The following is a 55617-nucleotide window of genomic DNA, read 5'->3' as shown; positions in this document are numbered from 1 at the left end:
CATCGCCTATGTCCATCTCGCCGCGCTCGGCACGCCGAAGGAAGGCCGCCTCGCCGCGCGCAGCGGCCAATACGATGTGCTGGAGAGGATCTATTCAAAGCACCTGAAGACGCCGCAGGCCAGGGAAGAGATGGACGAGCTCTCGGCGCTGGTGATGAAGGCCGGACCGGTCTGCCTGCTCTGCTACGAACGCGATCACACCCATTGCCACCGCCAGATGATCGCGGAGATCATCGAGGAGCGCGATGGCGTGGCGGTGAGGAATTTGGCGGGGCGGCAGGTGTAGCGGCCTTCGGTCGGGGAGCACGACTTTAACCGTAGCCGTCATCCTGAGGTGGCCGCTTCTTCAGCGGCCCTCGAAGGACGACGGCGTGCCCCGATGTAGCATCTCCGCCGTGCATCCTTCGAGGCTCGCAAGGGCTCGCACCTCAGGATGACGGATCTGGCGCGAGCTCGTCTTGGCGCGTGGAGAGAGTTCACCCCTCCCCCGCCAGCCGAAACGTCCCCTCCATCATCTGCACACAGCTGCCGCCGACATGAGCGGACGTGATCTTACCATCCTGCTTGCGCACGCGCGTCCAGAGGATGCTTGGCCGGCCCATGTCAAAGCCCTGGCCGACGGTGAGCTTCAACTCGCCATCACGCATGGGATCGAGATCGGCAAACAGCGCGGCCGCGGCGACCGTCGCGCTGCCGGTGGCGGGATCCTCGACGAGGCCGCTGGCGCCGCGCATGAACATCCGCGCCTGCCGATCGCAAGGCGCCTCCGCTGGCGGCACGTCGCGCGTGTAGAACCATACCGAGCGGGCGCCGTCCCGCGGCAAGACCTTGCCGTAGGCGGCCGCATCGGGCCGGGCGCGCTTGAGCGCCTCGCGCGAATGCAGCTCCATCACCAGAAACGCGTTTCCAACGCTGACGATCTGCGGCGCGTGGCTGTCGACCTTGATGTCATCCGCACCGAGCGAGACGCAGCTTGCAGCTTCAGCGGCAGACAATTGCGACAGCCGCGCCAAAGGCTGGGGCGCGGTGAGCTCGGTCCTGACCACCCGGCCCTGCTCTCTCACGATCTCGACCGGCACGAGCCCGGCCTTCTCCTCAAACAGCAGGCGCGGCTTCAGCTCTTTTGCCATCGAGGCCAGCACGAAGGCGGTACCGACATTGGGATGGCCGGCAAAGGCAATCTCCAGCACCGGCGTGAAGATGCGCACCTCGGCGTCATTGGCCTTGTCGCACGGCGGCAGCACGAAGGTCGTCTCGGAATAGTTGAACTCGGTCGCGATCGCCTGCATCTGCTGCGTCGTGAGCCCGCCGGCATCGAGCACCACGGCGAGCTGGTTGCCGCCGAAGGCGCGGTCGGTGAACACGTCGACGGTGATGTAGCGGCGCTGCATCTTCACTTCCTCATGAAAATCGCGGCCTCAACCGGCCGCATCGCCGGCAGTCTACAGGCCGGCGACATCGCTCGTCATGCCCCAAAATTCGGAGCATTCGGAGCAATCGCGCGAGGAGATCAGGAGGGAGAATCAGAAGCGGAACAGCTGATGCGGCGATGCGAGCACCCGCGCGCGCTCGCTGTCGTCGACGATCAGCGCATCGAGAAACTGCCTGTTTCTCGCGTAAGCCTGCCACGCCTCGAACTGCGTGTGCGGCCAGTCGCTGCCCCACAGCAGGCGGTCGAGGCCGTAAGCCTTGCGCAGCAGCGGATAGGCCTCCTTCGCAAAACTCTCGCCGCTCGCGCCGTTGCGATACGGCGCCGAGATCTTGACCCAGACATTTCGCGTCGCGCCGAGCTTCAGCACCGACTGGAAGCCGGGATCGGCGACGCCGAGTTTCGGATCCGGCAACGCATAGTGATCGAGCACGACGGTGACACCATGGTCGAGCAGCTGCGGCGCCAGCAGTGCGAGGTCGGACGCGTTGCGCTGGAGCTCGACTTGCCAGCCCATCGATTTCACGTTTCCGAGCAGCGCCTTCCATTCGCCGGCAGCGAGATCGGGCAAGGGCTGACCGACCAGATTGAGGCGGATGCCGACGACGCGGCGCGATCGAGCGCGCGCAGTTCGTCCGCGGTCACGGAAGGATCGACCACCGCGATACCACGCAGGCGTCCGCCGGAAGTCTTCAGGCTCTCGACCAGATAGGAATTGTCGGTGCCGAGAAAGCTCGGCTGCACCAGCACGCCATTGCTCATGCCATTGCGGTCGAGCTGCTCCAGATAGAGCGCCAGCGGCGCATCGTAATCGGGGGCATAGCGCCGGCCGGGCGCGAGCTTGAGGCCGCGGTGGAAGACATGGGCATGGGTATCGATTGTCGGCAAGCTCGTCTCACTCTTCGCTCGGCTCGCGACGGCCGTGGCCGACACGAGGGATACAAGGCCTGTGCCGAATTGGCGGCGCGTCAGGCCACGCTCGCGGGATATCATGGTGACTGCTCCCCATCCGGCGTCAGGCGCGCGTCGCCGCGGCTTGTTCGAAAACCTTGCCGCGGGTTTCGGGCAGCAGCACCACCGCGATCAGCACCAGCGAATAGGCGAAGGCCGCATCGATGCCGATCGCCGGTCCGAGCCCGATATGGTCGCTGAGATAGCCCACGAGGAAGGGGAACGCGGCGGAGACGATGCGGCCGAAATTGTAGCAGAAGCCGACACCGGTGCCGCGCACGCCGGCCGGATAGAGCTCGCTGAACAGCGCCGCCATGCTGGCGGGAATGCCGGCCGAGAAGAAGCCGAGCGGAAAGCCGAGCACCAGCATCTCGCCGTTGGTCAGCGGCGCGAAGATGTAGATCAGCACGGTGACGATGCAGGCGCTGGCGAAGAAGGTGACATTGGCCCTGCGGCCGATGCGGTCGCTGATGATGCCGCTCGCGATGCAGCCGCAGAAGAAGGCAACGATGATGACTGCGAGATAGCCGCTGGAGCCCAGCACCGACAGATGCCGCACTTCGCGCAAGTATGTCGGCAGGAACGTGGTCAGGGCCGCGTAACCGCCGTGGGCGCCGATGCCAAACAGGCCACCGATCAGCGTCGAGCGCAACACGTCGCGATGGAAGATGCCCGAGAGCGTGGCGAAGAATGGCGTCTTGTCGGCTGCGACCGCGCGCGGCGGCTCCTTCAAGCCGCGGCGGATGAAGATGATGAGGAGCGCGGGCAACAGCCCCAGCGCAAACAGCAGCCGCCAGGCGATGTCGGCGGGTGCATAAGTGAACACGAGGGCCGAGAGCAGCACAGCTGCGCCCCACCCCACGGCCCAGGCGCTCTGCACCGAGCCCAGCGCCTTGCCGCGATGCTCGGGGCGAATGATCTCGGCCATCAGCACCGCGCCGCAAGCCCATTCGGCGCCGAAGCCGAGGCCCTGAATCGCCTTCAGGATCAGGAGCTGGTTGTAAGTCATCGCGAACGCGCAGGCGAAGGTCGCGAGCGCAAAGGTCGCAACGGTAATCTGAAGCGCCTTGACGCGGCCAAAACGGTCGCCGAGCGCGCCGCCGAGCCAGCCGCCGAACGCGCCGAAGAACAGCGTGACCGAGCCGAGCAGGCCTGCATCGGCCTTGCTGATGCCGAAGGCGGCGATCAGCGCGGGAATGGCAAGGCCGAACATCTGGACGTCGAGCGCATCCAGGCGCCCAGCCGCCAAAGCTTGCCCAGAACGTGCGCCGCTCCAGCGGCGAGCTTTCGCTGTACCAGTTTGACATTGTTTCTCCCTTGAATTCGTTATTGCTTGATGTCGTTGAAAGGTCGCTCTCACCTGATCTCGGCGTGGTAGCGGAACCGGTCGGCCGGCCCCCGCGACCTGCGCCATTCGATCGGCCGCCGCTCCAGATCGAGCGCGAGGCGCTCGATCACGATCAATGGTGCGTGCGCTTCGAGGCGCAGCAGCCGCGCCTGCATCTCGTTGGCCATTTCGACCGTCAGAATTTCCTCGGCCGACACCACCACCTCCCCGCAGCGCTCCTCGTAGAGCGGATAAAGCAGGTCGCCGAATTCGGCGGTGTCGATCTCCAGGATCGGCGCGAAGCGCGATTGCTGGAGCCAGATTTCTTCGGCGAGCAGCGGTACATCGTCGATCAGGCGCAGACGCGACAGGCTTATCACGGGCTCGCCGACAGGGATGCGCAGCGCCGACGCAACGGCCGAATTCGCCGGAACGCTCTTGCGCCGGATGATGCGGCTCTTCGGCACGCGCCGCTCGCCGCTCTCGGACTGGAAGCGGAAGAAACGGAATAGCGAGGAGTTGAAGCGCGCCCGCCGCACGAAGGTGCCGCGGCCCTGCTGGCGCTCCAGCACGGCATCCGCAACGAGCTGATCGATCGCTTTGCGCACGGTGCCGATGGCGACGCCGTAATGCGCCGCAAGCTCGGCCTCCGACGGGATCGGCTCGCCCGGCCGCCATTCATTGCGGTTGATCCGCGCGGCGAGGTCGTCGCGCAGGCGCTGGTAGCGTGGCAGGCGGTCGTCGTGCGGAGCTGCATTCATATAGTCATATAGATGACTAGATGAGATAGGAGTCAAGAACTACCATAGTACCGCAATTGCGAGACCGGCGACGCGAGGTCGGGCCGGCGGACGTTGCCAACCCGACCTCGCCTTGCGCGTTAATTCGCTGCCCTCGGCGTGCAGGGCGGCTGCTTGTAGGGCGCTGAGGCAAACGCGCCCTGTGCCGGAGCCCTCACGCAATCCGCAGCCGCCTGAGGCGAGGCGCGCCGCGGGGCGACGTCGCGAGCGGCTGCGGCCTGGGTTTGATAGACGGCGGCGGCGATCAGGGCGGCCGAGACAAGGGTCAATCGGGTCATGGGTTCTCTCCGCGTGGCAAACGGAAGCCGAGAGGTTTCGGCGTCCTGACAATATGAGCGGAAATCGCCGTGAGATATTTCATCACTCGCCTTCAACGAAACGCGAGCACCCTCACCCCAGTTGAAACACCGCCACCTTGTGCTCGTAGCCGCGAACCGCGACCTCGCCGAGCGCGACGGCGTCCTCACCGTCGTCGCCGAGCGCCTCGCGGACGGACGCGGAGATCAGGAGGTGCGAGCCGAACTCCTTGTTGAGTGCCTCCAGCCGCGAGGCGAAATTCACGGTGTCGCCGATCACCGTGTACTCCTTGCGCCGGGGCGAGCCGATATTGCCGGCAACGACCTCGCCGAAATGGATGCCGATGCCGATCCGCAGCGGCCAGCTCGTTTGCGCGTTGATGCGGTCCATCGCGGCCAGCATCTCGCGGCCCGCGGCAACCGCGCGGTGCGCGGCGTCGGAGGCCTCCAGCGGCGCGCCGAACAGGGCGAGGAAGCCATCGCCCAAAAACTTGTTCACGATGCCGCCCTGACGATCGAGGATGTCGACCAGCACGGCGAACGCACCGTCGAGCCGGTCAACCACCTCCTGCGGAGTGCGCAACCGCGCGCTGGCGGTGAAGCCGCGGAAATCGACGAACATCACCGCGACGCGGCGAAGGTCGCCGCCCGCGCTGGGCCCCGCCGCCATCAGCCGTTCCACCACCTGCGGCGAGACGTGCTGGCCGAACAGGTTGGTGACGCGATCACGCGCGGTGGCGGCCGCGATGCTCGCGGCAAATTGCCGCCGCAGCCGCGCGCCGACGGAGCCGGCGAGCACGCCGCAGATCAGGATGATGGTGCTGCGCACAGCGTGAAAGTAGATCAGCGGTTCGCCAGCCTCGCTGGCCGAATTGTAGTACAGCGCGACGGCCAGGAGTTCGGCTGCGGCCACAAATCCCGTGAAGGTGGACAGCCAGAAATCGAGCCGCAGCGTCGAAAGAATGATGAAGATGAAATAGGCCAGTGGCAGCACGAAACCGAGCGCGGGCCCAGCGCCCATGCTGCGAATCTGCAGAATCAGGATGATCGTCGGCAGCGACGTTTCGATGAGAGCGCCGATATAGCGCCTGATCACCGGCAGGTCGCGATCGAGCTTGAGGTTTCGCCTGATCTGGCTGTGGACCCAGACCTCGAAGAGGATGAAGCCCCCCAAGAGCATGTATTCGCGGACCAAGCCCTCCGTCCCGCGCCAGACCCGGTTCACGATGGCAGGGTCGATCAGGTAGGTTGCAGTGAGGAACAGGATCATGACGCAGCCCGTCGTGATCAGCGCCCTCACCCGCAACAGCTCGGTCCGCAGCACTTCTCGCGTCAGCTCGCGCTCGAACTCCTCCGACATCACGGCATGTTGCCGGGTCTTCCTGCTGGCAAACCTGACCATTTCTCCCCTCGATTCCGGGGCATTGTGCCTCAATCCAGCGTACGGCGGAAGCGCGTCACCGCGATGGTCATGGCGACCAGCATCAGGATCGCCAGCGCCAGCGCGTCGAAGTGCAAATTCTGCATGGTCGCGCCCTTCAGCATGATGGCGCGGACAATCCGCAAGTAATGGGTCAGCGGCAGGCATTCGCCGAGATATTGCGCCCAGACCGGCATGCCGGCGAACGGGAACATGAATCCGGAGAGCAGAATGCTCGGCAGGAAGAACATCATGGCCATCTGCATGGCCTGGAGCTGGTTCTGCACCACCGTCGAGATGGTGTAGCCAATCGACAGATTGGTAGCGATGAACAAGGTCGACAGCAGCGCGAGCAGGAACAGATTGCCGAGCAAGGGCACGCCGAACAAGCCGACACCGATGCCGATGATGAGGAAGGCCTGAAGGAAGCCAACCAGCACATAAGGAACGATCTTGCCGAACATCACCTCGACCGGCTTGATCGGCATCGACAGCAGGCTCTCCATGGTGCCCCGCTCGACCTCGCGGGTGACCGAGAGCGCGGTGAAGATCAGCATGGTCATGGTGAGGATGGTGCCGACGAGGCCCGGCACGATATTGAGGCTGGACGACGCGGCCGGATTGTAGCGCGCATGCGCGCGGATCTCGAACGGCATCTCGGGCGGATTGCCGATATAGAGATCGTGCGCAAGCGCGGTCTGCACGACCATGCCGAGCGAGCCGAGCGCGGCGCTGGCCGCAACGGGATCGGTGGCGTCGGCCGCAACCAGCAGCGCCGGCCTGTCGCCGCGCCGCACCGCCCGCTCGAAGCCCCGCGGAATCTCGACGCCGAACAGCACCTTGCCCGATTTCAGCAGGTTGTCGAAATCGTCGACATCGTGCACCTCGTAGATGAAGCGGAAATAGGCGGTGTTCTCCAGCGCCTTCAACACCGAGCGGGCAAGATCCGAATCCTCCTGGAGCAGCACCGCGCTCGGCAGATTGTGCGGCGTGGTGTTGATGGCATAGCCGAACAGCAGAAGCTGCATCACCGGCAGCATCACGATCATCGCGAACGAGACGCGGTCGCGCTTGAGCTGGATGAACTCCTTGACCAGCATCGCATAGGAGCGCTTCCAGAAGCCGAAGCGCTCGCGGATCTCGTGCGCGGGTGCGGGATGATCGGCGGCGCTCATTGGAAATTGTCCTTGGAACGGCTCATCAATTCGATGAACACGTCTTCGAGCGAGGGCGATGATTTGTGCCAGTGCAGGCTGCCCTTCTCGCGCCACGGCGCGATGCTGGCCTCGAGTGCGGCGACGTCGCGCCCGGAAACGTGCAGCGAAGTACCGAACGGCGCGACCATATCCACGCCGGGCTTGCCGGTGAGCGCGGCCGTGAGCCCGTTGAGCTCCTCGCCCGTCACGGTGTAGGTCGTCAGGGCGGACTTCGCGATCACCTCCTCCACCGTGCCGTGCGCCAGGAGATGGCCGTAGGCGATATAGGCGATCTCGTGGCAGCGCTCGGCCTCGTCCATGTAGTGGGTCGAGACCAGGACGGTGAGGCCGTCGGCCGCGAGCGCATGGATCTCGTTCCAGAAGTCGCGCCGCGCCTTGGGATCGACGCCGGCGGTCGGCTCGTCCAGCAGCAGCAGTTTCGGACTGGGCAGCGTGCAGGCCCCGAGCGCGAGCCGCTGCTTCCAGCCGCCGGAGAGCTCGCCCGCAAGCTGCTCCTCGCGCCCCGACAGCCCGAGCCGCTTGATCATGTCGCGCGCGGCGCCGCGTGGATCGGCGAGGCCATAGAGTCGCGCAACGAATTCGAGGTTCTCGCGCACCGAGAGGTCCTGGTACAGGCTGAAGCGCTGGGTCATGTAGCCGACTTGGCGCTTGATCTTTTCGGCATCGCGCCGGATGTCGTAGCCGAGGCAGGTACCCTCGCCGCTGTCGGGCGTGAGCAGGCCGCAGAGGATGCGGATGGTGGTGGTCTTGCCCGAGCCGTTCGGCCCGAGGAAGCCATAGATCGAGCCGCGCTTCACCTGCATCGACAGATCGTGCACGACCTCGCGGCCGCCAAACGACTTGGTCAGGCCCTTGACGTCGATCGCGATGCCGTTGCCGTTGCCGCCGCTCATCGCTTGTCCGCCACCGGCGTTTTTGGATGGAGATAGACGTCGATCGGCTGTCCGACCCGCAGGGCATCGGGCCGCGAGGGCCGCGCCTGGATCAAATAGACCAGCTTGTTGCGCTCATCGAGGCTGTAGATGACAGGCGGGGTGTATTCGGCCGAGGTCGCGATGAAATAGATCTTTGCGGTGAGATCCGCCGCGCAATTGTCGCAAGAGATGCGCACCGTGTCGCCGATCGCAAGCTTCGGCAACTCGGTCTCGGGCACGAAGAAGCGCAGCTTCATGTTGCCGGGCGGCATGATCGAGAGCACCGGCCGCTGCGCCGCCACCATTTCGCCCTCGCGGAAGTAGATCTGCTGGATGGTGCCGGCAACGGGCGCAAAGCCCCTGCGCCGCGCCATTCGCGTCTCCGACGTCACGACCCGCGCTTCGGCGACACGCAAGGACGACACGGCGGAATCGAGATTGGCCTGCGTACCGGAGCCGGTCTTGTTCAGCGAGGCCGCGCGATCATAGGTCTGCTGCGCATTGGCCAGTGTCGCCTTGTTCTGGTTGAGGTCGGCAAGCTGAAGATCGTCGTCGACGGAATAGAGGGCATCGCCGACCTTCACCTCGTCGCCCTCGCGCACATTGAGCTTCGTCACCCGGCCCGCTTCGTCCGGGCTGACGAAGATCATGTCGGCCTCGACCCAACCCTGAAATCCAGGATCGCGCTTGTCCTTGCAACCGGCAAGGACGGTTGCCAGCACGGCGGCCAATGCAAGCACAGAAATTGCTCGTGACGACTTCATGTCGTCCTCCGTTCGCCAAAAATCAAATCGAGATGGACGCGCAGCATGTCCTGGGCGTCGAGCGGCGCGTGCCGCGCAAACAGGCTCTGCCAGATCACCGCGATCATCGCGGGGGCGACCAGGATCTGCGGATAGCGCGCGAGGTTCTTCTCGCGGATCTCGCCGCGGGCAATGCCGAGCTCGATCAGCGCGCGCATGCCGGCGATCCCGCGCGAGACGACCTCGCGATAGTAGAAATCGGCGACGGACGGAAAGCGCGGCCCTTCCGCCACGATCAATCGCACGAGATCGCCGCGCCTCGTGCCGATGACCTCCTTGAGGAAGTTACCGGCAAAGGCCTCGACGAGATCGCGCACCGAGCCCGTCGGCGGCGGCAGCGCATTCAGCTTCGCTACCACCGGCACGATCACAGTGCGCACCAGCTCCTCGAACATCGATTCCTTGTCCTTGAAGTGCAGGTAGATCGTGCCCTTTGCGACACCCGCCCGCTTGGCGATGTCGTCGAGCCGCGTCGCCGCAAAGCCACGCGCGATGAACTCCTCCATCGCCGCTTCCACGATGGCCGACCGACGCTCGGCCGCACGCGTGGCACGATTCGAAGCGGGCGCAGCGTCGGCGGGCGCACGGCCCTTCGCATCGGCGCGAGCTGCGGTTGGCGTGGCTGCTTTGGTTGGCTTCTTTGTCATTCCCTATTTATGACTGACCGGTCAGTCATAGTCAAGACAGCGATCCGACCCTATGCAAGCAACAAATTAGCATTGACTAATGCATTAGCACATGCTAATCGAATATCCATGATCGAAGCCGCCCCAAATCCCGTCACGACCGTGATGCGCGCCCTCGCCGATCCGACCCGCCGTGCCGTGTTCGAGCGCGTGTTCGAGAGCAAGGAGATCAGCGTCGCCGAGCTCACCCGCGGCAGCGGCGTGACGCAGGGCGCGATCTCACAGCATCTGAAGTCGCTGAAGCAGGCCGGCCTCGTCGCCGAGCGCGCCGAGGGCCGCAACGTCTATTACCGCGCCGCGCCGCAAGGACTCGAGCCGCTGGTCACCTGGATGGACCATTACGGCGTGTTCTGGCGCGAGCGCTTCCAGAATCTGCGTGACCTCTTGAAGGAGATCGATCCGTGAGTGCAGCCGAGTTCAGAGCCGAAACAAAAGACATCGTCCAAGACATTGTTTTGGAGGAGGTCTTCCCTCACGCGCCCGAGACGATCTGGAAGACGCTGACCAGCGCCCAGTTGATCGCGCGCTGGCTGATGCAGCCGACCGGCTTCGAAGCCGTCGAAGGCAAGGCCTTCACCTTCCAGACCACGCCGGGCGGCAACTGGGATGGCGTCATCCATTGCCGGGTTCTCGAAGTGATACCCAACCGGCGCCTCGTCTATGCCTGGAAGGGCGGCGACGAACGCAACACCGGCTACGGCGCGCCGCTCGATACCGTCGTGACGTGGTCCCTCACCCCGGTCGAAGCCGGCACGCGGATCCGCCTGGTGCATGCGGGCTTCGTCATGCCCAGGAACGAGTCGGCCTACACGGTCATGAGCGGCGGCTGGAAGAAGGTTGTCCGCCAGCTCGACGAGATCAGTGGCGAGAAGTGAGTGGGAGATATTTCGATGACCAGGCCTTTTACCGGCGGCTGCGCCTGCGGCGCGATCCGCTATTCGATTCTCGGTGAGCCGCTGTTCAGCAATCACTGCCAGTGCCGGGATTGCCAGCGCGAAAGCGGCGGCGGTCACGGCTCGTACATGACCTTCGCGCGTGCCGGCGTCACGGTGACGGGCGAGGCGAAGCACTGGGACATGGTCGGCGACAGCGGCAACGTGAAGACGCGCGGTTTCTGCACGCAGTGCGGCTTGCCGGTCTACATGACCTTCGCCGCAATGCCCGACATCTTCACCATCCGCGCCGCAAGCCTCGACGAGCCCGCCCGCTACAAGCCGCAGGTGGTGACCTACGCAGCACGTGGACATGATTGGGATCGTCTCGATCCCGACCTGCCGAAGTTTGCAGGCATGCCGCCGGGGTGAGGCGGCCGTATTTGGAGTGTCGAAGTCTCGGCATCGTCATGGCCGGACTGTCCCGAATGTCATTCCTGACGCAATGCTCCGGTCCGCGCATCGCGCGGTACCCGTTGCATCGTCAATGGCAGCAGGAGGATTATCCCTTGGCGTCGCAGGCCCAGGCGCGGATCACGCATTCCTTGCCGCCGTATTTGTAGCATTCGCGCGTGGCGGCATTGAGCGAGGCCGAGATCTTCGGCTTGACGGCATAGCCATAGGCACCGCACGGGTTGGCCATATCGACCGACATCGCGGCGCAGGCGCGTTTCATGGTCACGGTCGTGCAGTCGCCCTTGCACTGCTTCTGCGCCGCGGCACGGGCCTCGCGCTCGGCGCCGTAATCAAAAGCCTGGCCATAGGCCCCGCACTTGCCGACCGCAAACGCACCGGCAGCATGCGCATCCGTGATGTAGCGAGCGCCGGCGACACAAACCGACAGCGCAAAGAAAAACATCGCGCAACGGCGCGCGACGACATTCGAAGCCATGGAAAAACCCCTCCCCCCAAGGCAGGTGGAAGGGACTCTAAGCGGTGGTCGTTTCCAGATGGTGAACGAGGGGTTGAAAACGGACGAATGAGAGTGCCGTAGGGTGGGCAAAGGCGCAAAGCGCCGTGCCCACCATCCATCCACAACATCATTCAAAATTGGTGGGCACGCTTCCGCCTTCGCTCTACGAGCTACGGCGGACAAGTCGCTTTGCCCACCCTACGGCATCGTCATCCGCGTCGTGCCGCTTCCAGCGCCTGCGGCGTGTCGATGTCGAGGAAGGCGCTCTCGCCATCCACGGGCACTTCGGCCACCGCTTCCGTGTGCTTGGCGATCAGATGGCGCGCGCCGACGTCGCCGTCGAGCGTCATCAATTCCTTGAAGAAGCGGCGCGACCACAGCACGGGATTGCCGCGGCGCCCGTCACTGACGGGCACGACGATGAGGTTGCCGCGGTCCGGCGCAAAGCCGTCGATGAGACGGTCGATCAGGCCGGCATCGATCAGTGGCATGTCGCCCAAACAGACCACGGCGCCGTCGCAAGCCTCAGGCACGGCCGCGATGCCGGCCTTGACCGAGCTCGCGATGCCGCCGGCGAAATCCGGGTTGCGGACAAACTTCACCTTCAAGCCTTGCAGCGCCTGCTCGACCAGCTCGGTCTGATGGCCGGTGACGACGATCACCTCGGAGGCCTTGGAGGCCAGCGCCTGCTCGGTCGCGATCCGCACCAGCTTCTTGCCGTCGAGCTCGGCGAGCAGCTTGTTCGGCCCGCCCATCCGGGTCGAGCGTCCCGCCGCGAGCACGATGGCCGCGACCTGGCTGTTGCCCTCAATCTCGGGTTCTGCACGCGGCTGCGGCCGCGTCACGATCTCCATCAGAAGGCCGCCGACGCCCATGCCCATCAACTCGGAACGCGTCACCTTGATGCCGGCGAGCAGCCGCATCAGCACCCAGTCAAAACCGTTCTCGACCGGCGAGCGTGCGCAGCCCGGCGCGCCTAACACCGGCACCCCGCCGGCCCGCGCGATCAGCAGCAAATTGCCGGGATCGACCGGCATGCCGAAATGCTCGATCTCGCCGCCGATCCCGGTGACGGCCGCCGGAATCACGTCGCGGCGGTCGGCGATCGCGGACGCCCCGAACACGATGACGAGCTCCGCACCAAGCCCGAGCAATTCCTTGATCGCGGCCGACAGCGCCCGTTCCTCATGCTGCACGCGCCGCTCGGCAATGATGCTGGCGCCGGCCGGCGCGAGCCGCTCGGCGGTAACGCGCAGCGTCTTGTCGATCACCTTCGACGAGAGGCCCGGCAGCAGCGTCGAGACCACGCCGACGCGCTTGATGACGTAGGGCGCGATCTTCAGCACGTCCCTGCCCGCCGCCTTCACCGCGGCATCGCGCAAATTGCCTTCGACGCCGAACGGGATGATCTTGACGGTGCCGACCATCTCGCCCTCGACCACCGGCTTGTAGGCGGTGAGCGTCGCAAAGGTGATGGCCTCGTCGATATTGTTGATGCGGTCGACCGCGGCGCGGTCGATCACCAGCACGCCCGGGCGCGCGGCGAACAGATTGGCGCGGCCGGTGAAGGCGCGCTCGACATGAATGCCCTCGCCGCCGACGGCCAGCGCGATGCTGGCGGCGGCGACATCCTCGGAGACGTCGCCCTCCTCCATGCGCACCACCACGACGTCCTTGATGCCGGCTCGCGTCAGCGCCTCGACCTCGGCCGGGCCGATCGTCGTGCCCTTCTTCAGCACCAGCGGACCCTGGCGCAGGGTGTGGACGGTCACCCCGCCGATCGCATCCTTGGGGCTCGCCGGTCCGAATTTCATGCCGCTTCTTCTTTTTCTTTGGGAGGCAACCGCAGCACCGCCGTGATCTCGGCCATGATCGACACCGCGATCTCGGACGGCGAGACCGCGCCGATCGCCAGCCCAATGGGCGCGTGGATGCGCGCGATGTCGCTGTCCTTGGCGCCCTGCGCGCGCAGCCGGTCGCCGCGCTTGGCATGCGTCTTTCGCGAGCCGAGCGCGCCGATATAGAAGCAGTTGCGCTCGAAGGCGTGCAGCAGCGCGGGATCGTCGATCTTCGGATCGTGCGTCACCGCGACGAAAGCCGTGTAGGCATCGACATTGAGCGGCGGCAGCGCGGTGTCGGGCCATTCGGCGACCAGGGGAATGTCAGGGAAGCGCTCCGCGCTCGCAAACGCCGTGCGGGGATCGACCACGGTGACGTCGTAGCCGAGCGAGCGCGCCAGCGGCGCCAGGGCCTGGCTGATATGGACCGCGCCGACGATGACGAGCTTTGCGGTCGGCGCGTAGACGTTGAGGAACAGCTTTTTGTCGCCGGCTTCGATGCTGGCGCTCTTGCCCATGCGAAGCTGCTTGTCCAGTTCGGCACGCAGCGGGTCCTTGGCGAAATCCGCGGATTTCACCAGACGCTGCTCGCCGCTCTCGGTGTCGGTCACCAAAATCGCCGGCCGGCGCGCGGCGCGCTCGGCATTGAGTTCGTGCAGGATTGCGAGCTTCACGGCTAACCGACCTTCTCGACGAAGACGCGAATGGTGCCGCCGCAGGACAGCCCGACATTCCAAGCCGTCTCATCGGCAACGCCGAACTCCAGCATCCTGGGCTTGCCGCTCTGGATCACGTCCATGGCCTCGGTGACCACGGCGCCCTCGACGCAGCCGCCGGACACCGACCCCAGAAACGTGCCCTCGTCGTTGATGACGAGGCTCGAGCCCGCCGGGCGCGGCGCCGAGCCCCAGGTCTCGACAACGGTGGCCAGCGCGACGCCCCGGCCGGCCTTCTGCCAATCCTCCGCCGCCTTCAGAATATCCTCGTCGCGATCGAGCATGGCTTAACCTCTCAAGCTGCGGAACGGATCAGGCTGCGGTGATGCGGCGGCAGCGGCCGGGAGAGCGTCGTGATCAGCTCCTGGATCGAACTCAAATTATGTACCGGGCGGAATTCGTCAACGTGCGGGAGCATCATTTTGATGCCCTGGGCCTTGGCCTCGAAGCCGCCGAACCGCAGAAGCGGGTTGAGCCAGATCAGTCGCCGGCAGGACCGGTGCAGCCGGTCCATCTCGAAGGCGAGCCTGGAATCGGCCTCCCGCTCCAGCCCGTCGGAGATCAGCAGCACGATGGCGCCCTGGCTCAGCACCCGCCGCGCCCACAATTTGTTGAAGTTGTGCAGCGAGGCCGAAATCCGGGTGCCGCCGGCCCAGTCCTCGACCGAGGCCGAGCAGCTCGCCAGCGCCTCATCAGGGTCGCGCTGGCGCAGTGCCCGGGTGACGTTGGTCAGCCGGGTGCCGAACAGGAACACCGAGACGCGCTTTCGCGCGTCCCCGATGGCATGCAGGAAATGCAGGAACAGGCGGGTGTACTCGCTCATCGAGCCCGAGATATCGAGCAGGGCTACGATCGGCGCCGGCTTCTCGATGCGCCCGAGGCGATGGATGTCGATGATGTCGCCGCCGGTACGCAAGGACGCGCGCAGCGTGCGGCGCAAATCGAGACGAAGCCCGCGGGGATCGGGCCGGTGCCGGCGCGTCAGAAGCTCGGCCTGCGGCAACCGCATCCGCTCGACGGCGCGGAGCGCTTCGGTGATCTCGGCCGCGCTCATCTGGGCAAAATCCTTCTTCTGAAGGATCTCCTTGTCGGAGACCGACAGGCGCAAATCCTGCTCCTGGTGCTGCGGCGTCTCCGTCATCCGCGGCTGCGACATCGCCTCCTGCACGCGGCGGGAGCCGGCCTGCGGCTTCTTCTTGGCCTGCTCCCGCAACGGCACCGAATCCAGCATGTGCTTCCACTCTTCCGAGGCGCGGAAGAACAAGTTGAAGGCCTGCCTGAAGATCAGCGCATGCTCGTGGCGCTTGACGAAGATCGCCTCCAGCGTGGTGAAGACGTCGGCGCGGTTGCCGATGTCGATCACCTGGAGCGCGCTCATGGCATCGATGACGGCGCCCGGCCCGACCGGCATGCTGGCTGCACGCAACGCGCGGGCAAAGCCGACGATGTTGTCGGCGAACTGCTCGGTCTGGTCGGGCGCAAGGTGGTTGATGGCCATGGTCTCGTATCCATCCCCTCGTCATTCCGGGGCGCGCCCGCTTGGGCGCGAGCCCGGAATCCATTTATCCGCAGTACGTGCGGCCCGATGGATTCCGGGTTCGCGCTACGCGCGCCCCGGAATGACGAGCGCAATTTGACGCGAGATCAATTCTCGCTCGTCGCTTCCTTCAGCACCTTTTGCAAGGTATCGCCCTGCATCCGGGTGATATCGTCCTGGTACTTGAGCAGCGCCCCCAGCGTGTCGCCGACCACTTGCGGGGTCAGCGACCGGGCATCGAGCTCCGACAGCGCTGTGGCCCAGTCGATGGTCTCGGCGACGCCAGGCGACTTGTAGAAATCCTGGTTGCGCAACGCCTGGACGAAACGCACGACCTGCTGCGACAGCTTGGCGGAGATGCCGGGCACGCGCGTCTTGACGATCGCGAGCTCGCGCTCGGCTTCGGGATAGTCGACCCAGTGATAGAGGCAGCGCCGCTTCAGCGCGTCATGGATCTCGCGGGTACGGTTGGAGGTGATGATGACGATCGGCGGATGCGGCGCCTTCACGGTGCCGAATTCGGGAATGGTCACCTGGAAGTCGCTGAGGATTTCGAGCAGGTATGCCTCGAACGCCTCGTCGGCGCGGTCGAGCTCGTCGATCAGCAGCACCGGCGGTCCCGCGACGTCGGGCTCCAGCGCCTGAAGCAACGGCCGCTTGATCATGTAGCGGTCGGCGAAGATGTCGGACGAGAGCTGATCGCGGTCGGTGTCGCCGGCGGCTTCCGCCATCCGGATCGCGATCATCTGTGCGGCGCTGTTCCACTCGTAGACGGCAGAGGAGACGTCGAGGCCCTCGTAGCACTGCAGGCGGATCAGCTTCCGCCCCAGCGCCGCCGACAGCACCTTTGCGATCTCGGTCTTGCCGACGCCGGCTTCGCCCTCGAGGAACAGCGGCCGGCCCATGCGCAGCGACAGATAGGTCACCGTCGCCAGCGATCGCTCCGCGAGATAACCGCGCGAAGTCAAGAGTTCGAGCATCGCATCGACCGATGCCGGCAGGGCCGTGAGAGTCATGAAAATGCCAGTCTCGCTACGCCCTCACCGGGGACAAGTTTGGGCCGAGGCGTGAGGTTCACTCACTCCTTGGCGTTGGCGGCATCGAGGGCACGCCGCGTCAGCACCCCGATGAGATGCGCACGGTATTCGGCGCTGCCGTGGATGTCGCTGTTGAGGCCTTCCGCCGGCACCTCGATGCCGTCGAGCGCCTTCGCGGCGAAGCGCTTCTTCAGGGCTTCCTCGAACGCGGTGACGCGGAACACGCCTTCGGAGCCGGCGCCGGTGACGGCGACGCGCACGTCCGAAGGACGCCGCGCCACGAACACGCCGACCAGCGCATAGCGCGAAGCCTGGTTGCGGAACTTGATGTAGGCCGCCTTCTTCGGCAGCGGGAACATCACCTTGGTGATGATCTCGTCGGCTTCGAGCGCCGTCGTGAACAGGCCCTGGAAATACTCTTCCGCCTTGAGGCGGCGCTTGTTGGTGACGATGGTGGCGCCGAGCGCGAGCACCGCGGCCGGATAGTCCGCGGTCGGATCGTTGTTGGCGAGCGAGCCGCCGATCGTGCCCTTGTGGCGCACGGCCGGGTCGCCGATCTGGCTGGCAAGATTGGCCAGCGCCGGGATCGCCTCACCGACGATCGCGGAGCTTGCGACCTCGGCATGCCTGGCGGTGGCGCCGATCACGAGCGCGCGGCCCTTCATCTCGATCGTGTTGAGCCCCTCGATGTGGGAGAGGTCGACCAGATGCGGGGGGCTGGCGAGACGCTGCTTCATGACGGGAATCAGCGTGTGGCCGCCGGCGATCACCTTGGCGTCTTCGTTCTTCACCAGGAGGTTGGCCGCCTGGCGAACGGTCCCAGGGCGATGGTATTTGAATTCGTACATCTGAATGTCCTGATCGCAGAATGCGCGCGCGGTTAGGCGAGATCGGATTTCGCCATCGCCTTGGCGCCGGCGGAGATGGAAGCGACGATGTTCTGGTAGCCGGTGCAACGGCAGAGATTGCCTTCCAGCTCCTCGCGGATGGTGTGGTCGTCGAGCTCGTGGCCCTTGCGATGGACGATGTCGATCGCGGTCATGATCATGCCCGGCGTGCAGAAGCCGCACTGCAGGCCATGGTGCTCGCGGAAGGCCTCCTGCATCGGATGCAGCGGAGCGCCGTCGGCGGCCAGTCCCTCGATCGTCTTGACCTCGTGGCCATCGGCCATCACGGCCAGCGTGGTGCAGGACTTCACGGCCTTGCCGTCGAGATGCACGACACAGGCGCCGCACTGCGAGGTATCGCAGCCGACATGGGTGCCGGTCAGGCGCAGATTCTCGCGCAGGAACTGCACCAGAAGGGTGCGGGGATCGACGTTGGCCGTGACAGGATTGCCGTTCACGATGAGGGAGATTTTTGCCATAAGCACTCTCTATCAGCGCCCCGACGGGTCCCGTCGAAGCGGTTCTTATAATTATTCCAACCCATCATATGGGCCATTATGCCCGGGGGCAACATCGCCCCGGATGCAAGGCGCCATGCCGAAAGGCGATAGCCTTCAGCCCTGTACCGCTAGCCCTGTACCGCTTTGGCGAAGTTCGCGAAAAATTCGTCGGCCAGTTTCTTGGCGGCGCCGTTGATGAGGCGCTGGCCGAGCTGCGCCAACTTGCCGCCGATCTGCGCCTCGACCTCGTAGGAGAGCAGCGTACCGCCGTCCTTCTCCGCGAGCTTGACCACAGCGCCGCCCTTGGCGAAGCCGGCCACCCCGCCCTCGCCTTCGCCGGAGATCTTGTAGCCGTTCGGCGGGTCGAGATCGGAGAGTGTGACCTTGCCCTTGAAGCGCGCCGACACCGGCCCGACCTTCATTTTCGCCGTCGCGCGAAAGCCGCCGTCGTCGGTCTTTTCCAGCTCCTCGCAGCCGGGGATGCAGGCCTTCAGCACCTCGGGATTGTTGAGCTTCTCCCACACGGCCTCGCGCGGCGCCGCAAGCTGGACTTCGCCGTTCATCGTCATGGCCATGGGGTACCTCCCGGATGCTTCACTATATGCTGCTCAAGTAACGCACGGAGGCCGCAAAGGAAAGGGCAGCCCCCGGCCACGTGCAATGCATATTCGCAACTGCAAAAAGCTTTGCGCCGATGGTTTGGGATTGGCAGAGCCGGAGCATGGTGATTAGGTCCCGCGCAACATGAGCACAGCCCTCTCCCCCCTGCTCGCGCCGATGCTGTCGAGCGCAGCCATGCGCGCGGTCTGCGACGACCGGTCAACCCTCCAGAACATGCTCGATTTCGAGGCAGCCCTGGCACGCGCCGAGGCCGCCACGGATGTGATTCCCGCATCCGCGGTGGGCCCGATCGAAGCCGCGTGCAAGGCCGATAGCTTTGACATGGCCGCTCTGGGCGAGGCCGCGACGCGATCCGGCAATCTCGCGATTCCCCTGGTCAAGGCGCTCACGGCCAATGTCGGCAAGGCCGATGCGGAGGCCGCGCGCTACGTCCATTGGGGCGCGACGAGCCAGGATGTCATCGACACCGCGACCATGCTCACGCTTCGCGCCGGCATCGATGCACTCGATGCCGATCTCAGCCGCGCCATCAAGGGCTTTGCCGCCCTGGCACGGAGCCATCGCAACACCGCCATGGTGGCGCGGACCTGGCTCCAGCACGCGCTGCCGATGCCGTTCGGGCTCAAGGCCGCGGAATACGCATCAAGCCTTGCCCGCGCCCGCTGCCGCCTGCGGCGGCTCTCCCGCGAGGGTCTTGCGCTGCAATTCGGCGGCGCGGCCGGCACGCTCGCGGCCCTCGGCGACAAGGGGCTCGTCGTTGCAGAGCGGTTGGCGCAGGAGCTCAACCTGCCGCTGCCGGAAGCGCCCTGGCACACCCATCGCGACCGGATCGCGGAAGCCGCATCATGCTTTGCGATTCTCGCCGGAAGCTGCGGCAAGATCGCGCGCGACGTCTCGCTGATGATGCAGACCGATGTTGGCGAAGCGTTCGAGCCCGCCGGCGAAGGCCGCGGCGGCTCCTCGACCATGCCGCACAAGCGCAACCCGGTCGCGGCCGCGAGCGCGCTGGGCTGCGCAACCATGGCCCCTCAGCTCGCCGCGACGATCTTTGCAGCCCAGGTGCAGGACCACGAGCGCAGCGCCGGCCCTTGGCACGCGGAATGGCCGACGCTGCCGCAATTGATGCTGGTCGCCTCGGGCGCGCTCGCCGCCATCGTCGACATCGCCGACGGCCTCGACGTCGATGCCGCGCGCATGCGCAGCAATCTCGATGCGACGCATGGGCTCATCATGGCGGAAGCCGTTACATTTGCGCTGGCCGACAAGATCGGCAAAAGCGATGCGCATCATTTGATCGAGGCCGCGAGCAAGCGCGCGGTCGCCGAAAAGAAGCATTTGCGCGAGGTTCTCGCGGCCGATTCGCAGGTCACCGCGCATCTTTCGCCGGAAAAAATTGCGGCATTGTTCGAGCCGATGGCCTATCAAGGGGCTTCCCAAGCCCTGATCGACCGGCTGCTCGACAGCCTCGAGCGCGATTAATTGTTTGAGCATGATCTTTTTCGGAAAACCGCTCCACACTTTTCCGGATCATGCTCCAGAACGGAGACGCCCAGCATGCCCATGATCGATGCCGACGGTTGCCTGATCAACGTTTCCGTCGAGGGCCGCGACGGCGGGCCGACGCTGATGCTGTCCAATTCGCTCGGCTGCACGTTGCAGATGTGGGAGCCGCAGATGAAGGCTCTGACGCAGGTGTTCCGCGTCATCCGCTATGACCGCCGCGGCCACGGCAAGTCCAACGTTCCGGCCGGCCCCTATACGATGGAGCGCTTCGGCCGCGACGTGCTGGCGATCCTCGACGACCTCAACATCGAGAAGGTGCATTGGTGCGGCCTGTCGATGGGCGGCATGGTCGGGCAATGGTTAGGGGCCAATGCGCCGGAGCGCTTCGGCAAGCTCATCCTCGCCAACACCTCCTGCTACTACGCCGAGCCGACCAAATGGCTGGAGCGCATCGACGCCGTGAAGAAGGGCGGCATCGCGGCGGTGGCCGATGCCGTGATCGCGGGCTGGCTGACGCAGGATTTCCGCGAGCGCGAGCCGCAGATCACGGCGAAGATGAAGTCGATGCTGCTCGCCTCCCCCGTCGAGGGCTATCTCGCCTGCTGCGAGGCGCTGTCGACGCTCGATCAGCGCGAGATGCTCGCCAAGATCAAGAGCCCGACGCTGGTGATCGCCGGCCGCCACGACATGGCGACGCCGATCTCGGCGGGTGAATTGATCCGCTCCAACATTCCCGGCGCCAGCATGACCATCATCGACGCCGCTCACATTTCCAATGTCGAGCAGCCGCACGCCTTCACCGACGCGGTGGTGGGTTTCCTGACGCAGCGCTAGCCGGAGAAAAAACATGGACGACCAGAAGCGCCGCGATGCCGGCATGAACGTGCGCCGGAAGGTTTTGGGCAATGCCTGGGTCGACAAGTCGATCGCGGGCCGCAATGCCTTCAACACCGACTTCCAGGACATGATCACGCGCTACGCCTGGGGCGAGATCTGGACGCGGCCGCATTTCGACGAGCGCACGCGGCGCGTGCTCGTGATCGGCACCATGGTCGCGCTGGGGCAATGGGACGAATTCCGCCTGCATGTGCGCGCAGCGCTCGCCGAGGGCGGCTTCACCCCCGACGACATCAAGGAAATCCTGCTTCAGCAGGCAATCTATTGCGGCGTGCCGGCGGCGAACCACGCCGTCAAGGAAGCCTCAGCCATTGTGCAGGAGCTCGGCCTGCTCAAGAGCTAGCGGCGCGGCGGTTTCGACGGCCTCCCGAACGTTCTTGGGCGCCGGCGCGGGCCGCTCGATCACCACCACGATGGCAGCGCCGAGCAGCAGCAGGAGCTCGGTGGCATGCAGCCGGAGCGCGGCCATCTCGCCGACCTTCGAGGCCATCAACATGCTCGTAAACGAGATGAGGCTGCCGATCGCAAGCGCAATGCCGAGCGCCTCGTCGCTGCCGCCATTCTTGCGGACGCGGGGAATGCAAAGAAGCGCGAGAGAGATGGCAAAGAACACCACCACCGTCAGCCGGCCCAGCGCCAGCAGCCAGGCGGCACGCACCGTGCTCATCCCCGCCATCTGAAGATGGTCGCTGAGGAACAGCGCCACCGCGACACTCGGCCGCTCGTAGAGGCCGTGCACCGGTGCCACCATGATGTTGAAGGCCACGAGCGTCCAGGCCGGGATGAAATAGGCCGCCAGCAGGGCGCCGTTGACCGAACCGATCCGCCAATTCCTGAACATGCCGCTTCCCGCTTCGCTCGCTGCGCGCCTTCCATGGAAAGGCTTTGCCGGGGAGCTAACTCGCATCAGACCATGGCGGCAATTTAAACCCTTTGTTTACCTTAACCGGCCCGCCGGGCGGCGCGCCCAAGGAAAAAGGCCCCGCCTCCGGGCGGGGCCCTCTTCACGTCTAGGCTCCGAAACTACTTGTCCTGACCGTGCTGGCCGCCCTGTTGCTGGCCGGGCTTCTCGCCCTGGCGCTGCGGATCCTGCTGCTGCTGTCCGGGTTTCTGCCCGCCACCCTGCTGCTGCCCGGGTTTCTGAGTCTGCTGGCCCGGATTCTGATCTTGCTGCTTTGACATTTGGGGGAACTCCCTAGTTGGACCTCAGAGGAGAGACAACGGCCGGGATTCAGTTTGGTTGCTTTGCGGAACCCGGTTCCTCGCACCTGCGGAACCGAAATGACATCCGTAGCGAAATGACCTCTGTACAAGCCTTTGTGTCGAGGCATGGCCAGTTGCAGCCACCAGTTCCCTCCTGTTACAAAACGAGAAGAATGCTTAGGGGCTGCCGGGGCCCGAGAAGAAACTCAATCACACTTTCTCTCGAAGAGCTCCCTTTGAGCCGCGTCAGGTTTGGTAACGGCAGCCCATGGATTATTTCGCCCAGCAGCTCATCAACGGTCTCGTTCTGGGCTCGATCTACGGCCTGATCGCCATCGGCTATACGATGGTCTACGGCATCGTCGGCATGATCAATTTCGCCCATGGCGATGTCTTCATGATCGGCGGCTTCATCGCCCTGATCACCTTCCTGATCCTGATCTCGCTCGGCCTGACCGCGATCCCGGTGATCCTGCTGGTGGTGCTGCTGGTGTCGATGGCGATCACCGCGCTCTATGGCTGGACCATCGAACGCATCGCCTACCGGCCCCTGCGCCATTCCTTCCGCCTCGCCCCGATGCTGTCGGCGATCGGCATGTCCTTCGTGCTGACCAATTACTCGCAGGTCGCGCAGGGCGCCCGCGTCAAGCCGATTCCGCCCTTCATCACCGGCGGCTATACGCTGCACGAAAGCGCGGACGGTTTTGTGATCCAGCTCTCCAACATCCAGATCATGGTGGTTCTCACCACCATCGTGCTGCTTGGGATCTTCACCTGGCTGGTGTCGCGCACCCGGCTCGGCCGCGACATGCGGGCCTGCGAACAGGACCAGACCATGGCGGCGCTGCTCGGCGTCAACGTCGACCGCACCATCTCCATGACCTTCGTGATCGGCGCCGCACTCGCCGCGGTCGCGGGCCTGATGTACCTGCTCTATTACGGCCTGGTGGATTTCTTCATGGGCTTCGTCGCCGGCATCAAGGCGTTCACCGCGGCGGTGCTCGGCGGCATCGGCTCGCTGCCTGGCGCCATGCTGGGCGGTCTCGCGATCGGCCTGATCGAGACGTTCTGGTCGGCCTATTTCTCGGTCGAGTACAAGGACGTCGCGGCGTTCTCGATCCTGATCGTCGTGCTGATCTTCATGCCGACCGGCCTGCTTGGCCGTCCCGAAGTCGAAAAAGTCTGACGGTCGCCGCGTGACAGTTCTCTCGAGCAATACGGCCAAACCAGCAACGGACATCCCCGCTCTGCTGAAGACGGCCTTCGTCAACGCCCTGATCGCGCTGGTGCTGTTCTCGCTGATGGTCGGCGTCCGCACCGAAGCGGGTTCCGACGGCCAGCTCACCTATTGGACCCGCTTCGGCGAGGTCGCCTCCCTCGTTGCCGCCGTGTTCGGCGGCTCGATCGTGCTCGGGCTGTTGCGACAGTGGATCGGGTCCAGCGGCACCGACAAGCTGGTGCCACCGGCTGTACGCAGCGGCATGTCGTTTCTGGGCCGCTACCTGGCGCCCGCACTTCTGATCTTCACGGTGCTTGTGCCGGTGATCTTCTATGACCAGCGCTATATCCTCGATCTCGCGATCCTCGTGCTCACCTATGTGATGCTGGGCTGGGGGCTGAACGTCGTGGTCGGGCTCGCCGGCCTGCTCGATCTCGGCTACGTCGCCTTCTACGCGGTGGGCGCCTATTCCTACGCGCTGCTGGCCACCAATTTCGGCTGGTCGTTCTGGGTCTGCCTGCCGCTTGCCGGCATCCTCGCCGCGTTCTGGGGCGTGCTGCTCGGCTTCCCCGTGCTGCGCCTGCGCGGCGACTATCTCGCCATCGTGACGCTCGCCTTCGGCGAGATCATCCGCCTCGTCATCATCAACTGGCAGAGCCTCACCGGCGGCCCCAATGGCGTCTCCAGTATTCCCCGCCCCTCGTTCTTCGGCATCCCGCTGGACAACAGCGACAACGGGCTCGCCGCCAGGCTCGGCATCGAATATTCGCCGACCCAGCGCATCGTCTTCCTGTTCTACCTGATCCTGGCGCTTGCGCTGCTCACCAACTGGGTGACGATCCGGCTGCGCCGCCTGCCGATCGGCCGCGCCTGGGAGGCCTTGCGCGAGGACGAGGTCGCCTGCCGCGCGCTCGGCATCAACACCACGACCACCAAGCTCACGGCGTTCGCGACCGGCGCCATGTTCGGCGGCTTTGCCGGTGCGTTCTTCGCGACGCGCCAGGGCTTCATCAGTCCGGAATCCTTCACCTTCCAGGAATCGGCGCTGGTGCTCGCCATCGTCGTGCTCGGCGGCATGGGCTCGCAGCTCGGCGTCGCGCTCGCCGCCCTCGCCATGATCGGCGGCTTCGAGCTGTTCCGCAGCCTCGAGACCTACCGCATGCTGGTGTTCGGCATGGCCATGGTGCTGATCATGATCTGGCGGCCGCGCGGCCTGATCGGCCATCGCGCGCCGACCGTGTATCTGACCAAGGCGCAGGCGATCTCCTCCGACCTCGTCAAGGAAGGGCACGGATGAGCGGCGACAAGACTAGCGACAAGATTCTTGGCGTCGATCGGCTGACCATGCGCTTTGGCGGCATCGTCGCCGTGCAGGACCTGTCGTTTGCGGCCGAACGGAAAAAGATCACCGCGCTGATCGGACCGAACGGCGCCGGCAAGACCACCGTGTTCAACTGCATCACCGGCTTCTACAAGCCGAGCGGCGGCGCCATTCGCCTCGCCCATGACGACGGTAAGGTCATTGCGCTGGAGCGGCTGAACGATTTCCGCATCGCCAAGCAGGCCAAGGTGGCGCGCACCTTCCAAAACATCCGCCTGTTTCCCGGCATGACCGCGCTGGAAAACCTGATGGTGGCACAGCACAACGCGTTGATGCGCGCCTCCGGCTTCACTTTTCTGGGCCTCATCGGCGCGCCCGGCTACCGCGACGCCGAAAAGCGCGCGATCGACCTTGCCACCGACTGGCTGAAGCGGGTCAATCTGCTCGACCGCGCCGACGATGCCGCCGGCAATTTCGCCTATGGCGACCAGCGCCGGCTCGAGATTGCGCGCGCGATGTGCACCGAGCCCGCGCTGCTGTGCCTGGACGAGCCCGCCGCGGGTCTCAACGCGCGCGAGAGCGCCGCCTTGAGCGAGCTCCTGCTTTCGATCCGCGACGAGCTCGGCACCTCAATCCTGCTGATCGAGCACGACATGTCGGTCGTGATGGAGATCTCCGACCACATCGTGGTCATGGACCATGGCGTCAAGATCGCGGAAGGCTCTCCGCGCGAGATCCGCGACGATCCCAAGGTGATCGCCGCCTATCTCGGCACCGACGAGGAAGAGGCCGTGGCGGTGATGGAGAGCGGGTCGTGACGTCGTCCGCTCCCCTGCTGTCGATCCGGGGCCTGCGCGCCGCCTACGGGAAGATCGAGGCGTTAAAAGGCGTCGATGTCGAGATCAGCGCCGGCGAGATCGTCGCGCTGATCGGCGCCAACGGCGCCGGCAAGTCGACGCTGATGATGACGATCTTCGGCAAGCCGCGCGCCCGCGCCGGCCAGATCCTGTACGAAGGCCGTGACATCACCGACGTTCCCACCCATGAGATCGCCCATTTGCGCATCGCGCAATCGCCGGAAGGCCGCCGCATCTTCCCGCGCATGAGCGTGGCGGAAAACCTCCAGATGGGGGCGGACGCCACCGGATGCACCGACGCCGAACGCGAGGCCACGCTGCAACGCGTGTTCACGCTGTTCCCGCGCCTGAAGGAGCGCTACGCCCAGCGCGGCGGAACGCTGTCCGGCGGCGAGCAGCAGATGCTGGCAATCGGCCGCGCCCTGATGAGCCGCCCCCGCCTGCTGCTGCTCGACGAGCCCTCGCTCGGACTGGCGCCGCTGATCGCGCGCCAGATTTTCGATGCGATCCGCACCCTGAACCGCCAGGACGGCCTGACGGTCCTGATCGTCGAGCAGAACGCCAACCATGCGCTGAAGCTCGCCCATCGCGGTTACGTCATGGTCAACGGCCTGATCACGCTGGCCGGCACCGGCGCCGAGTTGTTGCAGCGCCCCGAGATTCGCGCCGCCTACCTGGAAGGCGGCCGGCACGGCTGAGGTTGCCCGACGGCGAAGCCCGTGCGGCCGAATGTGGCGAGATATCTCCGCCAATGCCCGTATTTTGCCGGTGACTTCTCCCGAGATTCATTCGAGAATGGCGCCGGTTTGGACCGGGCGTACCCGGCAACTTCCACAGGCGACCACCCGCGAGGTATCTCATGAAATCACTGAAGCTCATCGGTCTGGCATTCGGCGCGTCGATCGCGCTATCGAGCGCGGCGTTCGCGCAGGATGTCACCGTCGCAGTCGCAGGCCCGATGACCGGCGGAGAGTCCGCCTTCGGCCGCCAGATGAAGAACGGCGCCGAGATGGCCGTGGCTGACATCAACGCCGCCGGCGGCGTCAACGGCAAGAAGCTCGCGCTCAACGTCGAGGACGACGCCTGCGACCCGAAGCAGGCGCGCTCGATCGCCGAAAAGATCGCCGGCGCGAAAATCCCGTTCGTGGCCGGGCACTATTGCTCGTCGTCGTCGATCCCCGCCTCCGAAGCCTATGCCGACGGCAACGTGCTCCAGATTACCCCCGCCTCGACCAATCCGAAGTTCACCGATAGCGGACTCTGGAACGTGGCGCGCGTCTGCGGCCGTGACGACCAGCAGGGCCTGGTCGCGGCGCAGTACATCGCCAAGAACTACAAGGGCAAGAACATCGCGATCCTCAACGACAAGACCACCTACGGCAAGGGTCTCGCCGATGAGACCAAGAAGGCGCTCAACAAGGCCGGCATCACCGAGAAGATGTACGAGTCCTACAACAAGGGCGACAAGGACTTCAACGCGATCGTCTCGCGCCTGAAGCGCGACAACATCGACCTCGTCTATGTCGGCGGTTATCATCAGGAGAGCGGCCTGATCCTGCGCCAGATGCGTGACCAGGGCCTCAAGACGATCCTGATGGCCGGCGATGCGCTCGCCGACAAGGAGTACGCCTCCATCACCGGTCCGGCCGGCGAAGGCACGCTGTTCACCTTCGGCCCCGATCCGCGCAACAAGCCGACCGCGAAGAAGATCGTCGACGCCTTCAAGGCCAAGAACATCGACCCCGAGGGCTATACGCTCTACACCTACGCGGCGATGCAGGTCTGGTCGCAGGCGGCAAAGAAGGCCGGCACCACGGACGCCAAGAAGGTCATGGCGGCGATCAAGGCCGGCAAGTGGGACACCGTGATCGGCCCGATCGAGTATGACGCCAAGGGCGACATCAAGCAGCTCGACTATGTCGTCTACAAATGGGACGCCAAGGGCGGCTACGCCGAGATCAAGGGCAACGGCACCTAAGACAGGATGCCTGACCTTTTAACCGGATCAATCCAACGCCCCGGTTCGCCGGGGCGTTTTCTTTCGCCGTGCGGTCACACGGCTGCGGAGAGCTCGCCGCCCGCCGCGGCCTGGGCCTTGTGGAGCGCTTGCAGGAGATCGTTCGGCCGAAATGGCTTTTGCAGACATACCACGTCGGCCAGACCAGGCGCCTCGCCCATGAAATCCAGTGCGGTCATGCCGGAGACCGCGACGATCGGGAACCCGGGAACTCGCTCGCGAATGGCCGCCATGACGTCAACGCCGCTGGTGTCGGCCAGGAAAATATCGACGATCGCGGCATCGAAAGCGCCCTCGCTGAAGGCTTTCAGGCCCGCTGCGCCGCTCTCGGCTTCGACGACGTCAAAGCGGTTGACCCGAAGCACGATCGCGACCATCGCGCGGACCTCCTTCTGGTCGTCGACAACGAGAACACGGCGCATGGGAACAACTCCCGGATACGTATCATTATTTGGTTCAATTCACCGCAAGTGCCCGGCAAGGCAGTATGGGTCTGTCCCGGTAAATCACCTCTTACCAGCTACCTGTTCCAAGTCCCACCCCAAGTTAAATAAGCTGTAACCTTCGGTTGAGTCGCATGCGCTTTCTGTCAGGATGCGCGCCCGGAGCGGGCTACCATGCGGGTAGCGGCTTCCCGGCCGGAAGAGATTGACGTAGGAGGTCATCATGCCGGCTTACGAGAGATCGACGTGCTAGCGCCTAACGACCGAAGCACATTCCTGTCGACCTTGCCGGCTACGCGAAGCGATCGCAGGGCTGCGTTGGCGATCGTCGGCATCTCCGCGATCCTGTTCGCACTGGCGGTACCGTTTGCGGGCTTGCCGCTCGCGCAGGTGCCGGCCTTCGTGGCGAGCTACCAGTCGGCGCTCGCGGTCAGCGACATCATCACCGCCGTTTTGCTGCTGTCGCAGTTCGCCGTGCTGCGCAGCCGCGCGCTGCTGCTGCTGTCGATCGGCTATATGTTCACGGCGGGCGCCGCGGTGACCCACGCCCTCACCTTCCCCGGGCTGTTCGCCCCGGCCGGATTGTTCGGTGCAGGCCCGCAGACCACCGTCTGGCTCTACATGATCTGGCACGCCGGTTTCCCGCTGTTCGTGCTGGCCTATGCCTGGCTCAAGGACGGCAACGGCGGCAACAGGGTTGCGGGCGCGACGGCTCCCGCGATCGCACTTTCCGTCGCCGGCGTGTTCGTCGCGTTGACCGTCTTCGCCTGGCTGGTGACTGCGCAGCACGGCCTGCTACCGGTCCTGCTCAAGGACGGCCACTACACCCCCACCATGATCGGCGTGGTGTCGTTCGTGTGGTCCCTGAGCTTCGCGGCGCTGGTCACGCTGTGGTTTCGCAAGCCGCACACGGTGATCGACGTCTGGCTCATGGTCACGATGTGCGCCTGGCTGTTCGACATCGCGCTGTCGGCGATCGTCAACGTCGCGCGTTTCGACCTCGGTTTCTATGCCGGCCGTCTCTACGGCCTCTTTGCGTCGAGTTTCGTGCTCGCGGTGCTGCTCATCGAGAACGTGCGGCTCCAGGCCAACACGGCAGGCATGGTCGGCGCGCTGCAGCGGCAGTCGAGCTCGGAGCGGAACTATTATGCCGAGCGCGAGCGGCTGTTCAGCGCCGTCGTCGAGTCCTCCAACGACGCCATCATCACGAAGTCGCTCGACGGCACCATCACGTCCTGGAACAAGGCGGCAGAGCACGTCTTCGGCTACTCCGCCAGCGAGGCGATCGGCCGCCAGGTCGATATCATCATGCCCGAGGGGCAGCGCGAGGAAGTCGCCGAAATGCTGGCCCGCACCCGCAACGGCGAGGTCATCGACCAGCACGAGACCGTGCGGCTGCACAAGAGTGGCCAGCCGATCGACGTCCTGCTGAGCCAGGTCCCGCTGCGATCGACCGACGGCAAGATCATCGGCGCCTCCAAGGTCGCTCGCGACATCACCGAGCGGAAGCGGGCGGAATCCGCCCTCAACCGCGAGATCGAGGAGCGCCAGCGCATCTTCGAGACCTCGCAGGACCTGATCCTCGTGACGGACGGTTACGGCAATTTCATCCAGATCAGCCCGAGCGTGAAGGACATCCTCGGGTACAAGCCGGAGGACATGATCGGGCACAGCGCCATCGAGTTCATTCACCCCGATGACCTCGACAACACCCGCAGCGAGATGCGCGCGGCGCGGCGTGGCGCGGTCAAGCGCAGCTTCGAGGCGCGCTACTACCACTACGACGGTCACGAGGTGACGCTGAACTGGATGGGCACCTGGTCGGAGCCTGTGAAGCGCCATTTCTTCATCGGCCGCGACCTCACCGAGAAGCAGGCCGCGGAGGCCCAGCTCAGGCAGGTCCAGAAAATGGACTCCATCGGCCAGCTGACCGGCGGCGTCGCCCACGATTTCAACAACGTGCTGACCGTCATCACCGGCACGATCGGCATCCTCGCGGATGCGGTGGCCGACCGTCCTGAGCTCGCCGCCATCACCAAGCTGATCGACGACGCCGCCGAGCGCGGCGCGCAACTGACCAAGCACCTGCTCGCCTTTGCCCGCAAGCAGCCGCTCCAGCCGCGCGAGATCGACGTCAATGCGCTGGCGCTCGAGGCCGCCAAGCTGCTGCACCCGACCCTCGGCGAGCAGATCACCATCATGCCGCAGCTCACCGAGGATGCCTGGCCGGCGCTGGTCGACCCGGGCCAGCTTTCCACCGCGATCCTCAATCTCGCGCTGAACGCGCGCGACGCCATGCCGGACGGCGGCACGCTGGTGCTGGAGACCCGCAACATCTTCCTCGACGACGGCTATGCCAGCATGAATCCCGACGTCGTCGCCGGCAGCTATGTGATGATCGCGGTCAGCGACACCGGCACCGGCATTCCACCGGACCTGATGGAGCGGGTGTTCGACCCGTTCTTCACCACCAAGGAGGTCGGCAAGGGCACCGGGCTCGGGCTCAGCATGGTGTTCGGCTTCGTCAAGCAGTCCGGCGGCCACATCAAGATCTACAGCGAGGAAGGCCACGGCACGAGCGTGAAGATCTACCTGCCGCGATCGAGCGGCGTGCAGGAGAGCGAGTACGAGTCGCTCCAGAACGTGCCCATCGCCGGCGGCGACGAGAAGATCCTGATCGTCGAGGACGACGCGCTGGTACGGCAATATGTCGTGACCCAGATCAAGAGCCTCGGCTATGCCGCGCTCGAGGCCGCCAACGCGGCCGAAGCCCTCACCATCATCGATGCCGACAAGGGCATCGACCTGCTCTTCACCGACATCATCATGCCCGGCCACATGAACGGCCGCCAGCTCGCGGACGAGGCGGTGCGGCGGCGTCCCGACCTGAAGACGCTGTTCACCTCGGGCTACACCGAGAACGCCATCGTCCATCATGGCCGGCTCGATTCCGGCGTGCTGCTGCTGGCCAAGCCCTACCGCAAATCCGAGCTTGCCAAGATGCTCAGGACCGCGCTGGCGAGTTGAGCGCGCGGCATCGGTGCGCTATCGCTGATGCCTGAAGCGCATGGAGTGCCGGCCTTGAAAAACCTGCTTACCGATATCGCCGGCGTCCGCGTCGGCCATGCCGAGGATGCGAAAGTCGCCTCCGGCACGACAGCCATCATCTTCGATGCCCCGGCGGTCGCGGCGATCGACGTGCGCGGCGGCGGGCCCGGCACGCGCGAGGATGCGCTGCTCGACCTTGCCAGCACGGTCGAGCGCGTCGATGCGATTGCGCTGTCCGGCGGCTCCGCCTTTGGCATCGAGACCGGCGGCGGCGTCCAGGCCTGGCTTGCCGAACAGGGCCGCGGCTTCCGGATTCGCGAGGCGGTGATCCCGATCGTGCCGGGCGCCATCGTGTTCGACCTGCTCAACGGCGGTGACAAGGCCTGGGGTCGCTTCGCGCCCTATCGCGATCTCGGTTACGCGGCAGCTGTGGCCGCGGGCCACGATTTCGCGCTGGGCAGCGTCGGCGCGGGCCTCGGCTGCACCACTGCGACCTTCAAGGGCGGGCTCGGCTCGGCTTCAGCGGTCCTGCCCAACGGCATCAAGGTCGCCGCCATCGTGGTCGTCAACGCGGTCGGCAGCGCAACCGTCGGCGAGGGACCGTGGTTCTGGGCGGCGCCGTTCGAGGAGAACGGCGAGTTCGGCGGGCGCGGCCTGCCAGCCAAATTCACGCCTGACATGCTGGCGATGCGCATCAAAGGCGGCCCCGCCGCGAGCGCGCGCGAGAACACCACGATCGGCCTCGTCGTCACTGATGCCACGCTGACCAAGGCCCAGGCCAAGCGGCTGGCGATGATCGCGCACACCGGATTTGCCCGCGCCATCTATCCGGTGCATGCCCCGACCGACGGCGACGTGCTGTTTGCGGCTGCGACCTGTGAGAAGCCGATCGAGCCGCTGGTCGGCCTCACCGAGCTCGGCACGGTCGCCGCCAACGTGGTCGCGCGCGCGATCGCGCGCGGCGTGTACAGCGCGACAGCGCTGCCGTTTGCGGGAGCATTACCGGCGTGGAAGGACCGCTTCGGCGCGTAAGGGGCACGCGCCCCTCACCACATATCGCGCGTCATCGCCCGGCGAAGACCGGGCGATCCAGTATTCCAGAGACAGTTGTGATTGAACCGAGAAGCCGCGGCGTACTGGATGCCCCGGTCCCGGCTCCGCCAAGGCTACGCCGGGGCCACAAGGGTGCTCGGCCGCCGAAGCTTTAGCGAAGGCGGCAAGCCGGGGCATGACAGCGCGTGGGCGTCAGACGCTCATCGACATCGACGAGCCGGCGGTCGCTGAGGCGCCTTGCCCCTGCCCGCCTTGCCGCTGCATCAACTGCGCGAACAGATCGTAGGCCGAATTGCGAGAGGAGCTGGAGGCGCCCGGGACCGTCGTCGACATCTTGAAGCCGTCGGCATAGGTGACGGTGGTGGTGGTCGAGCCGTCGGCGGCGGTCGTCGTGGTCGAGGTCGACCCGCCGCTCGACTTCGAGGCGGAATCCGATCCATCGCCGGAGCCGCTGGCACCGTGGGCATGGCCGTGATGGCCGCTCTTCAGCGCCTTCGACATCTCATCCAGGCTGACGCTGCCGTCGGAATTCGTATCCATCTTCGAGAACACGTCGTCGGCCTGCGCGAGGTTGGTGCCGCCGGCCCCGAGCGCGTTCTCGAATTCGGACTTGGTGATCTTGCCGTCGCCGTCCCCGTCGATCTGCGAGAACAGGTCCTTCAGCGCAGCATCCCGGCTCGTCGAGGTCGAAGACGTCGAGCTCGAGCTAGCCGCGCTGCCGGTGCTGTCCGTCGACTGGCTTTGCGCGGCGAACAGCGCGTTCATGGTCTCCGGCGAGATTTGCGGAGTTTTACCGGCATTGACCGGCGAGGTCGCGCCGCTGGTCGTGCTGCTGCCGCTGTCGATCGCGAACGGATTGATCGGCGCGTTCTGCGAAGACCCCGTGTTCTGGGTCGACGAGGACGATTTCGACTTCGTCAGCGACTGGATCGCGTCGAGCGCGCTCGATACGGCACCAAGGGCAAACAACATTGCACAACTCCAACCGATGCGGCACGCCGCAGCCAATGTTCTGGCGGTGATGTCAGCAAGCGTCGTGCCAGCGCAAAAAGCTCAATGAAATCCGCCTTCGCGACGCCTGGCGCGGCTCCGGAACACCGGCAATTCATGCCGGTCGCGGCAGAAATTTCCGCCCACAGGAAGCACGCCACCCCTGCATTGCCCGGCTGAGAGGCCCATGTTAGGCGAGCATCATCTTTCACGGCCGCCACGGGACACCGCGCCATGACCCAAGCCTTCACTCCCCGCCCCCTGGCCATCGCGCCCTCGATCCTGGCCTCGGACTTCTCCAAGCTCGGCGAAGAGGTGCGCGCGGTGGACGCGGCCGGCGCCGACTGGATCCATCTCGACGTGATGGACGGACATTTCGTGCCCAACATCTCCTACGGCCCCGACGTCATCAAGGCGATGCGCCCGCACACCAAGAAGATCTTCGACGCGCATCTGATGATCTCGCCCTGCGACCCCTATCTCGAGGCCTTCGCCAAAGCCGGCTGTGACCACATCACCGTGCATGCGGAAGCAGGTCCCCATCTGCACCGCTCGCTCCAGGCGATCCGCGCGCTCGGCAAGAAGGCCGGCGTCTCGCTCAACCCGGGCACGCCGATCAGCGTGCTCGAATACGTCATCGACCTCGTCGACCTCGTGCTGGTGATGTCGGTCAATCCCGGCTTCGGCGGCCAGGCCTTCATCCCGTCTGCGATCGGCAAGATCCGCGACATCCGCGCGATGACGGCGGGACGTCCGATCGACATCGAGGTCGATGGCGGCGTCGGTCCTGATGTCGCGGGTCCCCTGGCCGCGGCGGGCGCCAACGCCTTCGTCGCCGGCACCTCCGTGTTCAAGGGCGGCACGCAGGAAGCGTACAAGACCAACATCGCCGCGATCCGCAACGCCGCCGCAGGCGCACGCGGCGAAGCGATCTGAAGCACAAGCAACATATTTGCTGAAAAGCTGCGGGTCTTACGGGCGTTGCGACGCGCAATGCCCAAATTGCACCTTGATCCGTACTCCTCCGGGCTTCCCTGATTCGTGCAAATCACCGCTAGTGATTCCTGCCTGTTTTCGCGGGAGCACATCATGACGACGACCCTGGTTTGGACTGGCGTGGCGTTGTGGCTTGGTTTCAGTGCGTTTGTTGTGTTTGGCCCATCGGCCGGACCGGCGAGGGTGCCGGCACGTTCGGCCCGCATCGTCCGTCGCGACTGGTATCGGGCCTGAGCCCATGCAGATCGCGCTCGTGAAGCGTCAAGCGAAGCGCAGGTGCCGCATCCCGCGGCGCCCGCATCCTGACCTCGACTATTTCTTCGGTCGGCTCGAACGCACCGAAGGCGAGAGGCGCGACGACACCGGGCCCGAGATGGCGGACCCGGATCACCCGCTCCGGTCACCGCGCCGGCATTGAATTCTGTTCTGGACCACGCCCGATGAAACCGCACTGCCCGAACTGCCTGAAGGAAATGACCAAGGCATCCGCGTCGCGTAACCTCTTCAATTGCGAGCCCTGCCGCGAGATCATCCAGTATTTCGGCGGCGGCGCGGATCACGGCGAGCCCGGCCCGCAATTCTGCTGGCCGATCCGCCGCAAGCGCTCCGTCCACGCCGCCCACGCGGCGTGATCTTTCCTAGCCCCACACGACGCCGGCGTCCGGTTTCGCCGCAGCCATCCGCGGCGGCCGCACCACAGTGACGGTGCAGGCCGCCTCCGAGGCCACCTTGGCCGAGACGCTGCCGAGCAGCGCGCGGCGGAACGAGCTCTGCCGTGCGCCGATGATGACGTGGTCGACCTGATTGACCTCGGCGAATTCCAGCAGCGCCGCGGCGGGGTCGACGGCCTCCAGCACGTGAACCGACAGCCGGCTCTCATCCAGCTTGAGCGGCGTCGCCCAATGCCGGAGCGCGACCAGGCGGTCGATATGCTTGTTGGAGCCCTGCTCGTCGAGCGTCCGGTCGATCGCGATGCGGTTGAGCTTGAGCACGTTGACGCAGGCAAGCCGCGCCGACGGCAGCGTCGCGAGAATGCGCTCGGTCGTCACGCGCAGCGCCTCGTTCAGCTCGCCCGCGCCTTCCACCGTGTCGAGCGCGACCGCGAGGATCGGGCTGGAGGCGATTTGCGCGGCGACGTCCGATTTCGCGCGCGGCGCCATGACACCCAGGTTGAAGCGCCGCCGCCAGGCGACGCTCAAGGGGTCGCGCTTCAGCCGTTCCGAACGCGCGGTGAGCCTGACCTGGTCCGGATGAGCGAGATCGAAGGCGAGCTGGGACGCGGTCGGATAGCGCCGCACCGGCTCGATCTCGAGACAGCGCAGCACCACCTCCTGAAGCCAGGGCGGATAGTCCGCGCGCAATTCGCGCGGCGGATGCGGATCGCGCCACAGCCGGCGACGCATCGCGCGCAGCGTCTCGCCCTCTCCGAAGGGACGCTCGCCGGTGGTGAAGAAATAGAGCAGCACGCCCAGCGAAAACAGATCGCTGCGCGGATCGTCGCGTACCCCCAACAGCCGCTCGGGCGCCATGTAGGGCGCGGTGCCGTAAGGCAGGCGGAATTCTTCCTGCAACAGGTCCGGCAGATGGTTGTGGTGCGACAGGCCGTAATCGATCAGGACCGCCTCGCCGCTATCGCGGAACATGATGCTGCTCGGCTTGATGTCGTGATGAATCACGTTCTGCCGGTGCAGATCGGCCAGCGCGGCGGCGATCTTCGCGACGAGCTGCCGCGCCTCCTCATATGGGAGCGGCAGGTCGGGCAGCCGCTTGTAGAGCGTGGTCCCGGGAATGCGCTCGATCACGGCGTAGGCCTGGTGCGCGAAGTCACCGGTGCCGAAACACGAGGGCACGTGCGGGCCGGCGAGCCGCGGCAAGATCATCATCTCCATCTCGAACGAGACGATTGCGGCGGGGTCCTCGCCCTCCGACACCCGCGGAATCTTCATCAGCAGCGGCACGTCAATGCCGGGATGGGTGACGGTCCACAGCGTCGCCATGCCGCCGGCATGGACGCATTCACCGATGGTGTAGCCGTCGATCTCGGCGCCTGATTTGACCAGGGGTTGCGGCATCGCCGTCAGCGTCCCTGCGACAGCCGGTCGGCGAGCCAGGGCGGCAGGCCGTTTTCGCGAATCTTGTTCGCCGCGCTCGCAATGTCATAGGGCGCGCGGCAATAGGTGATCTGGCACGACACGGTGTCGAACAGCACGAAGGCTGCGGATGGATCGCCATCGCGAGGCTGGCCCACCGAGCCGAGCACGGCCAGCCATTGCCGCCCGCGCAGCAGCGGCACGGAAACGTCGGTCTTGGGCACGAGGCTCGTCATCTTCGCCGTCACCGACATCGAATAGAGCGCCGGGCGATGGATGTGGCCGCAGAAGGTGACATGGGCGGGCGTCGATATCAGGCTCTTGGCGGCATCCGCCGTCGAACGGACATAGTGCCAGCGCTGCGGGCTCGAGGCCTCCGAGTGGACGTAAAGGCGCTCCTTCTCATCCACCAGCATCGGCAGCTCGGCGAGGAACCGCCGCTGCGCGACGTCGAGCCGCCCGCGCGTCCATTCGATCGCGATCTGCGCCTCCGCATTCATGGCTTCGGTCGTGATGTTGACCGCCTCGTCATGATTGCCGCGGACGACGATGGCGCCCTCCCGGACCAGACCCATCACGGTATCCACGACCCATTCCGGATCGGCGCCATAGCCGACGAAATCGCCGAGCAGGACGAACCGCTCCGCGCCCTTCGCGCGGGCAACCTTCAGGCAGGCCTCGAACGCCTGCCGGTTGCCGTGGATATCCGAAAAGACAGCGAGAAGCACGCACCCTCCACCCCAAAGGCCTTATCGGAAGCCGATAAGGCCAAATTGAGGGACGTCAAGAAGATGCGCCAGTGCGGGTGCGTTTTCCAGCGTGCCCCTGTCGCGATGGTGAAGAGCCTATTGCTCGTCCTTCGGCGGCATCCGGGGCGGCGGAATCGGGGTGAACACCGCGCCTTGCGCGCCGGCGGGTGGTGCCAGGAATTCGCCGGTCGAGGAATCGCCGCCGCTGGTCTCCAGAATGGTCTTGGGCGTCACATATTCCCGGACCATGTCGATCAGACTGCCATCGCCGCCGCCGAAATCGGCGGCGCGGCCGCCTTGCGGATGTCCCAGTGCGATCTCGTTCTCCGCCGCATGGGTCTTGTCGGCCAGCCTGTCATTGTAGGGCACACGAAAGGCGCGCGGGATGCCGCTCGGCCGATTGTCCTCGTCGAGCTGCTCGACCCAGAGATAGATCGAGCCCGGATCGCCCTCCAGCGAATGCGGCTCGACGATGCGGGCCTTCAGCAGCTTGAAGGTCGCCGGCAGCCGTTCGGAACTGGCCCAGCCCAGCAGCCCGCGCATCTCGGTGAAGCTGACGACATAGAAGGCGCTGGTCACGACCACTGCGACCGCCTTGAACGACCAGTGCAGCCGCGCATAGACCAGCACGACAAGCAACAACGCGCCGATGACAGCGTAGGCGACCGACAGCGTGAGGATGACCGTCTGCAGGCTAGTCACGGCGCACCCTCACGGCGTTCTTGCTCACGCCCGTCCGCGGGTCGAGATCGGCGCCGTTGCGCCAACTGCTGCGGAACGTCTCCAGCAGCGATTTCGGCCGCTGGTCCACATTGACGACCTTTCCTTCCGCATCGAGCCGGAACCGCACCGCGGTCTTCTCGTCGCCGGTGTGGTCGAGCGTGAATTTGTTGTCGAAGACCACCTGCGCGGTCGGATTGAGCTTCTGCACCTTCACATTGGCCTGGACCGGTTCGCCGGTCGTCGCCACGAAATGTGAGACGTTGACGGTGTATTCGCCGGCGACGATGCCGCGCACCGTGACGATCTCCTCGCGGATCGGCGAGGCGATCTTCTTGCCGTTGACCATGATGAAGTCGTTGGCCCCGCCCCGGTCGTCGCGATCGAGCGTGAGGAAGCCGGCTTCGCGGTGGCGATACCAGGCGATGTTGCCGGCGGGATCCTGCACGAACAGGTCGAGATCGTCTGGATGGCTGTCCGGCCAGTCCAGCGTGATCATGAACTCGGCCTTGGAATCGATCTTGCCGTCCTTGGCATCGGGCGACACCGCGAGGAGCGCGAGGAAGAACAGGAAGGCGATCACCTGGAGCGCCTTGAACAGCATCACGCCCAGCGGATCGAACGGCTCCTCGCGCGGATAGAGACCGAAATCATCCATCATGACGCGGTTCCAGCGCCTTTGCGCTCCAGCACCGGCGTCACATAGGTCTCGGTCAGCACCACCGCGTCCGAGAACACGCGCTGGGTCGCGGCATCCAGCATGTAGTACTGGATGCGGACCAGGATCGAGCCGACGAGGCCCGCCAGCGTCGTGTACATCGCGACCGCCATGCCGTCGCTCATCAGCCCCATCGATGAACGCATCGCGACCTTGTCAGCGGCATCCAGCCCCGCGATCGGCGCCAGCATGATGATGAAGCCGATGATGGTGCCGAGCAGGCCGAGCTTCATCAGCGTGTCCGAGACGAAGGCACCGAAGCCGTTGGAGCCGCGCAGCCGGTCGGCCAGCGTCCGCAGCAGCAGCGTCTGGTCGACCGCCCGGTAGTCCTGCGCGGATGCTTTCGTCACGAGGCTCTCGATGTGGTCCCGCACCAGCCCGCGTGGCAGCGCGGCCGCGCTGCCGTCGAGCACCTTGCTGCCCCCGGGCGCGGCGAGCACCGCCCGGCAGCGCCGCGCCGCCGCGCCTTCACGGGCGATCGCCCGTGTCCGCAGGAAGCAGTGGCCGCAGGTAAGGACATAGAGCAGCGCGATCACGCTGGAAATGTAGGTGCGGTCCGAGGTCAGCATCAGGCGGATCAGGCCGAAGCGCCACAGCAGCACGACGGCGAAGATCGACAGCCCGGTGAAGATCATCCAGAACAGCAGCGCGCTGCGCTCGGATGGGTCGGCAGCAGACCCCGCGATCGGTCCAATCGTCATCGAACTCATGCTGCACTGCTCCTGGCTTGCAGGGATTGGCCTGCAACGATTCCACCCCGATTAGATCAAAGCCGCCGCGCGCGGTCCAAAGAGCCATGCCCAATCCGGCTTGGGAAATTTGCCCGAGCTGCAATCCGGCCCAAACCCCGCAATTGGCAAGGCGCGGCGGCGTTGTTAGGCTGACCTTACCAAACGTTGAGGGTGATCGCATGCGCCTCGTGCTTCAGCTTGTCGCCCGTCTGCTTCTCATCGTCGCGCTCTGCCTTGGCGCTGCGACCGTCTGGGCCACGTTCGACGCCTATCGCAGCGTCGACCGGGCGACCGCGGCCTCGGCGCAGCGGGTCGCACAGGCGCTTCAGGCGCTGTACTGGCACGAGTTCTTGTTGCGCAGCAGCAGAACGCGCGAGCAGCTCTTGCCGGTTCCGGAGTGGCGCACCCTTGAGACGATGAAGCTGATCTCGCCCGGCGTCTGCGTCGAGTTCCAGCCGGCCGTCGCATTCGAAAGGCCGCTCTGCGGCCAGAGCGTGGGGCTAGGCAAGACGCCGCCGCACTGGTTCACCGCGATCGTACCCATCTTCCTCGGCAGCCACGCCGAAGTGATAAGGCCCGTCAGTCCCCGCGCGGCAGCCGCCGGAACGGTCGTCGCGACGCCGGATGCCGCGGCGGCCATCTCGCTTGCCTGGGAGTATCTCCTCAACGTGGTCGATGTCGCGCTTCTGATGGCGGCGGCGATCGCGCTCTTGGCGTCGCTTGCCATCGCGCACGCGCTGGCGCCGGCGCGCACCATCGTCGCCGCGCTCCAGCGCATGGCGCGGGGCCAGTATCGCACGAAACTGCCGCGCTTCCGCTCCATGGAGCTGGCGATGATCGGCAGCGCCGTCGGTGAGCTCGGCGGCCGGCTGGAGGAAGCCACCGAACAGCGCGCGGCGCTGACAAGGCGGCTGATCGAGATCCGTGACGACGAACGCCGCGCGCTCGCCCGCGAGCTGCACGACGAGTTCGGCCAAAATCTCTCCGCCATCCTCGCCTTCGCCAACACGATCGAGACCGCAAGCGCGAAGGAGAGCAAGGACAACGCAATCGCGCAGGACGCGCGCATGATCTCGCAGGCCACCCATCATCTGATGGCCTCGCTGCGCGATGCGCTCAAACGCCTGCGCAATCCCCTGCCCGAGGAGCTCGGGCTCGAGGCCAGCCTGGTCAATTTGGTGGACAGCTGGCGCTCGCAAAGCGCAGCGCAGCCGACCATCCGGCTCGATCTCAGGGGCGACCTCACCGACATCAGCGGCCCGGCCGCCACCACCGCCTATCGCGTGGCGCAGGAATGCCTGACCAACGCACTGCGCCACAGCTCGGCGCGCGAAATCTCCTTGCGCATCGAGCGGCGCGCCGGTGACGACGACGCGTTGCTGATCCGTGTCGAGGACGACGGCGGCGGCGACGCCGCACGCGTGGCGCAGTCGACCGGCTTCGGCCTCACCGGCATCCGCGAGCGGGTCGCGGCGGCCGGCGGATCGCTGTCGATCCTGCCTGCGCGAGGAGGCCTCAGCGTCGCCGCCACCATCCCGCTCGCCGCATGAGGCCGACATGAGCGATGTTGCGGCAACAGGCATCTCCGTGCTGCTGGTCGACGATCATCCGATCGTGCGGCAAGGCTACCGTCGCGTGCTGGAGAGCCAGGGCGATCTCCATGTCGTGGCGGAAGCCGACAATGCCGCGGACGCCTACGGCGCCTTCAAGGCGCACGACCCTGATGTCGTCCTGCTGGATATCTCGATGCCCGGCGCGAGCGGGCTGGAGGCGATCCGCAACATCCGCGCGCGCAGCCCGCGGGCGCGCATCCTCGTCTTCACCATGCACAACGAAGCCGTGCTGGTGAAAGCCGCCTTCAGCGCCGGCGCCAGCGGCTTCGTCACCAAGAGCAGCGAACCCTCCGCGGTCGTCACCGCGATCCGCAGCGTTGCGCGCGGCGAGCGCGCCATGAGCGACGACATCGCACATATACTGGCCGAGGACAGCCTGTCGGCGGGCTCGGCGCTGGACCAACTGGGTGAGCGCGAGATCGAGATCCTGCGCCAATTCGCCGGCGGCGCGACGACCGAGCAGATTGCTGCGCATCTCAATCTCAGCGTCAAGACGGTGCAGAACTATCACTATTTGATCAAGACCAAGACCGGCGCGCGCACCGACGCGCAGCTCGTGCGGCTGGCCGCGAGCTGCGGGCTGACGCGGATCTAGGGCTTGGCCGCTGGACGCCTATCCGGTTCCGGCCGCTCCAACGAAGGTCTCCAGTCGCTCTCGGATTGTGCTAGGCTCGATCGCAGCCACGGCATCCGGCGCGAGACCGCCGGTGGATGTCTGTTGGGCTCCGATCTTGACGCGAGCCTTTTGGCCCGGCTCTTTCGAAGCCGCCCTCGTTCCCGTTGTATGTTTCGCACGACAACAGGAGACGCTTCCATGAAGATCAGGGACAGTCTTCTTGCCGTACTGATCGCCTTCAACGTTTTCGCGATCGGAACCACCGAGAGCGCAGCAGCCGACGCGAAAGACCAGATCACCATTCTTTATGACGCCTTCGGCACAAATGACGCGATGACAAAGGACTGGGGTTTTTCCGCCCTTGTCGAAGTCGCGGGAAAACGCATCCTGTTCGACACCGGTAACGACCCCGAGATCTTCGCGGCAAACGTGAAGGCCAGGGGCGTCAACCTCTCGGACCTCGACTTTGTTGTTCTTTCGCACCGCCACTCCGATCATATGGCGGGTTTGTCCTACGTCCTGAGCGTCAATCCGACCGTCAAGATCTACGCGCCGAAAGAAGGATTTGGCATCTACGGCTCTTCGCTGCCCTCCGGCTTCTTCCGGAAAGACGAGGCCCTGCCGCCGGAGATGCGGTACTACGGAGGCAAGCCCCCAGCGGTGATGAAGTTCGGCTCGGCATGGGCCAACGCAAACTTCGAACTGATCGATCAAACGACCGAGATTACTCCTGGGATTACACTGATTTCGCTGATCTCCGACGCGCCCGGGACACGAGAACTCAAGGAGCTGTCTCTGGCCGTCAACACCGCAGAAGGCGTAGTCCTTCTGGTCGGTTGTTCGCACCCCGGGATCGAGCGCATTGTCGAAGCGGCGACCGGTATCAATCCTAGGATTCATCTCATCGCCGGCGGATTTCATCTGGTCGTGGCGCCTGACGAGGCAATCGCGAAAGTCGTTACCGCTCTGAAGGACAGGTTCAAGGTCGACGCCGTAGCACCGGGGCATTGCACCGGTGAGCCGACTTTTGCCGCGCTCAAGAAGGCGTTCGGCGACAGCTATCTCTATGCCGGCCTCGGCACGTCGATTCCGGTTGGAACGAGTGGGAATGTCCGACGCGGAGAAGGTCCGACGCTTGACGACCTTGCGACATATCGGAAACTGGCCGGGCGTGAAGACCCGTTCGGCATCTTGCGGTCGCGCGGCCTGCGGTCGGGATCCGCGCTCTAGCGCGCGCAGTTCGCGCCTTTATCCAGCGCGTGAGGCGAGCGGAATGGAACCGACACCGTCGCGCTTTGGTTAGCAGCAGAGTGAAGGAGTTGCGCCATGAGTAAGGCCATGCACCGAACGGTCGTCGATCCTCCGCTCCTCACCGTGGGCGAGCTCATCGACGAACTCTGCCGCTTGCCGGATACGGCCGTCGTCCACTTCCGCTGCCCCGCACTCGATCAGGAGCTTACATTCTACCGCATTCGGAAGCGGTCAAAGGACGCCGTCGAAATCGCGGTGAACACATATCCGGAGAGCCCGCCGGTTGTCCCATCCTCCAACGGAAGGCAATCGACCCGCTCGCGCGAGGAGGCCCTTTTGCACAAGGCGAAAGGCTGAATCGACAGTTACACGCTTTGGCGGGACCGTGTCGGTCTAGGCCGCCTTCAACCCGCGCAGCACCAGCGCCAGGGTGGCATCGACACGGGCGGGCAGGTCGGCATCCTTCCACTCGTCGGCGTGGGCCGGGTGGTGAAAGCGGACGGTGGCATCGAAGATGGCGCGGGCGGTGGCCTTGACGTCGCCCACCTCGAACACGCCCTGCTTCACGCCGTCGGTCAGGATCGACGCGATCTGGTCGATCATGGTGTCCTTGTGGCACTTGACGGCGGCGCAAGCCTCGCGCGCCAGCGTCAGATAGGTGTCGAACATCTCGGGATCGTCGAGCACACGCGAGCGCTTGGCGGCGAACAGCGTGCGCAGCCAGCGGTCGAGTCGCGCCGGCGCCGGCCCCTGCTCCTCGGCGATCGCCAGCAACGGCGCATCGATGCGATCCAGCCAGCGTTTGGCGACGGCCTCGCGCAGCGAGGCCTTGCTCGGGAAATGGCGATAGACGCTGCCGTGGCTCACATCGAGCGCACGGGCAACGTCAACCACGGTGGCCTTGGCAAGTCCGTAGCGCCGCAGAACGTCCTCGGTGACTTCGAGGATCCGCTCCGGCGTCAAGATCACGGCTTCATTCATGCCAGCACCATGTTCCCGTTGAGGGCTCAGTTACCCGGCGATGGAGCTGCTTCCGAAGCGCCCGTGCCGGTCGTTTCGGAAAGCTCTCGCCTTAATGAGGCAGTTTTGCAGCCTGCGCCGCGATCTGGCGCGCAACCAGTAAATTGAGCCAATGCCCAATCGTTCCGGTGAAGTTGATGATTTCGGTCGTCATTGTCTTAAGTCTCCATTCGTCCGCGGTCCCCACCTCCTTATGTCCCGCGATCCGCAAGTATTTCGGACCTCGGGCTCCCCGGGTGGGTCGCCGCGGGACGCCCAATCGGAGCGTCCGAAAACGGATATACACGCCTCGCTGACAGATTTCAATATCTGTCAGTCAATGATCCGTGATTGACAGTTAATTTTTGTGGGTGGCGTCTCCTCAGCCTGGGCTAGTTCCGGGGGCGGTGGATAGCTCGCCGATCCCCCTCGCTTGGGTCCAGATCGTTTGTTTCGCCCTGCCCGCTCTGCTAAATCACGGCGTAAAAAGCATTTTGGCCGGTCGCCACCCCCTTGGGCCGCCCGCCCACCTTCCTGGAGCAGTCTGATGATCCCCCGCTATACCCGCCCGGAAATGGCCTCGATCTGGGAGCCGCAGACCCGGTTCAAGATCTGGTTCGAGATCGAGGCGCACGCGGCGGACGCTCTCGCCGAGCTCGGAACGATCCCCAAGGAGGCCGCGAAGACGGTCTGGGCCAAGGCCAAGGACGCCACTTTCGACGTCGCCCGCATCGATGAGATCGAGCGCGAGACCAAGCACGACGTCATCGCCTTCCTGACCCACCTTGCCGAAATCGTCGGCCCCGAAGCGCGCTTCGTGCACCAGGGCATGACCTCCTCCGACGTGCTCGACACCTGCCTCAACGTCCAGCTCACCCGCGCCGCCGACCTCCTGCTCGCCGATCTCGACAAGGTGCTGGCCGCGCTGAAGAAGCGTGCCTTCGAGCACAAGATGACGCCGACTATCGGCCGCAGCCACGGCATCCACGCCGAGCCTGTGACCTTCGGCCTCAAGCTCGCTTATGCCTATGCCGAATTCTCACGCGCCAAGGAGCGCCTGATTGCGGCACGCAAGGAAGTCGCGACCTGCGCCATCTCCGGCGCCGTCGGCACCTTCGCGCAGATCGACCCGCGCGTCGAAGAGCACGTCGCCAAGGCGATGGGCCTCGTCCCCGAGCCGATCTCCACGCAGGTCATCCCGCGCGACCGCCACGCGATGTATTTCTCGACGCTTGGCGTGATCGCCTCCTCGGTCGAGCGTATCGCGGTGGAAATCCGCCACATGCAACGCACCGAGGTGCTGGAAGCCGAAGAGTTCTTCTCGGAAGGCCAGAAGGGCTCGTCCGCGATGCCGCACAAGCGCAACCCGGTGCTGTCGGAAAACCTCACCGGCCTCTCCCGCATGGTGCGCGCCTATGTGACGCCGGCGCTGGAAAACGTCGTGCTCTGGCACGAGCGCGACATCTCGCACTCCTCCGCAGAGCGCATGATGGGCCCGGATGCCACCGTGACGCTCGACTTCGCGCTGGTGCGCCTCGCCGGCCTGATCGACAAGCTGCTGGTGTACCCCGCCAACATGCAGAAGAACCTCGACCGCCTCGGCGGCCTCGTGCATTCGCAGCGCGTGCTGCTGGCGCTGACCCAGAAGGGCGCAAGCCGCGAGGACGCCTACAAGCTGGTGCAGCGCAACGCCATGCCGGTCTGGCGCGGCGAAGGCGACTTCCTCCAGCTCCTGAAGAAGGACGCTGAAGTGAAGAAGTATCTCACCGACGCCGAGATCGAGGAGCAGTTCGACCTCGGCTATCACCTCAAGCATGTCGACACGATCTTCAAGCGCGTGTTCGGCGAGAGCTGAGCGCGCGTCCGCAGAAGCTGCCGGGTGGTTAGCCGCAGGCATCACCCACCATTCCTCGTGACACGGCGGTGAGTTACGCTACGCTAACCCACCCCACGAACAAGAAACGGATCCCCTCATGCCCATCGTCAACCGCGTTGCCGCCCTCTCCGACGAAATGGCCGCCTGGCGCCATGACTTCCATGAGAACCCGGAGCTGCTCTACGAGGTCCATCGCACCGCCGGCATCGTCGCCGATCGCTTGCGCGAATTCGGCTGCGACGAGGTGGTGACGGGCATCGGCCGGACCGGTGTCGTCGGCGTGATCCGCGGCCGAAAGTCGGCCTCCGGCAAGACCATCGGGCTGCGTGCCGACATGGACGCGCTGCCGATCATGGAGACGTCGGGCGTCGCCTACGCCTCCAAGGTTCCCGGCAAGATGCACGCCTGCGGCCATGACGGCCACACCGCCATGCTGCTCGGTGCCGCCAAATATCTCGCCGAGACGCGCAATTTCGACGGCACCGCGATCATGATCTTCCAGCCTGCGGAGGAAGGCGGCGGCGGCGGCAAGGCGATGGTCGAGGACGGCTTGATGACGCGCTGGAACATCCAGGAGGTCTACGGCATGCACAACATGCCGGGCCTGCCCGAGGGCCATTTCGCGACCACGCCCGGCGCGATGCTGGCCTCGTCCGACAACATCCAGATCACCGTCCACGGCAAGGGCGGCCACGCCGGCGCCGGTCCGCACAAATCCGTCGACAGCGTGCTGATCGGCTCGCAGATCGTCAACGCGCTGCAGTCAATCGTCGCGCGCAACGTCGATCCGCTGAAGTCCGCCGTCATCTCGATCACGCAATTCCACTCCGGCACGGCCTTCAACATCATCCCTGAAGTCGCCGAGCTCGGCGGCACCGTCCGCACGCTCGATCCTGAAGTGCGCGATCTCGTCGAGCGCCGCATCGGCGAGGTCGCCGAGAGCGTTGCCCGTGCCTATGGCGGCTCGGCCGAGACCAAGTATACGCGGATGTATCCGGTGACGATGAACCATGCGCGCGAGGCCGGCCTTGCCGCCGACGTCGCCCGCGACATCGTCGGTGCCGAGCGTGTCAACGACAAGTTCATCCCGATGATGGGCGCCGAGGACTTCTCGTTCATGCTGGAAGCGCGTCCCGGCGCGATGATCCTGGTCGGCATGGGCGACGGCAACGAGTGCCACCACCCGGCCTATGTCTTCAACGACAACATCCTCGGCCACGGCGCCTCCTACTGGGCGCGCCTGGTGGAGACGCGGATGCCGGCGGGTTAGCGCCGCTTCGCGGCAGCCGCGGCCCCGGCGACATTCCCGCCAAAGGGCCACGCCACGCGGAGCCCGTCATCGAGCCGCAGAGCGTTGCCCCGTTGGCTCTTCCGTCTCCAGCGGGCGAGATGCGGCCTCGTCTGAGGCGAGCGGCAGGGTGAACTGGAAGAAGGCGCCCCGCGGCTCGTTTGCGCCGGCCCACATCCGCCCGCCATGTGCCTCGATGATCGAGCGGCAGATGGCGAGACCCATCCCCATGCCTGTGGGCTTGGTGGTGTAGAAGGCTTCGAACAGGCGATCCACGTTCTTCGGATCCAGCCCCGGACCGGAATCCCGCAAGGTGACGTGGACGCCGTCCGATGCATCCCGACCGGTGCTGATCAGCAACTCCCGTCCCCCCTCGCCGACCGCGGCCATCGCCTCGATCGCGTTGACGATCAGGTTGAGCACCACTTGCTGAACTTGAACCCGGTCGGCCTGAATCGGCGGCAAGCCCTCGGCAAATTGCATTCGCACCGAGACGCCGTTCTTGAACGCTTCGCTGCGTGTCAGCGCGATGACCTCAAGCACCGCCGGGTTGATCTCCAGTGTCTCCTTTTGCGGGGGCGCGTTCCTGATGAGCGCCCGGATCCGGCCGATGATGTCGCCGGCTCGCATACCATCACCGGTGATCCAGTCGAGGGTCTGTCGAACCCGCTCCAGGTTTGGCGGTCGCGCCTCCAGCCAATTCAGCCCGGCCTCGGCGTTCGCCACGATCGCGGCGATCGGCTGGTTGACTTCATGGGCGATCGAAGCGGTTAGCTGTCCCATCGTGGTGACGCGATTGGCGTGCGCGAGCTCCATCAGCGCTTCACGGTAGCGCCGCTCGTGTTCGCGGCCTTCGGCTTCCGCCCGCTTGAGAGCCGTCAGATCAAGGACAAAGCCGACGCCATGATCCGTACCTTCTCCGAACAGGGTCCCGCCGATCAGCACCGGAACACGGCTTCCGTCTTTCCGCACATACTCCTTCTCGAATGGCTGGGCCGTCCCGATCCGCTTCAGTTCCGCCACGGTATGCAAGTCGCGGTCGCGCCATTCCGGCGGCGTGAGGTCGGTCCGATGCAGGCGCCCTGCGGCGAGATCTTCCCGGTCGTATCCCACGATGCGCAGGAAGGCATCGTTGGCCTCGAGAATGCGCCCCTCGACTTCCCAGATGATGATGCCGATGATGTTGGCATCGAACAGGCGCCTGATCTTGATATCCCGTGCTGCAAGATCACTCTGGAGCTGGATGTTCTCCTCGGTCGCCTCCCGCCGCCGTTTCGCTTCGAGCCGCGCGAGCGCCAGCGCCGCTGCGGCCAGCGCGACGACGAGGACAACGGCGCCGGCGATCAGCCAGGTCCAACGTTGCTCGAATGCTTCTGCGCGCGCCTCCCGGCCGGCGAGCCGAAAGCGCTCGTGATCCACCATCTGGTCGATTTGCGAGCGGATCTCGTCCATGCTGCGGATCATTGCCAGCGCGGCCAGCCCGGACGTGCCGGCCGTCTTCAGCAGCTCGTCGATCTCGCGCAGCGTGGCTGTAACGGTCAGCGCCAGATGTCCGGCCCGAAGGCCCTGCATCGGATCATCCGCCACCAACATCTGCAGCGCCTGAGCCTCGCGCCGTACGCTTTCGTCAGAGACGCCGTAGGCCTTGAGATAGGCGGGGTCGAGGGTCATGAGATACCCGCGCCTTTCAGTCTCCAGTTCCGCGACGATCGCCCGCAGCCGATCAAGCGTTTCGAGGACCTGGCGGCTATGCTCGATGAAGTGATGAGCTGCTTGCCGCTCCTGCCAATATTGCAGGCCGAGGAAGCTGGTCGCGGCAAACAGGGTCACAAGCACTGCGACCGCAAGGATCAGCGGACGAGCAAACCATCGCAGAGGCAGGGCCCGAACAGGAACGGACATTGGCCGTGGGTCTTCGATGCTCGTGTGACCGCGCGTGTTCTGGTGCCGACGCCAGAGCATGATGGGACAATAGCACGGATAAGGAGGTCGGGAACCCGACATTCATCGGATACGCCAGAGGTCGGGCCGTGATGTCGCAGGACTGCGGCACCGTGCGTGTGCTATGGATGAATGCCCTTGGTTGATTCAAGGAGCATCATCATGGCACAGGGTGAAAACTCATTGAGCCATCCGGCGAGCCGCCGCAGTTTCATCAAGGGACTGTGGGCGGCTGGCGCGGGCCTGACCGCGCTGCCGCGATGGGGCTTTGCCGAGGATTCCGCTGCGGCTAACGCCAACGCCGCGATCGACTGGAAGCAATTTGCGGGACAGACGATCGCACTTTCGGGTGCGATCCATCCGTGGTCGAACGCGATCGCGCCGCTGTTGCCGGAGTTCACCATCCTCACCGGCATCAACGTCACCATCGATTTCCAGCTGGAAACCACCTACCTCGGCGCGCTGCCGATCAGGCTCGCTCGCGGCAGTAGCACGCCCGACGTCTTCATGTTCACGACCTATGGCCAGGGCATCACGAACGGATGGGTGGAGCCACTGAACGGCTATTATTCCATGAAGTCGCTGACCGACCCCGCCTGGTATGACGAGAGCGACCTGCTCAAGACGGCCCGCGCCTTCCCGCTGTGGTCGGACGGCGAACGGTACGCGGTCCCGATTACCTCAGAGGCGACGACCCTGTTCATCAACAGCGATGCGCTGGCAGCCAAGGACCAGCCGGTACCCCGGACTTTCGACGAGCTGCTTGTCACCGCCAAGGCGGTCAAGAGCAACGGGATGTCGGGGATCGCGATGCGGGCCCAGGCGAGCGGCAATTCCTCCCCGCCAGCCATGGGCTTCCTGTTCTCCTACGGTGGGGCCATGGTCGAGCACAACAGGGTCGTTTTCGCGAGCCCGGAGGGGATCGCGGCCGTCGAGATGTACGGACAGTTGCTCGGTCAGGCCGGGCCTGCCGGCGTCGGCAGCTACGAATGGTACCACGTGCTGGACGACTTCCTGCAGGGGCGGACGGCCATGGCGATCGACAGCAGCAACTTCGCGACCGACATTTCCAATCCAGCGAAAAGCCGTGTCGCCAAGCAGGCCGGGTTTGCAACCTTTCCGCATCTCGCCGGTCGCGGCCCCGTCCCCTTCATGTCGCACTGGCAGGCGTGCATCAATTCCAAATCGCGAAACAAGCGCGCGGCTTTCCTGTTCCTGCTCTGGGCGACGAGCAAGGCGACCTCGCTGCAGACTGCTGCAGCAGGGCTGGCGACGACACGCGTGTCGGCCTGGTCGAGCGAGGGCTTCAGGAAGGCGTTCGGTTCGCAGGCCGCCGAGGCGGCGCTGATCAATTTGCAGAATGCCGACGTCGACCGCGCCAAGGCGATTCTTTTCCATCCGCAATCAAGACTGATCCTGGACGCCTTCATGATCGGCGTGAATGAAGTGGTCAACGGTGCGAAATCGGCCAAGGATGCGATGACGGGCGCAGCCGAAAGGGCCAATGCGGCGATCCGCGGGTAATGGCGAGGCGTCGCCCGATCGGAAGAGGTGGCCACGGCGGACAAGTCGCCGACTCCCGCTGCGCGGCGATTACCCCTGATATTGCAGCACGTGCATTCCGGCATTCCAGTCCGACACGAACATCAGCCCGTCAGGCCGGACATAGGCGTCGCAGGTCTTGGCCGCGAGCGCGACGTTCGGCCGGGGATCGATCAGCTCCTTCGGTGTCGGCGGCACCCAATACGCGATCTCCTTCGGCGCAAACTGATCCCTGACGTCAAACACCCTGACGCCGGCATTGTTGTAGGTTGCGAAAATCGTCTCCTCGCTCTGGAAGGAGCCGGGGCGGTTCTCGTGCAGATTATGCGGACCGAAGGTGCCCTTCGCACAGAAGTCGCGATCGCGTGGCGTCGGCAGCGTCGCGATCGGCACCGGATTTTGCGGCGCGCGCACGTCAAGCACGAATGTATGAAACAGGCCCTTGGCGCATTGATCCGCATTGGCTTCATCCGCGACGATGGCGAGCTGACGCTTGGGCAGCGGCAGCGGCGTATGCGTGCCGCCGGCGAAGGGCGGCGACCAGTTGATGTGCGAGAGCAGCTTCGGATTGGCGGGATCGCCGATGTCGTGGATGGTGAAGCCGCCGTCGCGCCAGGCGGCATAGCCGCGATCGCCCGCCGTGATCATGTGATGCAGCGCAAAGCGCTTGCCCTTGCGCGTCGCCGGCTCGCCGGCTGCGCGGTTCATGCCCGGCAGCCACCATTTCGCGACGATCTCCGGCTTGGTGATGGTCTTGAGATCGACCACGCAAAGGATGTGGTCGGTGAAGCCGTCGAAATGCGCCGACACATAGGCATAGCGGCCGCCGGGCCACCACAGCCGGTTGATGCCGAAGCCCGGCATTTCGAGGAACGCGACCTCGCGCATCTCGCCCGGTTTCGAGATGTCGTGTGGATCGACAGGCCGGAGCGGAATTTCTTGGCCTTGGTGATGCTGTCGGCGAGCGAATTCTCGAAATAGCCGCGCATGCTGTCGTAGGACTGCATCGCGACGATGTTGGCGCCGTTCGCAAGCAGCAGCAGGTCTTCCGCCACCTGCAGATGGTGGGTGCGGGTGTATTGCCCGGCAGTGAAGAAATTGACCGGTTTCAGTGCGCGCGGATCGGATGCGTCCAGGATCGTCACGCCGTCGCTGAACATGTGTCCGACATAGACGTGCTGACGGTTGAACATCACCTGCACGGTGTCGGGCCGGCCGCCGACATCGCTGTACGAGATATGCTTGATGCCCTTGCCGATGCCCTCCGGCGGAATGTCGGGCTCTGACGCCCATACCGGCCGTGGCAATCCGGACAGCGCAGCGGATCCGAACACGGCCGACAATTGTTGAAGGTGACGGCGGCGAGAGAGTTCAGGCATCGGCTTCCCCCCATTTTTTGAGAGGATGATGCGCGCTCGCGGCGAGGCGCGCAAGCCTCGCGTGCCCTTACCTACGCCTGCACCACCTCGTGCCGCATCACGAACGGATCGAGCAGCGTGTGCACCTCGCCAGCGACGAGTTCGCGCTGGTCTGCCGGCAGGCCCGCGAGCGTCACAGTGGCAATCGAGCCGTGGCTGCCATGCGCGCCGACCTTCACCTTGCAGTCGATCCCGCGCTCAGTGAGCGGCGACAGCACCTTGGCGAACACGCGCTGCGCGGCATCCCAGCGCAGCTGTGGCTTGAACACCTTGCCCACGCCGGTCACCGGCATCGGATCGATCGGAATGACCTGCACCGGAACGGCCGCGCGCTCCGGCGTGCGTTCGCGCACCCAGGCTTCCAGTTCGCCCGGCTCGACCGTGGCGCCCGGCTTCAGCTGCACATAACCGACCGGCAATTCACCGGCATAGGCGTCGGGCTGGCCAACCACGGCGGCGAAGCCGACGGCGGGATGGCGAAACATGATCTCTTCGATCGGCGCCGGATCGATATTGTGGCCGCCGCGGATCACGAGATCCTTGGCGCGGCCGGTGATCCAGAGGTAGCCGTCGGCATCGAGACGTCCGAGGTCGCCGGAGTTGACCCAGACATCGTCGACGAACGCGCCCTTGTTGTGCTCGTCGTTGAGATAGCCGCCGAACACGCCGGGCCCGGCCATGATGACGACGCCGATCTCGTCGGCTGCGCAGTCGCGGATCAGGCGGCCGTCAGCATCGAGCTGCACGATGCGCACGCGCGCGTAAGGCATGGGAAGACCGACCGAGCCGAGCCGGATCGGCCGGCTGGGATAAGCGAGCGTGTGCACGCTCGAGGTCTCGGTCATGCCGTAGACCTCGACCACCGGCAGCTTCAGCTTCTCCTGGATCGCCGAGCCGACGGCGACGGGAATCGCCGAGCCGCCGCCGGCGGCATATTTCAGGCTGGAGATGTCCGCATTGCCTGGCGGCACCGCAAGCGTGGCCGCCAGCACCGTCGGCACGCTCGACAGCGCCTCCGGCTTGAAGCGCTCCACCAGCCCCCAGATGTTCTTCACCGAATTCGGATTGCGCCAGCCGCTCGGCGACAGCACGACCAATGAGCCGCCGGCGGACAGCGTCAGCAGCACCTGCGTCAGCGATCCTCCGACATGGAATAGCGGCATGCCGAACAGCATGTTGGCGCCGGGCTTCGACTTCAGCAGCAGATTGAGCGCCCAGGCCTGATAGACCTGATTGGCGTGGGTGTGCCGCACGAGCTTCGGCGTGCCGGTGGTGCCGCCGGTGTGGAAATAGGCGGCGATGTCGCTCCCCAGGATCTTGCGCCCGCTGATAAGCTGGTCGGACGGCTGCTGCTTGATCAGGTCGTTGAAGGCGAAGATGCCCTTGTCCGGATCGCCTCCGCCGAACACCTGCACGACCGCCTTGAGATGTTTCAGCTGCGGGCTGATCTGCTCGACCTTTTGCCAGATGTCGGTGCCCGGCATCGGTCCGAGCGCAACCAGAACCTTGGTGTTCGCGGCCTCAAGGATCTCCGCGATCTGGTGCGGCTCAAGCAGCGGATTGACGGGATTGGCGATGCCCGCGGCCTCGGCGCCGAACAGCGTCACGAAGGCATCGGGCACCAGCGGCAGCATGAAGCTGACGACGTCGCCCTTCTCGACGCCGAGCGCGTGAAACATGTTGGCGGCCTGCGTGACGCGCGCGACGAAATCGCGATAGGTGACCATCACAGGCGTATCGGCCGGATCGACGTTTTGCAGGAACTGGATCGCGGCCCCGTCGGGGTTGCGCGCCGCACCGAGCCTGATGGCGTCATAGGTGCTCTCGGCCGCGACGCGATCGGCGTAAGGGACCTGCTCGAAGGCCCGGACCTCTGCGTCCGTCGCGAAGTCCGGATAGTCGTTGCCGATGAACCGATCGAGCGCGTGGATGCCCGCCATGGAATTCCGTCCTCCCTCAGATGCATTTCCCCGCCCCCTGTCTTTTGACATTTTGGTCGGCGAGGCCTCGGCCGATGGCCGGTCGAGCGCTGACAGAATGATGGATGATTGAGCGTTCGTCCATGGCCGAACGGCTACGGCCGTAGCACGCGTCTTCGAGGCCATTGAACCTCCCCGCCCGATCCGGGGACCAAGAACATGCATCGGACTCCGCTGCCAGCGTCCTGCCGCAAGACTTGAGGAAATCATGACCACGCCCCCGCGGGACCGCGTCACACGGCTGATTGTTGCGCTCGCCGTGACCTCGGCGATCATGACTTCAGCGATCATGACTTCGGCGATCGTCCTGCCCCGCGCGGCGCTCGCCGAGGACGGCCAGTTCGACAAGATGCGTGCCAGGATCGCCGCCTTCGTCGCCGACAAGATGGAGAAGCTGGGCGGCTCGCGCATCGTCTACAAGGTCGATACCGACGGCTTGCGCGAGAGCGTCATCACGGATTTGCGCGACGATGTCTACAAGACCCTGCGCGAGGGCAAGATCGCCTTCTCCGGTCTTGCGATCCGCGACGCCGGCGTGGAGGTGAAGATCGCGGATGCCAAGGGCCGCGAACAGCTCGCACGCAAGCTCGCGTCGGCCGCGGAGGGATTGCCGTCGCATGCGCTCACGGTGACCGACGGCGGCGACGGACTGGTCAGGCTCGCGCCGACCGATGCCGCATCCGCGGCCCGGCTGCGCGATCTCGTCGAAGATTCCATCGCCATGATCGAGCAGCGCCTCAAGGATGCCGGCATCAACCTCACCAGCGTCCTGCCGGATGGCACGGATCGCATCCGCATTTTCATCCCGGGCATGATGGAGCCCGCCCGCGTGACCGCGGTCTTCGCCAGGAAGGTCAAGGTCAGCTTCCGCCTGATCGACGTCTCGATGCCGGCGGAGCAGGCGCAATCCGGCACGCCGCCCACGGGCACCGAAGTCCTGCCCGGCTTCAAGGACGAGCGCCATTACCTGGTCGCCAAGGACAGCGCGCTCGACGGCGACGACATCAGCTATGCCGGCCCGGGATTTGCCAGCGGCACGAAAGACCCGATCGCCTCGTTCCGCTTCAACGGCCGCGGCACGCGGCGCTTTGCCCACGTCACCGAAGAGAACATCGGAAGGCCCTTCGCCATCGTGCTCGACGGCAAGGTGATCTCCGCCCCCGTGATCCGCGAGCCCATCACCGGCGGCTCCGGCCAGATCTCCGGCAATTTCACCCTGGAGGAAGCCAATAGCGTCGCGATGCTGCTGCGCGCCGGTTCGCTGCCGGGGCACCTCGACCTCGTCGAGCAGCAGGTCGTGCAGCCCGCCGCCAAGCCGTAAGGCTGGTCGCCCTGCGCCCCGCCCCGTCGGGGCGCCACGGTCCACGACGCCGAAGCCCGCGCCCCGGGGGCCCCGAATCACGGGCGCGCGACGGCCATGCGCACAACCAACGTGCAATTGCCGAAACGCCCGATCAGGCTAAAATTTGCCTCTTGCGACATGGCGGCCGAAGGCTTCATTTCAAGCGGTCGTCATTCGATTTCGGCTATACGTGTCGAGCATACCGACCAGGACTGAAGGCCTTACGCGGGGTTAGTACATGCCGTCCGGCAGCGCAGACATTTCCTCGATCCTCGACCGCATTCTGGATGCGGCGACGGACAACCTCAGGATCGCAAAGATCCTGGTCCAGATGGGCCTCGATCCCAACAACGTCACCTACGACGCGATCTTC

The 55617-nt window shown here is 65.3% G+C and carries 56 protein-coding genes and 3 pseudogenes (2 of these 59 only partly in view); 27 read left to right on the top strand and 32 right to left on the bottom strand.

Going from position 1 to position 55617, the window contains the following annotated elements:
* Positions 1–286 carry the 3' portion of a DUF488 domain-containing protein gene (locus tag CT676_RS23245; RefSeq protein WP_135215461.1) on the top strand. Its footprint begins 176 nt before the window's first position, so the window shows 286 of its 462 coding nt (coding positions 177–462); its start codon lies off the left edge, out of view; it ends in the stop codon at positions 284–286.
* 190 nt (positions 287–476) lie between these two features.
* On the opposite strand, the gene CT676_RS23240 is transcribed toward CT676_RS23245, so the two are convergent.
* The 10 genes and pseudogenes from CT676_RS23240 to CT676_RS23195 form a co-directional block, all read right to left on the bottom strand.
* Positions 477–1391 (bottom strand): PhzF family phenazine biosynthesis protein, encoded by a 915-nt coding sequence (locus CT676_RS23240; RefSeq protein WP_135215460.1) that lies wholly within the window; start codon positions 1389–1391, stop codon positions 477–479.
* 132 nt (positions 1392–1523) lie between these two features.
* Positions 1524–2422 (bottom strand): annotated as a pseudogene (locus CT676_RS23235) (amidohydrolase family protein).
* A 22-nt stretch (positions 2423–2444) separates the two neighbouring features.
* Positions 2445–3687, bottom strand: a pseudogene (locus CT676_RS23230) (MFS transporter).
* Positions 3688–3736: 49 nt separating this feature from the next.
* Complete coding sequence (locus tag CT676_RS23225) at positions 3737–4468, bottom strand: GntR family transcriptional regulator (RefSeq protein WP_135215459.1); 732 nt, start codon at positions 4466–4468, stop codon at positions 3737–3739.
* A 119-nt stretch (positions 4469–4587) separates the two neighbouring features.
* Complete coding sequence (locus CT676_RS23220; RefSeq protein WP_085404340.1) at positions 4588–4785, bottom strand: hypothetical protein; 198 nt, start codon at positions 4783–4785, stop codon at positions 4588–4590.
* Between the two features lie 112 nt (positions 4786–4897).
* Positions 4898–6205 (bottom strand): adenylate/guanylate cyclase domain-containing protein, encoded by a 1308-nt coding sequence (locus CT676_RS23215; protein WP_135215458.1) that lies wholly within the window; start codon positions 6203–6205, stop codon positions 4898–4900.
* A 29-nt stretch (positions 6206–6234) separates the two neighbouring features.
* A complete protein-coding gene (locus CT676_RS23210; protein ID WP_135215457.1) occupies positions 6235–7398 on the bottom strand; it encodes an ABC transporter permease in 1164 nt (387 codons plus the stop codon).
* Positions 7395–8333, bottom strand: a complete 939-nt coding sequence (locus tag CT676_RS23205) for an ABC transporter ATP-binding protein (RefSeq protein ID WP_135215456.1) — start codon at positions 8331–8333, stop codon at positions 7395–7397. The genes CT676_RS23210 and CT676_RS23205 overlap by 4 nt, the downstream gene beginning before the upstream one ends.
* Complete coding sequence (locus CT676_RS23200) at positions 8330–9118, bottom strand: efflux RND transporter periplasmic adaptor subunit (protein WP_135215455.1); 789 nt, start codon at positions 9116–9118, stop codon at positions 8330–8332. The genes CT676_RS23205 and CT676_RS23200 overlap by 4 nt, the downstream gene beginning before the upstream one ends.
* Positions 9115–9804 (bottom strand): TetR/AcrR family transcriptional regulator, encoded by a 690-nt coding sequence (locus CT676_RS23195; protein ID WP_094184412.1) that lies wholly within the window; start codon positions 9802–9804, stop codon positions 9115–9117. Before CT676_RS23195 ends, CT676_RS23200 begins: the two co-directional genes overlap by 4 nt.
* A gap of 108 nt (positions 9805–9912) precedes the next feature.
* Here CT676_RS23195 and CT676_RS23190 point away from each other — a divergent pair, with 108 nt between their 5' ends.
* Genes CT676_RS23190 through CT676_RS23180 form a run of 3 tightly spaced genes read left to right on the top strand, consistent with a single transcriptional unit; the run spans position 9913 to position 11147 of the window.
* Positions 9913–10248: a metalloregulator ArsR/SmtB family transcription factor gene (locus CT676_RS23190; protein WP_011088398.1), complete on the top strand. Its 336-nt coding sequence runs from the start codon at positions 9913–9915 to the stop codon at positions 10246–10248.
* Entirely contained in the window at positions 10245–10718 is a 474-nt protein-coding gene (locus CT676_RS23185) for an SRPBCC domain-containing protein (RefSeq protein ID WP_135215454.1), read from the top strand. Before CT676_RS23190 ends, CT676_RS23185 begins: the two co-directional genes overlap by 4 nt.
* A gap of 15 nt (positions 10719–10733) precedes the next feature.
* The gene (locus tag CT676_RS23180; protein WP_135215453.1) at positions 10734–11147 is read left to right on the top strand and encodes a GFA family protein; all 414 of its coding nucleotides are present in this window, start codon (positions 10734–10736) and stop codon (positions 11145–11147) included.
* 130 nt (positions 11148–11277) lie between these two features.
* On the opposite strand, the gene CT676_RS23175 is transcribed toward CT676_RS23180, so the two are convergent.
* The 9 genes from CT676_RS23175 to CT676_RS23135 all read right to left on the bottom strand — a co-directional run bounded on the left by CT676_RS23175 (position 11278) and on the right by CT676_RS23135 (position 18778).
* Positions 11278–11667: a DUF4189 domain-containing protein gene (locus CT676_RS23175; protein ID WP_028158473.1), complete on the bottom strand. Its 390-nt coding sequence runs from the start codon at positions 11665–11667 to the stop codon at positions 11278–11280.
* Between the two features lie 230 nt (positions 11668–11897).
* Positions 11898–13502, bottom strand: a complete 1605-nt coding sequence (locus tag CT676_RS23170) for a molybdopterin-binding/glycosyltransferase family 2 protein (RefSeq protein ID WP_135215452.1) — start codon at positions 13500–13502, stop codon at positions 11898–11900.
* Complete coding sequence (locus tag CT676_RS23165) at positions 13499–14200, bottom strand: XdhC family protein (protein WP_135215451.1); 702 nt, start codon at positions 14198–14200, stop codon at positions 13499–13501. Before CT676_RS23165 ends, CT676_RS23170 begins: the two co-directional genes overlap by 4 nt.
* A gap of 2 nt (positions 14201–14202) precedes the next feature.
* Positions 14203–14526, bottom strand: a complete 324-nt coding sequence (locus tag CT676_RS23160) for an XdhC family protein (protein WP_007602422.1) — start codon at positions 14524–14526, stop codon at positions 14203–14205.
* Positions 14527–14537: 11 nt separating this feature from the next.
* A complete protein-coding gene (locus tag CT676_RS23155) occupies positions 14538–15740 on the bottom strand; it encodes a VWA domain-containing protein (RefSeq protein ID WP_135215450.1) in 1203 nt (400 codons plus the stop codon).
* Between the two features lie 146 nt (positions 15741–15886).
* Entirely contained in the window at positions 15887–16795 is a 909-nt protein-coding gene (locus CT676_RS23150) for a MoxR family ATPase (RefSeq protein ID WP_014494196.1), read from the bottom strand.
* A gap of 62 nt (positions 16796–16857) precedes the next feature.
* Positions 16858–17664 (bottom strand): xanthine dehydrogenase family protein subunit M, encoded by an 807-nt coding sequence (locus tag CT676_RS23145; RefSeq protein WP_014494195.1) that lies wholly within the window; start codon positions 17662–17664, stop codon positions 16858–16860.
* A 32-nt stretch (positions 17665–17696) separates the two neighbouring features.
* Positions 17697–18182, bottom strand: a complete 486-nt coding sequence (locus CT676_RS23140) for a (2Fe-2S)-binding protein (protein WP_014494194.1) — start codon at positions 18180–18182, stop codon at positions 17697–17699.
* Between the two features lie 149 nt (positions 18183–18331).
* A complete protein-coding gene (locus tag CT676_RS23135; protein ID WP_063982407.1) occupies positions 18332–18778 on the bottom strand; it encodes a carbon monoxide dehydrogenase subunit G in 447 nt (148 codons plus the stop codon).
* Positions 18779–18947: 169 nt separating this feature from the next.
* Here CT676_RS23135 and CT676_RS23130 point away from each other — a divergent pair, with 169 nt between their 5' ends.
* The 3 genes from CT676_RS23130 (at position 18948) to CT676_RS23120 (ending at position 21567) form a co-directional block, all read left to right on the top strand.
* Positions 18948–20303, top strand: a complete 1356-nt coding sequence (locus tag CT676_RS23130) for a 3-carboxy-cis,cis-muconate cycloisomerase (RefSeq protein WP_135215449.1) — start codon at positions 18948–18950, stop codon at positions 20301–20303.
* A 75-nt stretch (positions 20304–20378) separates the two neighbouring features.
* Complete coding sequence (pcaD, locus tag CT676_RS23125) at positions 20379–21161, top strand: 3-oxoadipate enol-lactonase (RefSeq protein ID WP_135215448.1); 783 nt, start codon at positions 20379–20381, stop codon at positions 21159–21161.
* Positions 21162–21174: 13 nt separating this feature from the next.
* Positions 21175–21567, top strand: coding sequence for a carboxymuconolactone decarboxylase family protein (locus tag CT676_RS23120; protein ID WP_039152041.1), 393 nt, complete (start codon positions 21175–21177; stop codon positions 21565–21567).
* Here the strand turns inward: CT676_RS23120 and CT676_RS23115 are convergent.
* Positions 21529–22065: a hypothetical protein gene (locus CT676_RS23115; protein ID WP_135215447.1), complete on the bottom strand. Its 537-nt coding sequence runs from the start codon at positions 22063–22065 to the stop codon at positions 21529–21531. The genes CT676_RS23120 and CT676_RS23115 overlap by 39 nt on opposite strands.
* A gap of 182 nt (positions 22066–22247) precedes the next feature.
* Positions 22248–22406: a hypothetical protein gene (locus CT676_RS44170; protein ID WP_166091448.1), complete on the bottom strand. Its 159-nt coding sequence runs from the start codon at positions 22404–22406 to the stop codon at positions 22248–22250.
* Positions 22407–22695: 289 nt separating this feature from the next.
* Here CT676_RS44170 and CT676_RS23110 point away from each other — a divergent pair, with 289 nt between their 5' ends.
* The 5 genes from CT676_RS23110 (at position 22696) to CT676_RS23090 (ending at position 27802) form a co-directional block, all read left to right on the top strand.
* Entirely contained in the window at positions 22696–23613 is a 918-nt protein-coding gene (locus CT676_RS23110; RefSeq protein ID WP_028147449.1) for a branched-chain amino acid ABC transporter permease, read from the top strand.
* A gap of 10 nt (positions 23614–23623) precedes the next feature.
* Positions 23624–24943 carry a high-affinity branched-chain amino acid ABC transporter permease LivM gene (gene livM / locus CT676_RS23105; protein ID WP_135215446.1) on the top strand — a complete coding sequence of 440 codons (1320 nt, stop codon included), beginning with the start codon at positions 23624–23626 and terminating at the stop codon, positions 24941–24943.
* Positions 24940–25785: an ATP-binding cassette domain-containing protein gene (locus CT676_RS23100; RefSeq protein ID WP_135215445.1), complete on the top strand. Its 846-nt coding sequence runs from the start codon at positions 24940–24942 to the stop codon at positions 25783–25785. The genes livM and CT676_RS23100 overlap by 4 nt, the downstream gene beginning before the upstream one ends.
* The gene (locus CT676_RS23095; RefSeq protein WP_014494184.1) at positions 25782–26522 is read left to right on the top strand and encodes an ABC transporter ATP-binding protein; all 741 of its coding nucleotides are present in this window, start codon (positions 25782–25784) and stop codon (positions 26520–26522) included. Before CT676_RS23100 ends, CT676_RS23095 begins: the two co-directional genes overlap by 4 nt.
* Before the next feature lie 161 nt (positions 26523–26683).
* Positions 26684–27802: a branched-chain amino acid ABC transporter substrate-binding protein gene (locus CT676_RS23090; RefSeq protein ID WP_028147453.1), complete on the top strand. Its 1119-nt coding sequence runs from the start codon at positions 26684–26686 to the stop codon at positions 27800–27802.
* A gap of 74 nt (positions 27803–27876) precedes the next feature.
* On the opposite strand, the gene CT676_RS23085 is transcribed toward CT676_RS23090, so the two are convergent.
* A complete protein-coding gene (locus tag CT676_RS23085) occupies positions 27877–28263 on the bottom strand; it encodes a response regulator (protein ID WP_071912455.1) in 387 nt (128 codons plus the stop codon).
* Positions 28264–28458: 195 nt separating this feature from the next.
* Here CT676_RS23085 and CT676_RS23080 point away from each other — a divergent pair, with 195 nt between their 5' ends.
* The gene (locus CT676_RS23080; RefSeq protein ID WP_135215444.1) at positions 28459–31311 is read left to right on the top strand and encodes a PAS domain S-box protein; all 2853 of its coding nucleotides are present in this window, start codon (positions 28459–28461) and stop codon (positions 31309–31311) included.
* Between the two features lie 54 nt (positions 31312–31365).
* Positions 31366–32364 (top strand): P1 family peptidase, encoded by a 999-nt coding sequence (locus tag CT676_RS23075; RefSeq protein WP_135215443.1) that lies wholly within the window; start codon positions 31366–31368, stop codon positions 32362–32364.
* A gap of 213 nt (positions 32365–32577) precedes the next feature.
* Here the strand turns inward: CT676_RS23075 and CT676_RS23070 are convergent, their stop codons facing one another.
* Entirely contained in the window at positions 32578–33306 is a 729-nt protein-coding gene (locus CT676_RS23070) for an EF-hand domain-containing protein (RefSeq protein ID WP_244623243.1), read from the bottom strand.
* Here CT676_RS23070 and CT676_RS45325 point away from each other — a divergent pair.
* The 4 genes from CT676_RS45325 (at position 33206) to CT676_RS23055 (ending at position 35003) form a co-directional block, all read left to right on the top strand.
* On the top strand, positions 33206–33445 hold the full coding sequence (locus CT676_RS45325; protein WP_224580999.1) for a hypothetical protein: 240 nt from the start codon (positions 33206–33208) through the stop codon (positions 33443–33445). The two genes, CT676_RS23070 and CT676_RS45325, sit on opposite strands and share 101 nt — an antisense overlap.
* Before the next feature lie 164 nt (positions 33446–33609).
* Complete coding sequence (gene rpe / locus CT676_RS23065; RefSeq protein ID WP_135215441.1) at positions 33610–34311, top strand: ribulose-phosphate 3-epimerase; 702 nt, start codon at positions 33610–33612, stop codon at positions 34309–34311.
* Positions 34312–34609: 298 nt separating this feature from the next.
* On the top strand, positions 34610–34789 hold the full coding sequence (locus tag CT676_RS23060; protein WP_028147458.1) for a hypothetical protein: 180 nt from the start codon (positions 34610–34612) through the stop codon (positions 34787–34789).
* A gap of 22 nt (positions 34790–34811) precedes the next feature.
* A complete protein-coding gene (locus CT676_RS23055) occupies positions 34812–35003 on the top strand; it encodes a hypothetical protein (RefSeq protein ID WP_014494175.1) in 192 nt (63 codons plus the stop codon).
* A gap of 6 nt (positions 35004–35009) precedes the next feature.
* Here CT676_RS23055 and CT676_RS23050 read toward each other — a convergent pair whose 3' ends face one another.
* The 5 genes from CT676_RS23050 to CT676_RS23030 form a co-directional block, all read right to left on the bottom strand.
* The gene (locus CT676_RS23050; RefSeq protein ID WP_135215440.1) at positions 35010–36443 is read right to left on the bottom strand and encodes a bifunctional serine/threonine-protein kinase/universal stress protein; all 1434 of its coding nucleotides are present in this window, start codon (positions 36441–36443) and stop codon (positions 35010–35012) included.
* A 5-nt stretch (positions 36444–36448) separates the two neighbouring features.
* Entirely contained in the window at positions 36449–37189 is a 741-nt protein-coding gene (locus CT676_RS23045) for a metallophosphoesterase family protein (protein ID WP_135215439.1), read from the bottom strand.
* A gap of 117 nt (positions 37190–37306) precedes the next feature.
* Positions 37307–37912 carry a hypothetical protein gene (locus CT676_RS23040; protein WP_135215438.1) on the bottom strand — a complete coding sequence of 202 codons (606 nt, stop codon included), beginning with the start codon at positions 37910–37912 and terminating at the stop codon, positions 37307–37309.
* Positions 37905–38591 carry a hypothetical protein gene (locus CT676_RS23035; protein ID WP_135215437.1) on the bottom strand — a complete coding sequence of 229 codons (687 nt, stop codon included), beginning with the start codon at positions 38589–38591 and terminating at the stop codon, positions 37905–37907. Before CT676_RS23035 ends, CT676_RS23040 begins: the two co-directional genes overlap by 8 nt.
* The gene (locus tag CT676_RS23030) at positions 38588–39358 is read right to left on the bottom strand and encodes a MotA/TolQ/ExbB proton channel family protein (RefSeq protein ID WP_028147463.1); all 771 of its coding nucleotides are present in this window, start codon (positions 39356–39358) and stop codon (positions 38588–38590) included. The genes CT676_RS23035 and CT676_RS23030 overlap by 4 nt, the downstream gene beginning before the upstream one ends.
* Positions 39359–39558: 200 nt before the next feature.
* Here CT676_RS23030 and CT676_RS23025 point away from each other — a divergent pair, with 200 nt between their 5' ends.
* The 4 genes from CT676_RS23025 (at position 39559) to CT676_RS23010 (ending at position 43216) form a co-directional block, all read left to right on the top strand.
* Positions 39559–40929: a histidine kinase gene (locus CT676_RS23025; RefSeq protein ID WP_135215436.1), complete on the top strand. Its 1371-nt coding sequence runs from the start codon at positions 39559–39561 to the stop codon at positions 40927–40929.
* Between the two features lie 7 nt (positions 40930–40936).
* A complete protein-coding gene (locus CT676_RS23020) occupies positions 40937–41587 on the top strand; it encodes a response regulator transcription factor (RefSeq protein ID WP_014494168.1) in 651 nt (216 codons plus the stop codon).
* A 219-nt stretch (positions 41588–41806) separates the two neighbouring features.
* Positions 41807–42838: an MBL fold metallo-hydrolase gene (locus CT676_RS23015; RefSeq protein WP_135215435.1), complete on the top strand. Its 1032-nt coding sequence runs from the start codon at positions 41807–41809 to the stop codon at positions 42836–42838.
* Between the two features lie 96 nt (positions 42839–42934).
* Positions 42935–43216 carry a hypothetical protein gene (locus CT676_RS23010; RefSeq protein WP_135215434.1) on the top strand — a complete coding sequence of 94 codons (282 nt, stop codon included), beginning with the start codon at positions 42935–42937 and terminating at the stop codon, positions 43214–43216.
* 36 nt (positions 43217–43252) lie between these two features.
* Here the strand turns inward: CT676_RS23010 and CT676_RS23005 are convergent, their stop codons facing one another.
* Positions 43253–43840 (bottom strand): TetR family transcriptional regulator, encoded by a 588-nt coding sequence (locus CT676_RS23005; protein WP_028158450.1) that lies wholly within the window; start codon positions 43838–43840, stop codon positions 43253–43255.
* A 565-nt stretch (positions 43841–44405) separates the two neighbouring features.
* Here CT676_RS23005 and purB point away from each other — a divergent pair.
* Both purB and CT676_RS22995 read left to right on the top strand, forming a co-directional pair.
* Positions 44406–45713, top strand: a complete 1308-nt coding sequence (gene purB / locus CT676_RS23000; protein WP_063982388.1) for an adenylosuccinate lyase — start codon at positions 44406–44408, stop codon at positions 45711–45713.
* 118 nt (positions 45714–45831) lie between these two features.
* Entirely contained in the window at positions 45832–47004 is a 1173-nt protein-coding gene (locus CT676_RS22995; protein WP_085404318.1) for a M20 aminoacylase family protein, read from the top strand.
* Between the two features lie 66 nt (positions 47005–47070).
* Here the strand turns inward: CT676_RS22995 and CT676_RS22990 are convergent, their stop codons facing one another.
* Positions 47071–48924: an ATP-binding protein gene (locus CT676_RS22990; protein ID WP_167768120.1), complete on the bottom strand. Its 1854-nt coding sequence runs from the start codon at positions 48922–48924 to the stop codon at positions 47071–47073.
* 201 nt (positions 48925–49125) lie between these two features.
* Here CT676_RS22990 and CT676_RS22985 point away from each other — a divergent pair, with 201 nt between their 5' ends.
* Positions 49126–50487: an extracellular solute-binding protein gene (locus CT676_RS22985; RefSeq protein ID WP_167768119.1), complete on the top strand. Its 1362-nt coding sequence runs from the start codon at positions 49126–49128 to the stop codon at positions 50485–50487.
* Between the two features lie 69 nt (positions 50488–50556).
* Here the strand turns inward: CT676_RS22985 and CT676_RS22980 are convergent.
* Both CT676_RS22980 and CT676_RS22975 read right to left on the bottom strand, forming a co-directional pair.
* Positions 50557–51884: pseudogene (locus CT676_RS22980) on the bottom strand (hypothetical protein).
* A 71-nt stretch (positions 51885–51955) separates the two neighbouring features.
* Positions 51956–53863, bottom strand: coding sequence for an acyl-CoA synthetase (locus CT676_RS22975; protein ID WP_135215430.1), 1908 nt, complete (start codon positions 53861–53863; stop codon positions 51956–51958).
* A gap of 247 nt (positions 53864–54110) precedes the next feature.
* On the opposite strand from CT676_RS22975, the gene CT676_RS22970 reads away from it, so the two are divergent.
* Positions 54111–55223 carry a preprotein translocase subunit SecD gene (locus tag CT676_RS22970; protein WP_135215429.1) on the top strand — a complete coding sequence of 371 codons (1113 nt, stop codon included), beginning with the start codon at positions 54111–54113 and terminating at the stop codon, positions 55221–55223.
* A 259-nt stretch (positions 55224–55482) separates the two neighbouring features.
* Positions 55483–55617 carry the beginning of a cyclic nucleotide-binding domain-containing protein gene (locus CT676_RS22965; protein ID WP_071912420.1) on the top strand. 672 nt of this gene lie beyond the right edge of the window, so only the first 135 of its 807 coding nucleotides appear in the window; its start codon is at positions 55483–55485; the stop codon falls past the right edge of the window.

Source organism: Bradyrhizobium sp. MOS001, from assembly GCF_004634465.1.
Lineage (GTDB): Bacteria > Pseudomonadota > Alphaproteobacteria > Rhizobiales > Xanthobacteraceae > Bradyrhizobium > Bradyrhizobium barranii.
The sequence above is the reverse complement of the archived record's forward strand: the minus strand, read 5'-3'. Positions and strand labels throughout refer to the sequence as shown.

Bases quoted from the DNA above. Each gene is read 5' to 3' on its own strand.
- CT676_RS23240 (WP_135215460.1), bottom strand. From the start codon at position 1,391: ATGCAGCGCCGCTACATCACCGTCGACGTGTTCACCGACCGCGCCTTC.
- CT676_RS23225 (WP_135215459.1), bottom strand. From the start codon at position 4,468: ATGAATGCAGCTCCGCACGACGACCGCCTGCCACGCTACCAGCGCCTG.
- CT676_RS23220 (WP_085404340.1), bottom strand. From the start codon at position 4,785: ATGACCCGATTGACCCTTGTCTCGGCCGCCCTGATCGCCGCCGCCGTC.
- CT676_RS23215 (WP_135215458.1), bottom strand. From the start codon at position 6,205: ATGGTCAGGTTTGCCAGCAGGAAGACCCGGCAACATGCCGTGATGTCG.
- CT676_RS23210 (WP_135215457.1), bottom strand. From the start codon at position 7,398: ATGAGCGCCGCCGATCATCCCGCACCCGCGCACGAGATCCGCGAGCGC.
- CT676_RS23205 (WP_135215456.1), bottom strand. From the start codon at position 8,333: ATGAGCGGCGGCAACGGCAACGGCATCGCGATCGACGTCAAGGGCCTG.
- CT676_RS23200 (WP_135215455.1), bottom strand. From the start codon at position 9,118: ATGAAGTCGTCACGAGCAATTTCTGTGCTTGCATTGGCCGCCGTGCTG.
- CT676_RS23195 (WP_094184412.1), bottom strand. From the start codon at position 9,804: ATGACAAAGAAGCCAACCAAAGCAGCCACGCCAACCGCAGCTCGCGCC.
- CT676_RS23190 (WP_011088398.1), top strand. From the start codon at position 9,913: ATGATCGAAGCCGCCCCAAATCCCGTCACGACCGTGATGCGCGCCCTC.
- CT676_RS23180 (WP_135215453.1), top strand. From the start codon at position 10,734: ATGACCAGGCCTTTTACCGGCGGCTGCGCCTGCGGCGCGATCCGCTAT.
- CT676_RS23175 (WP_028158473.1), bottom strand. From the start codon at position 11,667: ATGGCTTCGAATGTCGTCGCGCGCCGTTGCGCGATGTTTTTCTTTGCG.
- CT676_RS23170 (WP_135215452.1), bottom strand. From the start codon at position 13,502: ATGAAATTCGGACCGGCGAGCCCCAAGGATGCGATCGGCGGGGTGACC.
- CT676_RS23160 (WP_007602422.1), bottom strand. From the start codon at position 14,526: ATGCTCGATCGCGACGAGGATATTCTGAAGGCGGCGGAGGATTGGCAG.
- CT676_RS23155 (WP_135215450.1), bottom strand. From the start codon at position 15,740: ATGGCCATCAACCACCTTGCGCCCGACCAGACCGAGCAGTTCGCCGAC.
- CT676_RS23150 (WP_014494196.1), bottom strand. From the start codon at position 16,795: ATGACTCTCACGGCCCTGCCGGCATCGGTCGATGCGATGCTCGAACTC.
- CT676_RS23145 (WP_014494195.1), bottom strand. From the start codon at position 17,664: ATGTACGAATTCAAATACCATCGCCCTGGGACCGTTCGCCAGGCGGCC.
- CT676_RS23140 (WP_014494194.1), bottom strand. From the start codon at position 18,182: ATGGCAAAAATCTCCCTCATCGTGAACGGCAATCCTGTCACGGCCAAC.
- CT676_RS23135 (WP_063982407.1), bottom strand. From the start codon at position 18,778: ATGGCCATGACGATGAACGGCGAAGTCCAGCTTGCGGCGCCGCGCGAG.
- CT676_RS23130 (WP_135215449.1), top strand. From the start codon at position 18,948: ATGAGCACAGCCCTCTCCCCCCTGCTCGCGCCGATGCTGTCGAGCGCA.
- pcaD (WP_135215448.1), top strand. From the start codon at position 20,379: ATGCCCATGATCGATGCCGACGGTTGCCTGATCAACGTTTCCGTCGAG.
- CT676_RS23120 (WP_039152041.1), top strand. From the start codon at position 21,175: ATGGACGACCAGAAGCGCCGCGATGCCGGCATGAACGTGCGCCGGAAG.
- CT676_RS23115 (WP_135215447.1), bottom strand. From the start codon at position 22,065: ATGTTCAGGAATTGGCGGATCGGTTCGGTCAACGGCGCCCTGCTGGCG.
- CT676_RS44170 (WP_166091448.1), bottom strand. From the start codon at position 22,406: ATGTCAAAGCAGCAAGATCAGAATCCGGGCCAGCAGACTCAGAAACCC.
- CT676_RS23110 (WP_028147449.1), top strand. From the start codon at position 22,696: ATGGATTATTTCGCCCAGCAGCTCATCAACGGTCTCGTTCTGGGCTCG.
- CT676_RS23100 (WP_135215445.1), top strand. From the start codon at position 24,940: ATGAGCGGCGACAAGACTAGCGACAAGATTCTTGGCGTCGATCGGCTG.
- CT676_RS23090 (WP_028147453.1), top strand. From the start codon at position 26,684: ATGAAATCACTGAAGCTCATCGGTCTGGCATTCGGCGCGTCGATCGCG.
- CT676_RS23085 (WP_071912455.1), bottom strand. From the start codon at position 28,263: ATGCGCCGTGTTCTCGTTGTCGACGACCAGAAGGAGGTCCGCGCGATG.
- CT676_RS23080 (WP_135215444.1), top strand. From the start codon at position 28,459: ATGCGGGTAGCGGCTTCCCGGCCGGAAGAGATTGACGTAGGAGGTCAT.
- rpe (WP_135215441.1), top strand. From the start codon at position 33,610: ATGACCCAAGCCTTCACTCCCCGCCCCCTGGCCATCGCGCCCTCGATC.
- CT676_RS23060 (WP_028147458.1), top strand. From the start codon at position 34,610: ATGCAGATCGCGCTCGTGAAGCGTCAAGCGAAGCGCAGGTGCCGCATC.
- CT676_RS23055 (WP_014494175.1), top strand. From the start codon at position 34,812: ATGAAACCGCACTGCCCGAACTGCCTGAAGGAAATGACCAAGGCATCC.
- CT676_RS23050 (WP_135215440.1), bottom strand. From the start codon at position 36,443: ATGCCGCAACCCCTGGTCAAATCAGGCGCCGAGATCGACGGCTACACC.
- CT676_RS23035 (WP_135215437.1), bottom strand. From the start codon at position 38,591: ATGATGGATGATTTCGGTCTCTATCCGCGCGAGGAGCCGTTCGATCCG.
- CT676_RS23030 (WP_028147463.1), bottom strand. From the start codon at position 39,358: ATGAGTTCGATGACGATTGGACCGATCGCGGGGTCTGCTGCCGACCCA.
- CT676_RS23025 (WP_135215436.1), top strand. From the start codon at position 39,559: ATGCGCCTCGTGCTTCAGCTTGTCGCCCGTCTGCTTCTCATCGTCGCG.
- CT676_RS23020 (WP_014494168.1), top strand. From the start codon at position 40,937: ATGAGCGATGTTGCGGCAACAGGCATCTCCGTGCTGCTGGTCGACGAT.
- CT676_RS23015 (WP_135215435.1), top strand. From the start codon at position 41,807: ATGAAGATCAGGGACAGTCTTCTTGCCGTACTGATCGCCTTCAACGTT.
- CT676_RS23010 (WP_135215434.1), top strand. From the start codon at position 42,935: ATGAGTAAGGCCATGCACCGAACGGTCGTCGATCCTCCGCTCCTCACC.
- CT676_RS23005 (WP_028158450.1), bottom strand. From the start codon at position 43,840: ATGAATGAAGCCGTGATCTTGACGCCGGAGCGGATCCTCGAAGTCACC.
- purB (WP_063982388.1), top strand. From the start codon at position 44,406: ATGATCCCCCGCTATACCCGCCCGGAAATGGCCTCGATCTGGGAGCCG.
- CT676_RS22995 (WP_085404318.1), top strand. From the start codon at position 45,832: ATGCCCATCGTCAACCGCGTTGCCGCCCTCTCCGACGAAATGGCCGCC.
- CT676_RS22990 (WP_167768120.1), bottom strand. From the start codon at position 48,924: ATGTCCGTTCCTGTTCGGGCCCTGCCTCTGCGATGGTTTGCTCGTCCG.
- CT676_RS22985 (WP_167768119.1), top strand. From the start codon at position 49,126: ATGGCACAGGGTGAAAACTCATTGAGCCATCCGGCGAGCCGCCGCAGT.
- CT676_RS22975 (WP_135215430.1), bottom strand. From the start codon at position 53,863: ATGGCGGGCATCCACGCGCTCGATCGGTTCATCGGCAACGACTATCCG.
- CT676_RS22970 (WP_135215429.1), top strand. From the start codon at position 54,111: ATGACCACGCCCCCGCGGGACCGCGTCACACGGCTGATTGTTGCGCTC.